Genomic DNA, 57671 nt, shown 5'->3' on the forward strand with positions numbered 1-57671 from the left:
CCACGCGTCCGGCGCGCCACCGAGCCCCTGCGACGAGGAGAGGCCCCGGTCCGCACGTGCGGTCCGGGGCCTCTCGTCGGTGGCGGAGGGCGAGGGATTCGAACCCCCGGTTGCTTGCGCAACAACGGTTTTCAAGACCGTCACATTAGGCCGCTCTGTCAGCCCTCCTGGGATGCTCCGACGCACATTCTGGCACGTCCGGGCACCTGCCGGCGCTGCCCGGCACCGACCGGGCGCTGGTGCGAGCGCCGGCGGGCACGGTCGCGATGACCTCGAGAGTCTCGACCCGGCACGACGACGGCGGGTCACCCTGGGAAGGGAACCCGCCGCCGTACTGCGATCGTCGGGCCGTCGGGCCCGCGCGAGGAACGCGTCAGGCCGCGCCCGAGCGCAGCTGGCGCATCGCGAGCTGGACGAGCGAGATCAGCGTCTGCTTGGTCGCCGCACGCGAACGAGCGTCGGTGTAGAGCATGGGCACGTGCGCGGGGATCTGCAGCGCCTCGCGGACGTCCTCGAGCTTGTGCTTGGCGACGCCGTCGAAGCAGTTGACACCCACGACGAACGGGATGCCACGCGACTCGAAGTAGTCGATCGCCGGGAAGCACTGCTCCAGGCGGTCCGTGTCCACGAGCACCACGGCGCCGATCGCGCCGCGCACCAGGTCGTCCCACATGAAGAGGAAGCGGTCCTGGCCCGGCGTGCCGAACAGGTAGAGCCACAGCGAGCCCGGGAGCTCGATGCGACCGAAGTCCATCGCGACCGTGGTCGTCATCTTGCGGTCGCTCACGCCACCCGCGTCGTCGACCCCCACCGAGTGCTCCGTCATCGCGGCCTCGGTGTTGAGCGGCTCGATGTCCGAGATGGAGCCGATGAACGTCGTCTTGCCCACGGCGAAGCCGCCCGCGACGACGATCTTGACGACCGTCGGCGCGGTCCGCGTCGCCTGAGGGGCGGCCGCAGGAGCTGCCGCGGGAGCGGCGGGAGCGGCGACGGGCTGAGCAGCCACCGGCTGCTGGGCCGCCGGGGCGGGCGCCTGCTGCACTGGCGGGGTCTGGTGGACCGTCGGCGCCTGCTGCGCGGCGACCGGGGCAGGGCTCTGCGGCGAGGGCGCCGGAGCCGCTGCCGCCTGCGGGCTCAGCACGCTCTGGCGGACCGGGGCCGCCGACTGCGCAGCGGGAGCCTGCACGCTGGGCGCACCGCCCCCGGGCGCGACCGGAGCCCATGACGGGCTCGCGACGGCAGGGCCGGCGCCGGGCTGCGGCTGACCGGCCGAGGCAGCGTCAGAGGGTGGAAATGCCATTGAGAACACTCTCCAAGATGCTCAGGGACAGTCCCGAGTTGCTGCCGCCGTGGCCGGTGTGGACGTTCAGCGGTGTCGACGTGTGAACCGTCAGGTAGTTGTCCTCGGCGAGGTCGGCGACGAGGATGCGGGTGACGCCGAGGGGCATCCGCAGAAGCGCTGAGAGCTCGGCGATCGACACATAGTTGTGAGCAGCGTGCTGGAGGATCGCGCGCTTCTCAGGAGGAAGGCCGTAGCTGTTCACAGCACCCGGCATCACCTCGACGAGGGCCTCGAGCGGAAGGTCCGAGGTCGCCGAACGGACACGTCCGCCGGTCACCGCGTACGGACGGACCGTCGCGGCCTCGTACGAGTCCGAGCTGTGCGCTCCCAAGCTGCCAAAAGGTGCGTTCGTCATCGACCTAACCTCATCCCACCGGGGCTCGTGTTGCTCCGTCAACAGGCAGGCTACCGCGCATCTCCGAGATCAACTGAGGCGTCAGGGTGGCCTCGGTCCGGGAGACGAGAAGCGCCATCTCGTAGCCGATCAGTCCGATGTCGCACGTGGACTCGGCGACGACGCTGAGGACCGATCCGTTCGACACGTTCATGAGGAAGAGGAAGCCGTTGTCCATCTCGACGATCGACTGACGGACGTTGCCCCCGTTGAGCTGACGTGCGGCCCCTCGGGTCAGGCTGGACATGCCGGACACGATCGCGGCGAGCTGGTCACCGCTCGTGCGGTCCAGCTGGTCGGACATCGCCATGAGCAGGCCGTCCGCAGACACCACCAGGGTGTGTCGACTTCCCGGGACGGTCCGCACGAAGTTGTCGAGCAACCACCCGAAATTGGTTGCTTCGGTGCTGAGCGCGTTCACACTTCCTCCTTGTCAGTTGCCACAGACGGCGAGCTGTTCGTTACCGCGACTGCGGCGCTGAGTCAGGGACATCATTCCCGTGCGAGGACGGGTCCGTCGACCCCGTCTCGTCGTCGGCCTCGACCCGTCCGCGGGCCGTCGCCGACTGGAAGGCCGCGAGCCGGGCTCGCAGCTGCTCAGGATCGCGATCGATCTTCGCGGTGAACCGGTCGACGTACTCCTCGCGGTTCACCGTCCGCGCGCGCCGCGTCAGCCCGGACGCCGTGACGTCGGACTGGGCCTGAGGGCTGTACGTGCCGGCAGACTCCGCGAACGCCTTGCCCTGGACCTCGGGCCCGTTGCGCAGCAGCGTCGACATCTCCTCGTAGAGCACGGCCGAGGCGATCCAGTCGGACCGTGCCTCGACGGAGTCCGACACGTAGGTCGGGTCGAGGGGCTCGATCTGCTCCTGGGCCGGCCTGCGGACCAACGGCGCCGGAGCCGGAGCAGCCTGCGGCGGTGCCGCGGCGGGCGGCGGCGCGAACGCGGTCGGTGCGGCCGGAGCCGCGAAGGCGACGGGCTGCGAAGCGGCCTGCGGCTGCTGGTAGGCGGCGGGCGCGGCCTGCGGCTGCTGGTAGGCAACCGGTGCAGCCTGCGGCTGCTGGTAGGCGGCGGGTGCGGCCTGCTGCACGGCGGAGGCCTGCGGCTGCTGGTACGCGGCGGCGGACGCCGACTCGTCCGCGCCCGCGGGCTGCGAGGCGAGCGCAGCGGCCGAGGGACGGATGACGGGCAGGGTACCGGTGCGGGGACGGCGGTTGAAGATCCCTCGCTTGCGCGCCTGGCTCTCGCGCAGCGACCGGCGCGTCGGCAGGTCGGCCATGAGGTCCTCGAACTTCGGCAGCGCCTCGAACGAGAGCTCCTCGGGGATCTCTTCCTGGTGCGCGGGCGCGACGGGCGCAGCCTGCCCTGCCGGAGCCTCGTGGGCCACGACCGGCGGAGCGGACTGCACGACCGGGGGCTCGAAGCTCGCCGCGGGGGGCGCGGCCGGAGCCTCGAACGCCGCGACCGGCGGAGCGGCCTGTGCGACCGGCGGAGCGAACTGCTGGACCGGCGCCTCGGCCACCGCCGGCGCGGTGCGCTGCGGAAGGTCGAGCACCGGGGCCGACGGCTCCTCGCCCCGGACCGGCAGAACGACCGGCGCCTCGACGACGGGAACCTCTGCGACCGGCGCCTCGACGACGGGCACCTCGGCAACCGGTGCCTCGCCCTCGGACGCGCCCAGCGGCTCGATCGCGAACTGCGGGGCCCAGGTGCCGTCGTCGGGCACGAAGTCCGGGACGGAGATGTCGGTCGCCGAGACGTCCGGGGCCGCGTCGAGCTCGACGGCCTGCTGCTCGGCGGTGCTCGGGTCGGTCGTGCCCAGGGCACGGAAGCTCGTGAACATCGCGGACCGCGTGCTCACGTCCAGGACGGGGATCTCGGCCGACACCGGCTGGACGGGCGGCATGACGCCGGTCGTCTCTGCGGGGCTCGTGGCACGAGCGCGGCTCGGCAGCGAGTTGCCCGTGGCTGCGACGCCCTCCGGCGGGGACCACGCGTCGGGTGCCGCGGGCAGGTCCAGGGGGAGGGACGGCGTGGCCAGCGGCGGCAGGACGATCGAGCCGGTCTGCGGACCGGGGACGAACGAGGCGCTGGGGGCAGACCCTGCAGGGTCCATGCCACGCGAACGACGACGGGGCATGCCCGTGGACGTGGCGCCGTCGGTCAGTGCGGCGAGGTCGACGGCCACGGCGACCGGGGCCTCGTGGTCGATCTGCGGGGTCGAGGTCGTGGCCGGCCCCGAGTACACGGGGGCGGCCGGCTGCGGCGCGGGCGCCGAGATCTGGTCCGCCGCGACCTGCGTGCGGTTGTCCAGCGGGTCCGTCGGCATCGGCAGCGGGACGTTGGAGTCGGGCACGAAGAGGACGTTCGGGAAGCTCACCGTGACGAGGGTCCCCGCGCCCTCGGGGGCACGCTCGAACGTGACGCGCGCGCCGAGGCGGTCGGAGATGCGTCCGACCACGTACAGGCCGAGGCGCTGCGACCCGACGACGTCCGACGCGGCGTGCGCGTTGACCTTGCGGTTCGCCTCGCCGATCTCCTCGGGGGTCATGCCGAGCCCGTGGTCGCGGATGATGATCTTGACGAAGCGCTCGTCGCGTCCCGTGCTGACCTCGACCGGGGTGTGCGGCTCCGAGAACATGGTCGCGTTCTCGAGGAGCTCGGCGATGAGGTGCGCGGCGTTGAGGGCGTTGTGCCCCAGCATGAGCGGGTCGACGACCAGGTTCAGGCGGACACGGTCGTAGAGCTCGATCTCGGACGATGCCGTACGGATGACGTCGGAGGCCGGCATGGGCTGGCGGACGCGACGACCCGAGTCGATGCCCGCGAGGACCAGGAGCGACTCCGCGTTACGACGCATCCGGGTCGCGAGGTGGTCGAGGCGGAACAGGTTCGACAGCGTGTTCGCGTCTTCCTCGGACCGCTCGAGGTCGTCGAGGAACGCGAGCTGACGGTTGAGGAGCACCTGGTCCCGGCGTGCGACGTTGACGAACATCTCGGCGATCGAGCCACGGAGAGCGGCCTGCTCCCGGGCGACCTGGATGGTCGTGGTGTTCACGTCGTTGAACGCGTTGGCGAGCTGTCCGACCTCGTCGGTCGACTCGATCTCGATCGGCTGGATGCTGATCCCAGGGCCCTGCCCGGGGATCGACACCTGCTCGACGAGGCGGGGCAGCTGGTCACGCACGTCCTGGGCGGCGTCGGTCAGGCGACGCAGCGGGTTCACGATCTGGCGGGCGATGGCACCGGCCACCACGATGGTCGCGCCGAACGCCAGGAGGGTCACGAGGATCGTGATGACGGCTCGCGTCACGGCCGAGGTCGCGTTGTCGGAGGCGATCTCGCCCGTCTCCGCGAGGACCTTGTCACGGACCGGGGTGATGTTCTTGAGGTCGTTGGACGAGGCTGACGCCCAGTCCTGCTGGGCGGTGGTTCCCGCTGCGCCGTTCGCGGCGAGGCCCGAACGCAGACCGACGTAGGTGCCGATCGGCGACGGGATGACCTGGTCGATCCGGAGCTCTCGGACGGCCTTGCGCGCCTGCACGGCCCTGGTGTCGCCCTCGCTGATGAGACGCGCGACGCGGAGCGACTCGTTGTCGAGGTTCCGCGGGGCACCGGGGTTCTCGCGGTTGGCCTGGATGCCGTCGAAGAGGAACTGGACCACCGGGAGCTCGAGCGAGACCTGGCTCATGAGCACGTTGGTGTCGACGTACGCGTCGAGGAACTGGGCGAGGGTGCGGTCGTCGGACGTGTCGGCGAGGACACGCGGGACGTCGAGCGCGTCGTCGATCAGGGTGTTGTACTTCGAGGTGAACCCGAGCTCCTGGATCGAGTTCGTGTCGATCTGCTTGCGGATGTCCGCGAGCTCGGCGCGGTCCTTGACCGTCGCGTCGACGGCGTCACGCACACGCTCGTCGAGCATCGACATGTTGAGGCCGGCGTACACGGCGTCGCGTCGATCGAGGGCCTTGTCCGCCGCGAGGCGGGCCTCCTCGACCAGGGCGTCACCGTTCTCGACCCCGCGGACCCGCTGGATCTCGGCGGCTCGCTCGGCCGCGACGGCCTTTCCTGCGACGTCCTGGGTCGCGAACGCCTTGACGAGCGCCTGCGTCTGCTCGGCGACCCGCGCCTCGTTGATCGCCTGGACCGAGAAGATCGTCGCGGCCAGGAACAGGACGAGGACAGGCAGCGCGAGTGCCGCAAGGATCTTCCCGCGAACGCTCAACCTGCGGAGCATACGAACCTCTCTCCAAACCCTGTAACCAGCGGAAGTTCGTGGGTCCCGGTCGCCTCCGACCGTCCCCCACGCGCCAGACGTGCGTACTAACTATCGGTGCACTTGCCCCGCAGACCTAATCCGGTCATCCAGGGCAAGGCGGTACGTCGAGCCGCGGCTCTCCGCTGACGGACACGAGTCCTCACCGACGAGGACGTAGTGTCTTTTGTGTGCGAGCCGTCACGATAGCGGCCCCGGGCGGGCCAGAGAAACTCACCATGTCCACACTCCCCGACCCCGAACCGGGCCCCGGGGAGGTCGTGATCGACGTCGTCTCGAGTGGCGTGAACCCTGCTGACCTGCTACAACGTGCCGGCCACTACCCCCCGCCACCTGGCGCACCGGTATGGCCGGGTCTCGAGGTGTCTGGGGTGATTTCTGCCGTTGGTCCGCGTCTCACAGGGTGGGACGTGGGTGACGAGGTGGTCGCCCTCCTCGACGGCGGGGGCTACGCGGAGAAGGTCTGCGTCCGCGCCTCTCAGGTCCTGCCCCTGCCCGACGGCGTCACCCTCGTCGACGGGGCCGCCCTGCCCGAGGCGGTGTGCACGGCGTGGAGCAACCTGGTCGACGTCGGGCGCCTCGCCCGGGGCGAGGTGCTGCTCGTGCACGGCGGCTCCGGAGGAGTCGGCTCGGTCGCGACGCAGATCGGGGCCGCGCTCGGTGCCCGGGTGATCACGACCGCGGGGGGCCCCGACCGCACGGCGCGCTGCCTCACGCTCGGCGCGGAGACCGCCGTCGACCACCGGATCCAGGACTTCGTCGCCGCGGTGCGCGACGCGTCGGGCGGCGCGGGCGCAGACGTGGTGCTCGACGTCGTCGGGGCCGCCTATCTCCCCGACAACCTCCGGGTGCTCGCGACGGGCGGACGGCTCGTCGTGATCGGGATGCAGAAGGGGCGCCGTGGTGAGCTCGACCTGGGGATGCTGCTCGCCAAGCGCGCCCAGGTGAGCGGCACGACCCTCCGCGCGCGGCCCGCCGAGGAGAAGGCCAGGCTCGTCCGTGACGTGCTCGAGCACGTCTGGCCCCTCGTCGCCGACGGGCGCGTCCGGCCCGTCGTCCACGCGAGGCTCCCGTTGGAGCGCGCCGCGGACGCGCACCGGCTCCTGGAGTCGGGCGAGGTGTTCGGCAAGGTCCTGCTGCTCCCCTGACGTGGGGTGCGCCCCGACCGTCGCGCGGAGCGCCGGTTCGGGTCAGACTGGGTCGATGAGCGACGAGCCGCGCACCGACCAGAACCCCGACCCGACCGAGACCGGGCAGCAGACCCCTCCGGAGAGCACGCAGGAGGGCCGCGAGGAAGCCCCGGCGGACGAGGACGAGGCCCAGCGCGTCACGATCGTCGGTCCCGACGGGACGGGGGTCTCGGTCGTCGCGAGCGACGACTCGACCGACGAGGACCGCAACCCGAGCGCGGTCATCGAGGAGCCCGCCAAGGTCATGCGGATCGGCGGCATGATCAAGCGCCTGCTCGAGGAGGTCCGCGACGCGCCTCTCGACGAGGCCGCGCGCAGCCGCCTCGCGGAGATCCACGAGAGGTCGCTCAAGGAGCTCGAGGAGGGGCTCTCGCCCGACCTGGTCGCCGAGCTCCACCGCATCTCGTTGCCGTTCACCGACGACGCAGTGCCGTCCGACGCCGAGCTGCGTGTGGCGCAGGCTCAGCTCGTGGGCTGGCTCGAAGGGCTGTTCCACGGCATCCAGACGGCCCTCGTGGCCCAGCAGATGGCGGCGCAGGCCCAGCTCTCGCAGATCCGCCGCGCGCTGCCGCCGGGCACGCTCCCCGTCCCGGGCATGCCCGGTCACCCCGGGCAGCACGCGCGGCCGGGCGCCCCACGCGAGGGCGACGACGGCCGGCCCTCACCGGGCCAGTACCTCTGAGACCTGCTGCACCTCGGCTCCCGCCCGCGCAGCTCGCCCCCGTGCGCCCTACGCGGGCGGCGGGTCCGTGCGCTGAGCGGTCATCGCGATGGCCCCCGAGACCAGGAGCAGGCCGACGAGCTCGAGCCACGACGGGAACTGCTGGAGCACGACGGCGCCGATCACCACCGCGGTCGCGGGCAGCATCGCGAGGAGCACGGAGAACGTCGCGGCGCTGACCCTGCGCAGGATGAGCTGCTCGAGCACGTACGGGACGACCGACGAGCACACCGCGATCCCCACGACCGCGAGGAGCAGCTGCCAGTCCTCGAGCACGGCCCCGGACGACGGCGCCAGGAACGGCGCGAAGACCAGGGCCCCCGCGGCCATCGCGACCGAGAGCGACGTGACCCCTGACCCGGACAGGGCCACGCGGCGGCCCAGCAGGATGTACGCGGCCCAGCACGCCGCCGCGAGACCGATCGCGACGAGCCCGATCACGACGTCCTCGTGCGGCAGGTCGGACGTGAGCGTGACGCCCGCGAGGAGCACGACGCCCACCGCCGCGACCGCGATGCCACCGCGCTCGCGCCAGCCCCGCCCGGTGATCGCCGCGACCGCCACGGGACCGATGAACTCGATCGCGACCGCCGACCCGAGAGGAAGATGGTCGATCGCGACGTAGAACGTCACGTTCATGGCAGCCAGGGCCACGCCGAACACCGCGGCCCACGCGAGGGTGCGCCAGGTCCAGCGCTGGCGCCACGGGCGGCGCCACGCGAGGAGCAGCAGAGCCGCGACGACGATGCGCAGCCAGGCGACCTCGGGCGCGCCGACGACCGCGAACAGCCCCACCGCGATCGCGGCGCCGAGGTACTGGGTCAGCCCGGAGACGACGAAGAGGGCGGGCGGAGGGACCCGCCCTGCGGCGGAAGCCAGCGCACGGCTGGGGCCAGAGAGCACCCGACGACCCTACGTCGGGCCCTGCCGACCACGAGACCAGGCAGCACCTGACGACGTGTGACGCGCGACGCCGTCGGGCAGGGCCTTCCCGCAACCACAGGTCACGAGTCCCCGGTGAGCCCACCACGACGCAAGGGGTCGCGCCCGCAGAGACGTCGGGCGGGGTCGTTCGCGCGGCCGTGGCCGGGCCTGCCGGACGGCAGGCCGCGCGAGCAACCCCGCCCGACGGCGGAGCAACGAGACTCACCCCTTGACGGAACCCGCCAGGAGACCTCGGACGAAGTACCGCTGGAGCGCCAGGAAGACGATGACCGGGACGACCATCGAGATGAACGCTCCGGCCGGCAGCAGGTGCCAGTTGGCGCCTCGTGACCCGGAGAGCTCGGCGATGCGGACCGTGAGGGGCGCGACGTCGAGCGCCGAGCCGAAGGTCAGCGCGACCAGCAGGTCGTTCCAGACCCACAGGAACTGGAAGATCCCGAACGCCGCGATGGCCGGGACCAGGAGCGGCATCAGGACCGTGAAGAAGATCCGCACGTGCCCTGCGCCGTCGACGCGAGCGGCCTCGACGAGCTCGCGCGGGATATCCTTCATGAAGTTGTGGAACAGGAAGATCGCGAGCGGCAGCGCGAAGATCGTGTGCGAGAGCCAGACGGGCCAGAACGAGCCGTCGATGCCCCAGCTCACGTACTGCGAGAGCAGCGGCACGAGCGTGACCTGGATGGGGATGATCTGGAGCGCGAAGACCGCGACGAACAGCAGGTTGCGGCCTCGGAAGTCGATCCACGCGAACGCGTACGCCGCGAGGAGCGCCAGGGTGATGGGGATGATGACGGCCGGCAGGGTGATGACGACCGAGTTCACGAAGTAGCTCGCGAAGTTGGTCGAGCTGCCGAAGAGCGCGTCCTGGTAGTTCTCGAGCGTGAACTCGGGGTTGCTGAACGCGGTCCACCAGCCGGTGCGACGGATGTCCGCGGCGGGGCGGAACGACGTGACGAGCAGCCCGAACGTCGGGATGGTCCACAGGACCGCGAGGATGATCGCGATGGCCGACGCGCTCTTGGAGCTCGCGCGACGGCGGACGGCGCCCGCCCGGCGGTCGAGGCTGTCGAGCTTGCCGACGCCCTTGCCCTGCTCGGGGGTCTCGTCGACGATCGTGGTGTCGGGGATCGGGATGCTCATCGGATCTCCTCCGACGCCCGCAGCTGGCGCACGTTGTAGATGATGATCGGGATGACGAGGATGAACAGGATCACGGCGAGCGCGGCGCCGAGGCCCTTCTCGCCCTGTCGCAGGGCCTGCGTGTAGAACTCGTTCGCGACGACCGAGGTGTCGAACCGCCCGCCCGTCATGGTCCGGACGATGTCGAAGACCTTGAGGGTGCCTATCGCGATCGTCGTGAGGACCACGATGAGCGCGGGGCGGATGCTCGGGACGGTGATGTAGCGGAACATGCGCATGCCCGAGACCCCGTCGAGGCGGGCGGCCTCGACGATGTCGTCGGGGATGGCGCGGATGGCCGCGGCGAGGATCGTCATGGCGAACCCGGCCTGGATCCAGATCATGACCATGATGAGGAAGAACGTGTTCCAGGGGGCGTCGAGCAGGAACTTCTGGGGTTCGAGCCCCACCCAGACGAGGATCTGGTTCAGGAGGCCGATCTGCTGGATGTTCCCGATGTCCGCCTTGTACTCGTACATGAACTTCCAGATGATGCCCGCGCCGACCATCGAGATGGCCATGGGGAGGAAGATCAGGGTCTTGGCGAACTTCTCGAAGCGCGACCGGTCGATCACGACCGCGTAGATCAGGCCCAGCAGCGTCGAGACGAGCGGGACCACGATGACCCAGATCGCGGTGTTGCGCAGGACCACCTGGAACTCGTCGCGGGTCAGCGCGGTGATGTAGTTGTCGAGCCCGACGAACTCCGTGCTGGTGCGGTTGAAGAACGAGTCACGGACCGTCTTGATGCCCGGGTAGAGCAGCCCGAACCCGATGAGCAGGAGCGCCGGGCCGGCGAAGACCGCGGCGATCACCCAGTTGGGGACCCGCTTGGGTAGGTCCGCGAGGAAGAGGATCACGCCCATCACGACGACGAACAGGAGGATCGCGAACAGCATGACCGCGAACTTCCCTGCCGGACCGTCAGGCGTCAGTAGCCAGTCCATGGAGCACTCCTTCGTGCGATGGGGGCCCGCCATGGTGGCGGGCCCCCATCTGTGGATCGTAGGTCAGGCGTCAGCGGACGGTCAGGACGTCGGCCACGAAGCCTCGATCGCGTCGAGCACCGCGGTGTCCGACTTGTCGCTCGCGATCCACTCGGTCATCTCGGTCCAGAACGACCCGGCTCCCACGGCGGCGGGCATCATGTCCGAGCCGTCGAAGCGGAACACGTAGCTGTCGTCGGTCAGCAGACCGTACGAGAGCTGGTCGATCGGGGACTGCAGGAGGCTCTTGTCGAGCTCCTTGTTGGCGCTGATCCAGCCCTGCGGGGTCGCGGTCGCCTTGGCGTTCGACCACTCGGGGCTCGTGAGGAACGCCTGGAAGGCCTGGACCTCGGGACGGTCCGCGAACGAGACGACGAACTCGCCGCCGCCCAGGACCGGCTTGGCCTCGGTGTCGTTGCCCGGGAAGTAGAACGCGAAGACGTCGCCGTCCTCGGCCACCGTGGTGCCCTCGGGCCAGTTGGCCTGGTAGAACGACGCCTGGCGGTGCATGTAGCAGAGGCCGTCGAGGATGGGCAGGCCGCCCTCGGTGAACTCGGTCGTCGCGATCGACGAGACGTCGCCGATGCCGCCGTTGACGTAGTCGTCGTTCTTGAGCACCGTGCCGACCGTGGCGAGGGCCTCGGCGATCTGCGGGTCGTTGAACGGGATCTCGTGGTTGACCCACTGGTCGTAGACCTCGGGTCCGGCCGTACGGAGGACGACGTCCTCCATCCAGTCGGTCGCGGGCCAGCCCGTGGCCTCGCCCGAGCCGATGCCGGCGCACCAGGGCTTGATCTCGCCGTCCGGGTTGTCCTCGACGATCTGGTCGGAGAGCGCGATGAGCTCGTCCCAGGTGGTGGGGATCTCGTAGCCGGCGTCCTCGAACATGGCCGGGGAGTACCAGACGAAGGACTTCACGTTGGCGCCGAGCGGGGTCGCGTAGAGCGTCCCGTCGACCGTGCCGTAGTCGCGCCACGACTCGGTGTAGAACTCGTCGACGTTGGCCGACGCGGCGTCCCCGACGGGGAGGATCGCGTCCGGGTAGTCCTGGACGAGGCTCTTGAGGAAGCCCGGCTGGGGGATGTAGGCGATGTCCGGCGCGCTGCCGGACTGGATGCGGATGGGCAGCTGCGCCTCGAACTCCTTGGAGCCCTCGTACTTGATGGTGGCGCCCGTGCAGTCCTCGAACGGCTTGTAGGACTCCTGCTGCTGCTCGGCCTCGGTGTCGACGATCGTCGTGTAGACCGAGACCGTCTTGCCCGAGAGGTCGCCGTACTCCTCGTAGGCGGAACAGTCCGCGGTCGCGGCCTCGGTGTCTCCGGCGTCGCCTCCGTCGCCGCTGCCGCTGCACGCGGTGAGCACGATGGCGAGGCTCGCGCCGCCAGCGACGGCCGCGAGCGCGCGGCGCTTGATGGACAGGGTGCTTCTTGCCATGACTTTTCCTCCACAACGTTGTGGTGCTGACATCGCGGTCGGCCCGCAGGTGTCGCAGTCACGTCGGCCACGACGCGACTGCCCCACTGCTCATGCAAGCGTTTACATCTCGGTTGCGCAAGCACAAGCAGGGGTCACTTCAGTAACGATTCCGTTACTCATGACGCCTCGCAACCGCCCAATGTGGTCACGCTCCCACATCTGTGACCTGCGAAAGCCCGGAACGCCGCGGAACCGGCGTCAACGAGGACGTGCGGTCGAGGTCCGCCGGACGAGGCGCGTCGGGTACGTCAGGCTCTCGGGGACGGGCGCGCCGTTGATCATCTCCATGAGCAGCATCGAGGCGTCCGCGCCCTGCTGGTAGGCGTCCTGCCCGATCGTCGTGAGCCCGACCAGCTCGCCCAGGTCGTGCCCGTCGACCCCGATGACCGACAGGTCCCCGGGCACGTCCAGCCCCAGGTCACGGGCCGCGAGGATCGCTCCCATCGCCATCTCGTCCGAGGCCGCGAAGATCGCCGTGACGTCGGGCCTGCGGCGCAGCAGCTCCCTGGTCGACGACCGTCCGCCCTCGACGTCGAACCCCCCGTTGGCCACGAGCCCGGCCGAGACCTCCAGGCCCGCGGCGACCAGCGCGCGCTCGTAGCCCGTCGAGCGCTCGACGGGCGGCGACCACGACGAGACCAGGTCCGGCATGCCCGTGACGTGCCCGATCACGCGGTGCCCGAGGTCGATCAGGTGCCACGTCGCGAGGGATCCCGTGCGGACGTCGTCGAGCCGGACCGTGACCTGGTCCGCGGGGCCCGAGCCCACGAACGCGAGCGGGGTGCCCAGCTCGACGAGCGAGCGGACCTCGTCGTCGTCGAGCGGGAGCCCCACCACCAGGGTCCCGTCGACGCGCCGCCGCAGCACCGTGGGGTCGACCTTGCGCCGCGGCCGGTCCTCCCCCACCTCGAACGTGTAGAGCAGCACGTCGTAGCCCACCGAGCGCAGCGCCCGCTCGGCGCCCTCGATCACGTTGGCGAAGAACCAGCGGCTGACCCACGGGGTGATCACGCCGATCGTGCGGGTTCTGCCCGTCGCGAGCGAGGCCGCAGACGGCGACGGGACGTACCCCAGCTCCTCGGCCACGGCCCGGACCCGTGCACGCGTCGCCGCCGAGACGTTCGGGAGTCCGCGCAGGGCTCGCGAGACCGTCGCCGTCGAGACCCCGGCCGCCTGCGCTACCTCGTCGATTCCTGCCACGAGGAGCGATTCTCCCCCTCACGGGAGTCAGAAGCGATTCGCGCCCGGCATGCGCGCACCGGGCGCGCGTCGTCCGCCGGCACCGGGCCGAGGCGCACCCCACCCCACGACCACCCCGCGACAGCAGGCCGTCGCCACCCGGGAGTTGCACCCCGCCTGCCCTCCCGTGACACCCTGGGAGCAGGTCGGAGAGCCCCGCGGAACCCCGCGGTGGACCCGGCACACCCGAGCACGCACCGAGAGGAACACCATGATCGAGCTGAGGACCCCCCGCGAGATCGAGCAGATGCGCCCGGCCGGCCGCTTCGTCGCGGACGTCCTCACGCAGGTCAGCGCCGCCGCGAAGGCCGGCGTCAACCTGCTCGAGCTCGACGCCCTGGCCCACCGGATGATCAAGGAGCGGGGCGCCGAGTCCTGCTACATCGACTACCACCCCTCGTTCGGGGCGAGCCCGTTCGGCAAGGTCATCTGCACCTCGGTCAACGACGCCGTCCTGCACGGCCTGCCGTTCGACTACCGCCTCCAGGACGGCGACCTGCTGAGCCTCGACTTCGCGGCCTCGGTCGACGGCTGGGTCTCCGACAGCGCGGTGTCGTTCGTCGTCGGGAACCCGCGCGCGGGCGACCGCGGCGTCGCCGACCAGAAGCTCATCGAGGCGACCCAGGACGCGCTCGCCGCGGGCATCGCGGCCGCGCAGCCGGGTAACAAGATCGGTGACATCTCGGCGGCGATCGCGGCCGTCGGGCACGGGGCCGGCTACCGCATCAACACCGACTTCGGCGGGCACGGTGTGGGCCGCACCATGCACGGCGACCCCCACGTGCCCAACGACGGCCGCAAGGGCCGCGGCTTCCCGCTCAAGCCGGGCCTCGTGATCGCGATCGAGCCGTGGTTCCTCGAGACGACCGACGAGATCTTCACCGACCCCGACGGCTGGACGCTGCGCAGCGCCGACGGCTCGCGCGGCGCGCACTCGGAGCACACGGTCGCGATCACCGAGGACGGGCCGCTCGTCCTGACGGCGCGCGACTGACTCCCGGTCGCTCGCTCGCGAGGTAGAGGGCGGTCCCCCTCTACCTCGCGGCCGAGGGAGATCGCCTCACGCCACGGGCGCCGACGCCTCGAGCAGCTTCATGAACTCACGCATCCACGCCGGGTGGTCGGGCCAGGCTCGCCCCGTGACGAGGTTGCCGTCGACGACACCTGCCCCGTCCTCGAAGATCCCTCCGCCCGCCTCGACGTCGAGCCGCAGCTCCGGGTAGGCCGACGACGTCCTCCCCTCGAGCACGCCCGCCGCCGCGAGCAGCATGGGCCCGTGACAGATCGCCGCGACCGGTGCCCCCGCAGCGAAGAAGTGCTGCACGATCCGCTGCGCGTCGGGGTCGTTCCTGATGTACTCCGGCGCACGGCCGCCCGGCACCACGAGCGCCACGTAGTCCGAGGGGTCGACGTCGGCGAACGCGACGTCGGCCGCGAGCGTGTGGCCGAGCTTCTCGGTGTACGTGTCGAACCCGTCGACGAAGTCGTGCACGACGAGCTGGACCTTGCGCTTCGAGGGCGCCGCGACGTCGACCTCGTAGCCCGCCTCCAGCAGCCGCTGGTAGGGGTAGAAGACCTCGAGGGTCTCGCCGCCGTCACCGGTCAGGAGGATCACCTTGGGAGCCATGCCGCACCTCCGTGCATGTCGTCGCGCTGCGCCGCGCGAGAGCGTCCGGGCGGCGTCGGTGCCGCCGGTCCACTCAGCGTGCGCCGCGGCGTCGACGCGGGCAAGGGCGGTTCGCACCGGGTGAGAAACGCATGCCCGACGGCGTCGCGCACCACCCGTCGAGGCGTCGCTAAGCTCGCCCCATGACCGCAACGTCGCGGCGAGCCGGTCCTGCGAGGCCCACGCCGCGAGGTAGAACGTCCTGCGCGAGGTAGTACGCAGCGCGTTCTACCTCGCGCAACGCGTTCTACCTCGCCGCGCGACCGGTGACGGGCCTCTTGTAGAACGTCGCCGAGTCCTCGTACCCGAGCGCGTCGTAGAACGCGCCCGAGCGCCTGCTTGCGAGCGAGACGTACGCGGCTCCGGAGTCCTCAGCCCAGGATTCCGCCGCTGTCATGAGCTGACGCCCTACGCCCTGCCCTCGCGCCGCTGCGTCGACCATGACTTCCTCGACCCAGACCACGAGGCCGTTCGCGAGGAACGTCAGATGCCGGTGCGCCACCAGGTATCCGACGGCCTCGCTCTCCCGGTCGGCGACCAGCAACAGCGCCTCTGGGGTCGTCAGGAGTGCCCGGAAGGTCTCCTCGAAGGTCTCGCGTACCGGGCGGAAAGATGTCGCGAAGTCGCGGGCGAGGGGCCAGAGAGCCTCGAGGTCGGCGACCGCTGCCCGTCGGATCGCGGGCTTCGCAGACGGGGCGAGGACGGCTGAGATCGGCCGGGGAGCATCGGCCGAGGTGATGTTCACGCGCCGAGCGTAGCGGGCACGTCGGCCACCCCACGCCGCGAGGTAGAGGGTTCGGGCCGAGACAGAGGCCTCTGGCCCTCTACCTCGACGCCAGGCCTCTACCTCGCGAACAGCCCGCGAGCCTTCAGACCAGACTCTGCAGCACGGCGACCGCGCCGGCCTCGTCGATGCTGCCCGTGACCTCGTCGGCCGCGTCCTTGACCTCGGGCTCGGCGTGACCCATGGCCACCCCGCGACCGGCCCAGCGCAGCATGTCGATGTCGTTGCTGCCGTCGCCCACGGCCACGGTCGCTCCCGGCGCCACGCCCAGCAGGCCGCGCACGCGCTCGAGCGCGCTCGCCTTGGTCACGCCCAGCGGCGCGATGTCCATCCACGCCGTCCAGCCGACCGCGTACGTCACGTCGCTCAGCCCGAGCGAGCGTGCGAGCTCGCTGAAGGCCTCGCTCGTGGACCCGGGGCTGCGCACGACGACACGCGTGACCTCGCCCGACCACAGCTCCTCGAAGTCGACCACGTCGTGCACGCCGTCGAGCTCGCCGTGCGGGAAGAGGTCGTTCATGCGGAAGCCGACGCCCACGTCCTCGACCGCGAACAGCGCGTCGGGGAGCTGGTCGCGCAGCAGCCGCAGCGCGTTCTCCGGGTTGAACGTGATCATCTCGTCGACCACGTAGCCCGTGGGCGAGGCGTCGTCGAAACGAGCCGTCACGGCACCGTTCGAGCACACCATGTACCCCTCGGCCAGTCCGAGGCGCTCGGCGATGGGCAGCACCGCGATGAGCGAGCGGCCCGACGACAGCATCACGTGGTGCCCCGCCGCGCGCACCGCCGCGACGGCCTCGATGACGCCGTCGCTCAGGACGTCGTCGTGGCTCAGGATCGTCCCGTCGATGTCGAGCGCGACGAGCAGCGGGCCCTCCCCCGGGCGGGCCGGGTGCGCGGGAGACGCGGCAGCGGCCTCCCCGGCAGCAGGATCCGTGCCCGACGGCGCCACCTCGCCCGGGGACGGCGACGCACCTGAGGGCGCGGCGTCGTCGGGCCGGGTGGTGGTCCTGACGTCCGGCGAAGGACCCGTCACTTCGTGGCCTTCGACGAGCCCTTCGGCGATCCCGCCGACGGCGCGACCGGCTCGAGGACCTCGAGCCCGCCCAGGTAGGGCCGCAGGCCCTCCGGGACACGGACCGAGCCGTCGGGCTGCTGGTGGTTCTCGAGGATCGCGACGATCCAGCGCGTCGTGCCCAGCGTGCCGTTGAGCGTGGCGACCGTGCGGGTCTCCGCCTTGCCGTCGATCTCGACGCGCTCGCGCACGCCCAGTCGGCGGGCCTGGAACGTGGTGCAGTTCGAGGTCGAGGTGAGCTCGAGGTAGCGCTCCTGCGTGGGCAGCCAGGCCTCGCAGTCGAACTTGCGGGCCGCGCTCGACCCCAGGTCGCCCGCGGCCGTGTCGATCACGCGGTACGGCAGCTCGCACTTGCGCAGCATGGCCTCCTCCCAGCCCAGGAGGCGCTGGTGCTCGGCCTCGGCGTCGGCCGGGTCGATGTAGCTGAACATCTCGACCTTGTGGAACTGGTGCACGCGGATGATGCCGCGCGTGTCCTTGCCGTACGAGCCGGCCTCGCGGCGGTAGCACGCGCTCCAGCCCGCGTAGCGCTTGGGGCCCTCCGACAGGTCGAGGATCTCGCCCGAGTGGTAGCCCGCGAGCGCGACCTCGCTCGTGCCGACCAGGTACAGGTCGTCGGCCTCGAGGCGGTAGATCTCGTCCGCGTGGGCGCCCAGGAAGCCCGTGCCCTGCATGATCTCGGGGCGCACGAGCGTGGGCGTGATGACGGGCGTGAAGCCCTCCTGGATCGCCTGGTCCATCGCGGCGTTGAGCAGCGCGAGCTCGAGGCGCGCCCCGATGCCCGTGAGGTAGTAGAACCGCGCCCCCGACACCTTGGCGCCGCGCTCGGTGTCGATCGCGCGCAGGCCCTCGCCCAGCTCGAGGTGGTCGCGGGGCGTGAAGCCCTCGGCCGCGAAGTCGCGGATGGTGCCCTCCTCGCGGAGCACGACGTAGTCGTCCTCGCCGCCCGGAGGGGCGCCCTCGATCACGTTCGAGATCTTGTAGAGGACGTCCTTGAGCTGCGCCTCGGCGTCGTCGGCGTCCTTCTGCCGGGCCTTGACGCCCTCGGCGAGCTGCTTGGTGTGAGCGAGCAGGGCGGACTTCTCCTCGCCCTGCGCCTGGGCGACCTTCTTGCCCAGGGACTTCTGCTCGGCACGCATCTGCTCGAAGTCCGTCAGCGCGCTGCGACGGCGGGAGTCGGCGTCGAGCGCCTGGTCCACGAGGGCGGGGTCGTCGCCGCGAGCCACCTGGCTGGCGCGGACGACGTCGGGGTTGTCGCGCAGAAGTCGAAGATCGATCACCACTAGAGGGTATCCAACGTGCGGGAGGGCGCGGCACGGGGCCCGCCGAGGGGGACCCGAGCGGACGCCGCGGGTGACGCGCACCGGTCACCCCCGGCGAGCGAGCCCGTCACCCCCGGCGACCCAGCGGGATCACCAGCGGCGTGCCCGTGACCGGGTCGTCGATGATCGTGCACCGCAGCCCGAACATCTCCTCGACCAGCTCGGCCGTCACGATCTCCCCCGGCGCCCCCTGCGCGACCACGGCCCCGTCCTTCATCGCGACCAGGTGCGTCGCGTAGCGGCACGCGTGGTTGAGGTCGTGCAGCACCGCGACGAGCGTGCGCCCCTCGCGGTTGAGGTCGCCGAACAGCTCGAGCAGCTCGATCTGGTGCGCGATGTCGAGGAACGTCGTGGGCTCGTCGAGCAGCAGCAGCTCGGTCTCCTGCGCGAGCACCATGGACACCCACACGCGCTGGCGCTGCCCGCCCGACAGCTCGTCGACGGGCCGCGCCGACAGCGGCGTGACCTGCGTGGCCGCGAGCGCCCGCACCACGGCGTCCTCGTCGTCGCGCGACCACTGCCGCAGGAGCTTCTGGTGCGGGTAGCGGCCGCGCGCGACGAGGTCCGCGACAGTGATGCCGTCGGGCGCGATCGACGTCTGGGGCAGGAGCCCGAGCCGGCGCGCGACCTCCTTGGCCTTGTAGGACGTGATGGTCTTGCCGTCGAGCACGACCTGCCCGGCGCTCGGGGTGAGCAGCCGCGACAGCGCGCGCAGCAGGGTCGACTTGCCGCACGCGTTGGGTCCCACGATCACGGTGAACGACCGGTCGGGGATCGCGACGTCGAGCCCCTGGGACACGATGCGCTCGTGGTACCCGATGCTGAGGCCTTCGGCGCGCAGCCGGGGCTCGCCGGGGGCCACGAGCGTGGCCTGGGGAGGAGCGGCCTGCCCGACGGCGGGGCTCGCCGCGGGTGCGTCGGCCTCGGCCGGGGTCGTGGTCACCGGGTGCGTCGTGGCGGTCATCGCCGTCTCCTCGGGAGGGGTGGGGCTGGTCGGGGGTGCGTCGGGGGTGCGTCGGCGGCAGGCACGGACAGCGTGGCCGGGGCCGTGCGGGTCGCGGGCCGGCGGGTCGCGGGTCGGGTCCAGGTGCTCACTGCCGCCTCGCCTCCCGGGCGAGCAGCCACACGAGGTAGCAGCCGCCGATGCTCACGGTCACGACGCCCACGGGCAGCTGGGTGGGCGCGAACGCCCGCTGTGCGACCAGGTCGCTCGCGGCGAGCAGCGCGGCCCCCATGGCGGCCGAGGACGCGAGCCCGACGGTCGCGCCGCGCGTGAGGCGGCGGGCGAGCTGGGGGGCCGCGAGCGAGATGAACGCGATGGGTCCGGCCGCGGCCGTGACGAGCGCGGTCAGGGCGACGCCCACGACGACGAGCGAGAGCCGCGTGCGCTCGGAGCGGACCCCGAGGGCCTGCGCGGCGTCGTCGCCCATCTCGAGGACGTTCATGCGTCGCCCCAGGAGGAACAGCGGCGGCACGAGGACCGCGAGGATGAGCACGACCGGCAGGACCTGGGTCCACGACAGCCCGTTGAGGCTGCCCGCTCCCCAGGTCGCGGCGGCCATGGCACGCGAGAGCTCGGCCTTGAGGATGAGCCACGTGTTGACCGACGCGAGCATCGCGCTGATCGCGATGCCCACGATGATGAGCCGGAAGCCCTGGACGCCGTTCTTGTACGCGAGCAGGTAGACGATGCCCGCGGTCGCGAGCCCGCCGATCATGGCCCCGGCCGCGACCGCGCCGTACGAGCCCCCCAGGACCAGGATCACGACGAGCGCGCCGGTGTAGGCGCCCGTGTTGAACCCGATGATGTCGGGGCTGCCGAGGGGGTTGCGGGTCAGCGACTGGAAGATCGCGCCGCTCATCCCCAGCGCCCCGCCCAGCAGGATCGCGAGCAGGACGCGCGGCAGGCGCCACTCGACCACGACCATGCGGACCACGTCGGAGGCCTCGCCCGTCAGGGCGCGCAGGACGTCGGGCACGGGCACCGCGTAGTCGCCCACGCCGAGTGCGACGACGCCCACGGCCGCGGCGAGCAGCACGAGCACGAGGGTCACGACGGCGGCTCGCACGTCGAGGCGTGCGGAGAACCCTCCGCGTCGCGAGCGCAGGACGCGTGTGGGCCGGCCGAAGTCGAGGCGCGCACCGGCCGACGGGGCGCCCGCGGGTGCCGGGGAGGTGCCCGAGACGTCGGGCCCCCCGGGGAGCGGGGTCTGCACGGGAGCCGTCACAGCCCGCTCACCTGCCTGCGTCGCACGAGCCAGATGAGGACGGGGGCGCCGATGAACGCCGTGACGATGCCGACCTGCAGCTCGGCGGGCCGCAGGACCAGGCGCGCTGCGACGTCGGACACCAGGAGCAGGACGGGCGACAGGACGAGCGTGTAGGACAGGATCCACCGCTGGTCCGGGCCCACGATCCAGCGCGCGACGTGCGGGACCATGAGCCCCACGAACCCGATGGGGCCCGCGGCGGCCGTCGCGGCCCCGCACAGGAGCGTCACGGCGATCACGACGATCGTGCGGGTCCGGTTGATGTGGGCGCCGAGGGACCGGGCCAGGTCGTCGCCCAGCGCGACCGCGTTGAGCGGGCGCGCCGCGACGACCGCGAGCACGACCCCCACGAGGATGAACGGCGTGACCGTCCCGACCATCTCCCACGAGCGGTTGCTGAGCGTGCCCGCTCCCCAGTAGCGCATCTTGTCGAAGACCTGCGGGTTGAGCAGCGTGATCCCCGACGAGATCCCGCCCAGCACCGCGCCGATCGAGATCCCGGCGAGCGTGAGCCGGACGGGCGTCGCGCCCCCGCGCCCGAGCGAGCCGATGAGGTACACGACGACCGTCGTGACGATCGCCCCGAGGAACGCGAACCAGATGTACTGCTGGATGTTGACGACGCCGAACGTCGCGACCCCGAGCACCACGGCGAAGCCCGCGCCCGCGTTGACGCCCAGGATGCCGGGGTCGGCGAGCGGGTTGCGCGTCAGGGCCTGGATCAGCGCACCCGAGAGTCCGAGCGCGACGCCGACCAGCAGGCCGAGGGCCGTGCGGGGAAGGCGCAGGTCGCGCAGGATGACCACGTCGTTCGGGTCAGCGCCGGGCGCACCGACCAGCGCGGACCACACCGAGGTCAGCGGGATCGTCTTGGAGCCCACCGCGAGGCTCACGAAGAGCATCAGGACCAGGACCCCGACGGCGACGAGCAGCCACGCGGTCCGCGACGCGTTGGTCGCGGCGAGGCCGGGCGCCCTGTCGGCGGCCGGGGTGGGGGCTGCCGACGAGGCCGGCGGGGCGCCGGCCCCCGCAGGGGCCCGTTCGGTCGTCGTCATCTCACAGCCCCAACGACTCGAGCTTGTCGAAGTACGCGTCGGTGATCTCTTCCTCGTCACGCTCCTCGTCGGCCCACAGGGAGTCGATCCACGCCTTGACGCTCGGGTCGAGGTTCTCCCAGCGCTCCTCCCACTCCTCGGCCCCCGCGGTCCAGTACCCGATGGTCTTGTAGGCCGTGACGGGCAGCCCGCGCTCGTGGCGCAGGTACTTGCGGACGGCGCGCAGCACCTTGGTCTCGCCCGCGAACCAGACGTACCCGACGCCGTCGGGCAGGTCGATGCTCCGCAGGATCTCCTCGAGCCGGCACGGGCCGTGGCCGTTGCCGCCGTAGACCCACGCGATGTCGACGTCGGGGTTCACGGGGAAGGACTGGCGGTGACCCGCGTCGGGGACCTCGACGACGACGCGCGTGCGCACGCCCGCCGGGGCCTGCTCGATCAGCCGGCCGACCGCGGGCAGGCCCGTCGCGTCCGCGAGGAGGATCTGCCACGCGAGGTCCGCGGGCGGGTCGTACAGCCCGCGGGGGGAGTTCAGCCCGACGACGTCGCCCGGCGTCGCCTGCTGGGCCCAGGTCGCGGCGACTCCCCCGTCGTGCACGACGAAGTCGATCACGACCAGGCCCGGCGCGGGCACCGCGCGGACCGTGTAGGTCCGCATGGGTGACGCCTGGACGCCCTCGGGGTAGTCCCACGAGTCCTCGGTCGCGAACGGCAGGACGGGTTCGGCCTCGCCCGGCGTGGGCAGGAAGACGCGCAGGTACTCGTCGCCCACGCCCGTCGACTCGAAGTCCGCGAGCCCCTCGCCGCCCAGCGTGACCCGGATCATGCCCGGGGTCAGGCGCTCGACCGCCACGACCTCGGCCCGGTGGATGCGCATCACGGCAGCAGCGCCTTCTCGACGACCTCGAGGAACGCGTACTGGCCGCTGGGCGACCCGTAGACCATCTCGAGGTCGTGGACCGCGACGTTCTGGTTCGTGACGAACGGCAGCGCGGCCCACAGGCCGTTGCCCGCGAGCTCGGCGAACGGGTCGTCGAGCTCGCCCGTCTTCTCGTCCGGCGCGGTCGAGGTGAAGGCCCAGTCGATGCCCGCGAGCTGCTCGAGCTGCTCGGTGCCGAGCGTCGTGCCCTCCTCGGGCTCGACGAGCGGCGAGATCTTCAGGCCCAGGTCCTTGAAGACCAGGCAGGGCGTGCCGTAGCAGGACACGATGATCTCCCCGTCGCCGTAGCCCACGGGGGCGACGACCGGGTCGATGCCGGCCTCGGCGAGGCGGGCCTTCACGTCGTCGACCTTGGCCTGGTACCTCGCGGTCCAGGCGTCGTGCTCCTCGACCCTGTCGAACGCCTCCGCGACCTCGGCGAAGCTCTCGCGCCAGTCGCGGCCGTCGAACCCGTTGAAGCTGTAGGTCGGGGCGATGTCGGGGAGCTTGGTCACGAGCTCGTCGTCGTAGCCCAGACCGTTGAGGATCACGTCCGGCTGGGCCGCGAGGATCTCCTCGTAGTTGTACTCGGGGAAGTTCTCGAACGACTTGATGCCCGCGAGCGCGTCCTGGTCGAAGAACGACGGGAAGGTCGTGTACCCCTGCGAGCGGATGGGCTGCGACCCCGCGAGCGGGATGCCCAGGGTGATGAGCATGTCGAGGTCGGTCGTGTACACCCCGAGCGCGGCCTGCGGGTCGGCCGGGATCGTGGTCTCGCCGAACGCGCTCTGGACCGTGCGGGTCCCGGCATCGTTCGTGTCGGCGCCGCTCGTGCCGCCGCTGTCCCCGGCGTCGGTCCCCGACGCGCACGCGCCCAGGAGCAGGGCGAGCGTGGCGGCCGAGGCGGTCGCGAGCAGGGTGGACCGGCGGGTGGTGCGTGTGGTCATGGGACTTCCTGGTTCGGGTGGCCGCGGGGTCGCGGCGAGGACGGAGCTGTCGTGGGAGCCCGCGGTCGCGGGCGTGGAGGGCCGTGGGCGCCGGGCGCCCTCGGCGCCGAGGTCAGAGCAGGCGCGCGGCCTCGCGCAGGTCCTCGGCGAAGACCTGGGCCGTCAGGGCGAGCCCGAAGTTGCGGTCGTAGCGGAGCTCGGCCACGCGGCCCGCCTGGACGGCGGGCACGGCGAGCCACGCGGGGTTGGACGCCGCCGGGTCGTCGGGGTTCTGGAGGACGACCAGGTCGGCGTCGTGGAAGAGGTCGAGGTTCTCGAACGAGAACCGCTGGACAGAGCCGTTGCTCTGCCCGGCGGCCGGGAGCACGAGGTCCATGCCGACGTCGCGGGCGATGCCCGAGCAGAAGCTGTCGGGCTCCTGGATCCAGAAGCCCTCCTCGTCGGCACCCGCGATGACGACCTTGCGGCCGGTCACGAGCGGGGCGATCTCGGCCGAGACGTCGGCGACCGTGGCGTCGTAGGCGTCGATCGCCTCGATCGCCTGCTGCTCGCGCCCGAACGCGGCGAGCTGGCGGCGCAGCGACGCCTTCCAGTCGGGGTCGTCGTCACCGACGACGAGGACGGGCGCGATGCCCTCGGCCAGCAGCTCGTTCTCCTGGTAGTAGTTCCACCACCCCGCGCCGACCACGAGCATGTCGGGCGAGTGGGACAGGATCGACTCGGCGTTGGGCTCGATGTTGGACCCACCCAGGCGCTCGACCCCCGCGGGCAGGTGCGCCATGAGGTGGCTCTCGTCGGACCACTCGGTGGCCACGATCGGCAGCCCGGCGAGGAGCGCGAACTCGAGGCCCGCCCGGGCCTCCAGGACCACGACCCGCTCGGGGTGCAGGGGCAGGTCCGTGCGGTAGCCGTCGTGCTCGAACGGCATGGTCTCGCCGCCCGCGGCAGGTGTGCCCGCCGCCTGGCCCGACCCGTCGCCGCACGCCGCGAGGAGCCCCGCGACCGTGAGCGCCCCGGCGCCGACGAGGAAGTCACGGCGCGTGATCGCGGCGACGACCCGTTGCCACTGGTCGTCGCCGACCGGGGTGGACGTCGCGTCCACAGGGGTGTCGGGGCGGGCGGTCAGGACGAGGGTCACGAGGTCTCCCGGGCAGACGACGGCGACGCGACGGTCCCCGTCAGAGGCAGTTAGGTATCCCTACCCTAACCACGTCGGGAGCGCGGCAGATGGCCGATCGTCGCTGCCAGAGGCCAGGGGATGTTCCGCATCGGCCTTGACCGACGCGACGTACCAGCCCGGGGTGTGGCCGAGGACCCTGCGGAAGGACTGCACGAACGCGCTCGGCGTCCGGTAGCCCACCCGGCGGCTCACGGTCCCGACGGGCATGCCGCCCGCGAGCAGCCCGATCGCGACCCGGACCCGCGCGTGGATGCGCCACTGCGCGAACGTCATGCCCGTCTCGCGATGGAACAGGCGCGAGAAGTTGCGCACGCTCACCGACACCTCGCGCGCCCACGCCTCGAGGGAACGCGTGTCAGCCGGGTCGTCGAGCAGACGTCGGGCGACCGACTCGAGGCGCGCGTCCGAGGGCATGGGCAGCACCATGGGCGTGACGTCCACGGGAGACAGGAGGTCGACCACGACACGCTCGCTGCGCCGTCGGGCCGCGGGGTCCATGTCGTTCCTGAACAGGTGGACCATGAGCTCGCGCGCCGCCGGAGGGACCGCGACCGCGGTCGTGCGGTGCGCGCGGTCGAGGACGGCGACGAATGCGCCCTCCGCGGGGGCAGCGGGGACGGGCGCCCCTGGCCGCGCTGGCCGCGCCGGCCGCGCGGGCCGCTCGGCGTGCCGCTCGGCCGCCCCCTCGGTCGACGGCACCGACAGGTCCGCGTCGACGTAGGTGCAGTAGAACCCCGTGCCGCCCGCGGTCTGGACCGCGTGCGCGACGCCCGCCGGGATCCACAGCCCGATCGTCGGCGGGACCGCGAAGAAGCCGTGCTCGGTCTCGACCGTGAGCACGCCCTGCGTGCCCCACAGGAGCTCGTGGAACGCGTGCACGTGCACGGGCCACAGACCCGGCGTGCTGGGCGGGAAGTGGGACGTCGAGACCGACCGGACCTCGCGGGCCGCGGCCACGATCGCGGCATCCTCGGCCTGCTGGGCAGCCGCGGGGCAGGCATCGTCGGGCATGGCGATCGGGACGAACGGGACGGAGGGAGGCGCCTGGCCGATGAGCGACATGATCCGGCAGGCTATCCCACATCGGCACAGCAAGGTAAGCATTACCTTAGCAAGCATGCCTCCCCGTCTCCGCCGTCCTGCACGCCCGGACCGGCGACCACGCCCCGCCCGCGGGAACGGCGTCGCCGTGCCGACGACCGTCGGCGGGATCTTCCGCCTCGTGCTCGCCGGCAACCGGCGCTGGCTCCTGCTGACCGTGGGCGCGGGCGGCTTCATGCTCCACCAGGTCACCGAGGCGCTCGTGCCCGTGCTGATCGGCGTGGTCGTGGACCGCGCGATCGTGCCGCGCGACGGCGCCGCGCTCGGCCTGTGGCTCGCCGTGCTCGCCGCCGTCTTCGTCGTCCTGACCATGGCGTGGCGGATCGGCATGCGCTCGACCGTGCGCGCCTTCTCGTTCGCGGCGCACGACCTGCGCCAGCTCACGGTCGCGCGCGTGCTGGACCCGCTCGGCATGGCCCGGCGGCGCGCCGCGGGCGAGACCCTGACCATCGCGTCCTCCGACACCAACCGCGTCGCGGGGATCTCGTGGCTCGTCACGGGTCAGCTCGGCGCGCTCGCCGCGATCGGCACGACCGCCGTGAGCCTCCTGCTCGTCTCGGTGCCGCTCGGGATCGCGGTCCTCGTCGCGACCCCCGTGATGCTGCTCGTGATGCACCGGCTCTCGGTGCCGCTCGAGGCCCGCAGCGAGACCGAGCAGGAGGCCGCGGCGCGCGCCGGCGGCCTCGCGACCGACCTCGTCACGGGCCTGCGCGTCCTCAAGGGCCTGGGCGCCGAGGAGGCCGCGGCCGACCGCTACCGGCGCGCGAGCCGCGACTCGCTCGGTGCCGCACTGCGCGCCGTGCGTTCCCGGGCCGCGTACCAGGCCGTGAGCACCGTGCTCTCGGTCGTCTTCCTCGCGGTGGTCGCGCTCTTCGCCGGCCGCATGGCGCTCGCCGGGCAGATCACCGTGGGCGAGCTCGTGGCCGTCGTCGGCCTCGCGCAGTTCGTCCAGGAACCCATGTCCCGGACGGGCTTCCTGGGCGTCGAGCTCGCGCAGAAGCGCGCCTCCGCGCGCCGTCTGCTGCTCCTGCTCGGCGAGCCGACCGTCCACAGCCCTGTGGACGGGGCCGTCGCACGCGCCGCGGCGCGCACCGAGGGGGCCGCGACCGTGACGATCGCGGGCGCCTTCGGCGGCTCCGTCGTGCCTCGCGTCACGGCCCGGGCGGGCCAGGTCGTGGGCATCGTGGTGCCCGACGGCGGCGACGCCGGCCGGCTCGTCGACGTCCTCGGGTGCCGCGCACCCGCCCCACCCGGAGCCGTCGTCGTGAACGGGACCGACCTCGCCACGCTCGACCCGTCGACCGGGCGTGCGCTCGTGTTCGCGGCCCGGCACGAGGCCTCGCTGTTCAGCACGACCGTGCGCGAGAACCTCGCGCCCGACGGACCCCTCGACGAGCGCGCGCTCGACGCCTCGGGGACCGGAGAGGTGCTCGGGCACCTCGCCGAGGGCCTCGACACCCCGCTGGTCGGCCGCGGCCAGCACCTGTCCGGCGGGCAGCGCCAACGGCTCGTCCTGGGCCGAGCGCTGCACCGGCCCGAGCCCGTGCTCGTGCTGCACGACCCCACGACCGCGGTCGACAGCGTGACCGAGGCCCGGATCGCCGCCGCGCTGCGAGGCTTCCCCGAGCGCGCCCTCGTGCTGGTGACCTCGAGCCCGACGCTCCTGGCGGTGTGCGACGAGGTCGTCACGGCGGTCGCCGCCGTCCCGGCCGGGTCCGACCGTGAGCTGGTGGCCTCGTGAGCGGCGACGTCGTGACCGCCGACCCGGCGGGGCCGGCCACGCCGGCTGCCCCCGCCCTCCCGGGCGCCCCTGGCGCTCCGGCTGCCCCCGCCGTCCCCGCGCGGGCCATCCTGCCCGTCGCCACGACGGCTGCGACCAACGCCGCGCTGTGGCGCATGCTCACGAGACGCCGCTGGCTCTTCGCCGCGACCGTCGCGGTGCTGCTGGCGGGCTCGGTCGCGGGACTCGCGACCCCGGCGCTGCTCGGGGTCATGGTCAACGTCGTCGTCGAGGGCGGCCAGACCTCCGAGCTCGTGCGCTTCGGCCTGCTGCTCCTCGGGGCGGGCGTGCTGAGCGCGATCCTCGGCTACCTGGGACAGACCCTGCTCGCCCGGATCTGCGAGGGCGCGCTCGCGGACCTGCGCGAGGACGTCCTCGCGAGCGCGCTCGACCTGCCGCTCGAACAGGTCGAGCAGGCGGGCGTCGGCGACGTCGTCGCGCGCGTCTCGGGGGACGTCGACGCCGTGAGCGAGGCGATCTCGGGCGTCCTGCCCGCCGTCACGTCGGCCGTGTTCACGATCGCCCTGACGCTCGTGGGGCTCGGGGCCCTCGACTGGCGCTTCGCGCTCGCCGCGGTCGCGGCGGCTCCCCTGCAGGTCGTGTCGCTGCGCTGGTTCCTGCGCCGCTCGGGTCCCGTCTACCGCGAGGTGCGGGTCGCCGAGGCCCAGCGCACCGAGCAGGTCATCGAGACCGTCGCGGGGGCCACGACCGTCACGACGCTGGGGCACGGCGAGCGGCACGAGGCCCTCGTGGCGCAGTCCTCGATCCGGGCCATCGACCTGTCGCTGACGGGGATCGCGCTGCTGACCCGGTTCTACAACCGGCTCAACATCGCCGAGCTCATCGGGCTCGGGGCCGTCCTCGCGGTCGGGTTCTGGCTCGTCTCGGGCGACGCCGTGACGGTGGGCGCCGCGACGGCCGCGGCACTGTACTTCCACCGGCTGTTCGGGCCGATCGGGATGGTCCTGGGCGAGTTCGACGAGATCCAGAAGGCCGGGGCCGGTCTCGCGCGTCTCGTGGGCGTGACGACGGCGACCGCACGGCCCGCCGAAGGGGACGAGGTTTCCGCCGAAGGTGACCGGGCTCCCGCCGAGGGCGACCGTCCCGCGAGCGCCGCCGAGGTCCGGGAGCCGCGCTCCGCCGTCGTGCTCCGGGACGTGAGCTTCGCCTACTCCCCCGGGCGCGAGGTCCTCACGGGCGTGGACCTCGAGGTCGCCGAGGGCGAGCACGTCGCGCTCGTCGGGGCGTCCGGGGCCGGCAAGACGTCGGTCGCGAAGCTCGCGATGGGCATCCACCGCCCGACGCGCGGCGCCGTGCAGGTCCTGGGCGCGGCACCGGGGCGACGCCGTCGGGCCTCCGCCGACGGGCCGCCCGCGCCTCGGCCCGACGCGGCCATGGTGAGCCAGGAGGTCCACGTCTTCAGCGGGACCCTCGCCGAGGACCTGCGGCTCGCCGCGCCCCGCGCGAGCGACGCCGAGCTCCACGCGGCCCTCGACGCGGTCGAGGCGGGCTGGGTCGCCGACCTGCCCGAGGGCCTCGCGACCGCCGTGGGTGCGGGCGGCCTCGACCTGTCGCCGGACCGTGCCCAGCAGCTCGCGCTCGCACGGATCCTGCTCCTGGACCCCGCGGTCGTGGTGCTCGACGAGGCCACGGCCGAGGTCGGGACCGACGGCGCCGCGACGCTCGACCGGGCGGCCCGGGCCGCGCTGTCGGGGCGGACCGCGGTCGTGATCGCGCACCGGCTGAGCCAGGCCGCGGCGGCCGACCGGGTCGTGGTCATGGACGCCGGACGGGTCGTGGAGTCGGGGACGCACGACGAGCTGCGGGCGACCGGCGGCCCGTACGCGCGGCTGTGGGCAGCGTGGGAGCGGGGATCGGTCGGCCGCTGAGCACGACCGGGACCCGCCGTCGGGTTGGTCACCTTCGGCGGGCACGACCGTCTCCCTCGGCACCCCGAGCGCTACCGTGTCCGACATGGGTTGGGAAATGTGGTTGGGAGTCGCGGCGGTCGCCATCTCCGCCGTCGCGCTCACGGTCGCGATGACCGTCTGGTCCCAGCAACGACGCCGACGACGCCTCGACCCGCCCGTGGTCGCCGCCGAGCCGCTCGACGACGCGGGCCAGCTCATCGCGTTCGTCGCCAACCCGTCCAAGCCCGCTGCCGCGAACCTCGAGCGCACGGTCCGCCTGGTGTGCGCCGAGGCCGACCTCCCCGAGCCCCTGTGGTTCGAGACGACGATCGAGGACCCGGGCGTCGGGCAGACCCGCGAGGCCCTCGCGCGCGGCGCCGACATCGTGGTCGCGGTCGGCGGCGACGGGACCGTCCGGGCCGTCGCCGAGGCCATGGTCGGTACGGGCACGCCCATGGGTCTCATCCCCATCGGCACGGGCAACCTGCTCGCCCGCAACCTCGACCTGCCCATCACGGACCCCGAGGAGGCGCTGCGCATCGTCGTCGCGGGCGCGGACCGCGTCATCGACGTCGGCTGGGCGCGCGTCCTGGAGTACGCGGAGCCCGACGACGGCGCGCGCAGCCCCGCGCGGACCGGCGCCACGGGCGCGGACGCCTCAGGCGACGGGGACGGCGGCCCGGCCGCCGGCTCCGAGGCCGACGCCTCCGACCCCTCGGCCGCCTCGGACGAGCAGCCCGAGGGCACGCTCGCGGGCCGGGACACCGAGACCGCGCACATCTTCCTCGTCATCGCGGGGCTCGGTTTCGACGCCGCGATGGTCGCCGACGCAGACGCGACCCTCAAGGCCAAGGTGGGCTGGGTCGCGTACTTCGTCGCGGGGATCCGGCACCTGCACGGCCGCCGCCTGCGCGCCCAGATCCAGCTCGACGACGCACCGCCCGTCCAGGCCAAGCTGCGGACCCTCATGGTCGGCAACTGCGGCAAGCTGCCCGGCGGCATCACGCTGCTGCCCGACGCGGTGCTCGACGACGGCATCCTCGACATCGCCGCGATCGACACCCGGGGCGGGGTCGTGGGCTGGGCCCAGCTCTTCGGCGACGTCGTCATGCAGGGCTTCGGCGTGACCAACGACCTGCCCGCGAAGATCGGCCGGATCGACCACGCACGCGCCAAGCGCGTCCGCGTCCGGGTCGAGGGCGGCGAGCAGGCGCAGGTCGACGGCGACCTCCTGGGGCGGGCCGTCGAGCTCGAGGCCTGGGTCGAGCCGGGCGGGCTGGTCGTGCGCACGGCCTGACCTGCGGGCATCATTCGACCTGACGCACCGACCTTCACCACCGAGGAGCACCCCCTAGATGACCGCACCGCAGGACGTCGCTCCGCACCGTGGCCTGGCGCCGTCGACCCGAACCCTGATCAGCCTTGCCGCCGGGGTGGTCGTGCTCGCCGGGGTGTACTTCGCGCGCGGTCTGTTCGGCCCGCTCGCCCTCGCGGCGGTCGTCGTGATCATCGTGCAGCCCGTCCGCGGGCCGCTCGAGCGGCGCGGCTGGCCGCGGTGGGCCGCGACGACCGGGATGATCGTGGTCGCCTACCTGATCCTCGGCGCGCTCGCGGCGCTGCTCGCGTTCGCCGGTGTGCAGTTCGCGAACCTCGTGGGCCAGTACCTCGACGACCTCGCCAAGACCGTCAACCAGATCACGTCGTGGCTCGAGTCGTTCGGCGTCGAGGGGCAGGTCGCGGACGCGGTGTCGTCGTGGCTCGACCCGAGCACGATCGCGGGCCTCGCAGCCACGGTCGGCGGGACGGCCATGACCGTGCTCACGGCCTTCTTCTTCGTGCTCGCGTACGTGATCTTCATGGCTGCCGACTCCGGTCGCTACCAGGACGCCCACGCCCGCTTCGGGGCGACGCGCCCCGCGACGCTCGCCCGGATCACGTCCTACAACTCGGGCGTCCGCCGCTACTTCGTCGTCAACGCCACGTTCGGTGCGGTCGTGGCCGTGGTCGACGGCCTGGCCCTGTGGTGGATGGGGGTCCCGGCGCCCGCCGTCTGGGCGATCCTCGCGTTCGTCACCAACTTCATCCCGAACATCGGGTTCGTGCTCGGCGTGGTCCCCCCGACCGTCATGGCGCTCGTCGTGGGCGGCTGGCCGCTCGCGCTCGGGGTGGTCGCGGTCTACTGCGTGGTCAACGTGGTCCTGCAGGTGCTCGTGCAGCCCAAGTTCGTGGCCGACGCGGTCAACCTGAGCCTCACGCTGAGCTTCTTCTCGGTCGTGTTCTGGACGCTCGTGATCGGCCCGCTGGGCGCGATCCTCGCGATCCCGCTCACGCTGCTCACGAGGGCGCTCGTCATCGAGGGCGACCCGGACGCGGGGTGGCTGCGCTACCTGTCGGGCGACACGTCGGGGGCGCCGCTGGCGGAGCCGGCACCGGCGAAGGCCGACGCTCCGGACGAGGCACTGGTGACCCCCACGAGGACGGTGTCGCTCGAGGCGAGCACCGGTGCGGCCTCGGACGGGCCCGACGGCGACGAGCCGGACCGCCCGACCACCTGAGCCACTTCCGCCCGCCCTGCGCCGACCTCGTGGAGGATCTGTGGCCGCGCAGCCTCGCCGACGGGCCGCCGACGTGACCCCCCGTAGGCTGGACCGGTGACGAATCCGGCCCCCGCACAGACCCCTCGTCGCACCAGTCGTCGGGGGTTCGCCGCGCTGCTCCTCGCGATCGGCGCGCTCGTCGCCCCGGCGCTGCCCGCCGCGGCCGCTACCGCGACCTCGTCGCCGGCCTCCACCGAGGCCCCTACCGATTCCTCGCCCGAGGGCCCGACCGTCCTGGTCGGCGTCGCCGGGCTGCGCTGGACGGACGTCAACCCGACGACGGTCCCGCACCTGTGGAGCATGATCGGGTCGAGCTCGGTCGGGTCGATCAACGTCCGCACGGGCGCCGGCCCGGTCACGTGCCCGCTCGACGCGTGGCTCACGCTGTCCGCGGGCCAGCGAGAGTCGAGCGCTCCCCCGGCCGTCGAGCCGGTCCCCTCGGAGGACCCGGCTGACCCCGCGGAGATCTCGCCCACGATCGACTGCGAGCCCCTGCCCACGCTCGACGCGGGGACGGGCGTGGGCTCGTCGTCGGTGCCGGGGTGGGCCACGCTCACGACCGGGCCCGAGGACCTGGTCGAGGAGCCGACCGACACCACGGTCGACCCCGAGACGGGCGCGGTGGTGCCCCGCGGGCCGGGCGCGCTCGGCACCGAGCTCGCGGCGGCGGGCGTGTGCAGCACCGCGGTCGGGCCGGGGGGAGCGATCACGCTCGCGGACTCGACGGGCGCGGTCTCCCGCTACGTCCCGACGCTCGACGCCCTCTCGCAGGACGAGCTCGCGGCGTGCGACACGGTCGTGATCGACCAGGGCGAGCTGCCCGAGTCCTCGCCCGAGCGGACCGAGGCGCTGCGCGAGCTCGACCGGGTCCTCGAGCGCCTGACCTCGGACCTGCCGCGCGACTCGCGCGTCCTCGTGGCGGGAATCGCCGACACCCCGGGCGCCAAGCCCGGTCTGCAGGTCGTCGTGGACTGGACGGCCTCAGGCTCGGAGCACGGCTGGCTCCAGTCCGAGTCGACGCGCTTCAAGGGACTCGTCCAGCTCACGGACCTCACCGCGACGCTCGCGGCCGACGCCGGGATCAGCACCGCCGCGTTCGAGGGCGGCGCCCCGCTCGAGTCGGGTGACGACCGTCGCATGAGCATCTCGCGCACGGTCGAGAACCGTCGCTACCTCGGTGTCCTGTCGGACACCGCCCCGAACCTCATGCCGGCGTTCGTGGGGCTGCTCATCGGTTCGCTCGTGATCGCGGTCGGGGCCACGCTGTGGTCGCGTCGGGCGGCCGAGCGGCGCGCGGCCGGATCTCCCTCCGGCCCGACGACGCCGCTCCCCCCGAGCCCCCGAGGTCGCCGGGTCCTGTCGGCCGTCCTGCTCCTGGTCGCCTCCGCGCCGGCCGCGTCGTCGCTCAGCACGCTCGCCCGGTGGTGGGTCTCCCCCGCGCCGACGTTCGCGCTCATCCTCTCGGTGAGCGTGGCGACCGTGGTGGTCGCCCTCGTCGCGTGGTTCGTGAGCCGGGTCCTGCCGCGCAGCCCGTGGCGCCTCGCGGCGGCGGTCTCGGGAGTTACGTGGCTCGTCCTGACGGTCGACGGACTGACGGGGACGACGCTCCAGCAGGGGTCGCTCCTGGGCCCGGCCCCCGTGCTCGGGGCGCGCTTCTACGGCTTCAACAACATGACGTTCGCGGTCTACGGCGCCGCCGCGCTCCTGCTCGCCGGGAGCATCGCGTCCCAGCTCGCGGCGCACGGGAGGCGACGGGCGGGCATCGCGGTGGTCGTCGGCGTCGGGATCGTCACGACGGTCGTCGACGGCTGGCCCGCGTTCGGTGCCGACTTCGGCGGGATCCTCGCCCTGATCCCCGCGTTCGCGATCCTCGCCCTGCTGGTCGCCCAGGTGCGCATCACCGTGCGGCGGATCCTCGCGGTCGCGGCCGCGACGATCGGCGTGGTCGTGGTCGTGTCGGTCGTCGACTGGGCGATCCCGGGGACCAGCTCCCACCTGGGCGGGTTCGTCCAGCGGTTCCTCGACGGGGACGCGCTGAGCATGATCGCGACCAAGGCCTCAGGCGCCTGGGCGACGGTCGCGAGCGTGCCCGGAGTCCTCGCGACCGTGGCCGTCGTGGCCACGGCCTTCGCGGCCCTTCGCCCCGACGTCTGCCGCCTGCCCGAGGTCGCTGCCGCGTACCGCGCCTGGCCCCAGCTCCGGTCCCTCGTGGTCTCGCTCGTGGTCGCCGCCGGGATCGGGTCGGTCCTCAACGACTCGGGCGTCATCATCGCGGTCATGTTCGTCGTCGTGGCGATCGCGACCGTCGTGGCCTCGTTCCTCTCGGAGTCGTCGATCGCAGCCGTCGCCACGGCGGTCCCCACCGCGGTCCCCGTCGCAGCATCCGCGGCGGCCTCCCCGAGGACGCGCGCGCCGCGCATCGCGGGGCTCTCGACCGACTCGGGCACGGTCCGCCGCATGCCCACCACGATCCTCGCGGTGGGCGGCGGCCTGCTCCTCTCGCTCCTGCTCGCCGCGGCCGTCGTGCCGACGAGCGGCGCCGCCGTCGCGGGCGACGAGGTCCGTCGCGGCACGGGCGCACCCGTCGCACCCGAGGGCGAGAGCCTCGTCGTGATCGGCACGTCCGGACTGCGCTGGCCCGACGTCTCGTCCGGGACGGCCCCCGAGCTCCGCACGCTCCTCACCGAGGGGGCGGGCGCCGCGGGCGACTCGCTCCCCACGGGGGCCGCGAGCCGGTGCCCTGCGTCGGGGTGGCTCGCGCTCTCGTCAGGGCAGTACGTGCGCCACGACCCGCTCCTGCTCGACGACGGCACGACGTCGTGCGCCCCTGTCACCACGGTCGCGGCCGACGGGACGACGACCTCGACGGACGAGCCCGTCGACACGGTCGCGTCGTCGCGCGTGGCGACCCCCGCGACCTCGGTCCAGGTCGAGGGATGGCAGGACATGGTGGACGCGCAGTCCCGGACCGTCGAGCTCGGCACCCTGGGCCAGGCGATCTCGGACGCGGGCGTCTGCGCGACGGCCGTCGGGCCGCGCGCGGCGCTCGCCCTCGCGGACCGCGACGGGACGGTCGCGCGCTACCAGGACCTGCCCGCCGCCCTGGCCCCGGTCAACGACACGTTCGGCTGCGCGCTGACCGTGATCGACGCGGGAGACGCGACCCCGGCAGCGCTGGAGACGATCCCGGGCGAGACGCCGGCCGAGCGCTCGGCCCGGTATCGCGCCGAGCGGCCCGGGCTCGTCGCCGGCGTCGACGCGACGGTCGGCCGGGTCCTGGACGCCGTGCCGGACTCGGCGACGGTCCTCGTGGTCGACGTCGTCAACAACCCAGGCGCCCGCCCTGCGCTGGGCGTGACCATGGTCCGGTCCTCGGCCTCGATCGAGTCCGACCAGCCCCGGTTCCTCACGAGCTCGGCGACCCGCTCCGACGGGATCGTCCGTCTGCTCGACGTGCCCCCGACGATCCTGGGCGCCCTGGGCGTCGAGGTCCCGGCAGGGATCGACACGTCGATCATGACCTACGGCTCGCCCCGACCCGTCGACGCTGCGTCGGCGGCCGACGCCCTGGCAGACCTGACATCACGTGACCAGGTCCGGCGGCAGATCTACCCGTACTTCGTCGACTACGCGGGGTACGCGGGCCTGGTCCTCGCGGCCGGCTGCCTGCTGCTGGCGCCCGTCGCCCGCCGCAAGGACTCGCGGGGCTGGCGGATCGGGCGGCGGGTCGCCGAGGGAGCGGCGCTGGTCCTCGCGTCCTTGCCCGCCGCGGCGTTCGTGTCGTCGATGACGTCGTGGTGGCGGTTCGAGAACCCGATGCTCGCGGCCGTCGCCGTGTCGATCGGCTCGACCGTCGTGGTCGCCGGGCTCGGGGCGCTCGCTCCTCGACGCCCCGTCTGGGCGGGCCCCGCCCTGGTCGCGGGCATCACGTTCGCGGTGCTGACGCTCGACGCACTGCTGGGCACCCCGTTCAACCGAGCGAGCCCGCTCGGCTCGGCGCCGACGTTCGGGGCGCGCTTCTACGGGTTCGGCAACCCGACGTTCTCGGTGTACGCGGTCGCGGGGGTCCTCGCCGCGGCCGGGGTCGCACAGTGGCTCGTGCTCCGTGGGCGACGGCGCACGGCGACGCTCGTGGTCGGGGTCGTCGGCGTGGTCGCGATGGCCGTCGACGTCTGGCCCACGCTCGGGGCCGACCTCGGCGGCGGGCTGGTCCTCGTCCCGACCTTCGCGATCCTGCTGCTCGCGACGTCGGGCGCGCGCCTGACGTTCCGGCGGTTCTTCACGATCGGCCTGGCCGGCGTGGGGGTCGTCGCGGCGATCGGCGTGCTCGACTGGCTTCGACCGCCTGCCGCGCGCTCGCACCTTGGGCGCTTCGTGGGTCAGGTGGTCGACGGCGACGCGTGGGAGATGCTCTGGCGCAAGGCCGGGTACGCGGCCCGCTCGGTGCTGGGCGGGGTCCCGGTGTGGATCACGCTCGTGGTGCTGGTCTGGTTCGCGCTCGTGCTGTTCGCGCCGCGCCGCTTCACGCCGGCCTGGTTCGCACGGTCCGAGGCCGGGTGGCCCCTCTTCCGGCCCGCGATCCTCGCGATCTGGGTCATGTGCGTGAGCGGCTCGCTCGTCAACGACTTCGGGGTCCGGATCGCGATGATCGCCCTGGTCGCGGCCGTGCCGCTCGTGGTGCTCACCGCGCTGCGCGCGACGCCGGGAAGCCCGGGCGAGGTCCCCGACGCGGCCGGCGGGACGGTCTCCGGGACGGGAGCGGCGCCGTCGGGCACCGTGTCCTCCGGGACGGGCGCGCGGCCGTCCGGCGTGCTGCCCTCCCTGCCCGACGGCGGGGGCTCGCCCGACGACGCGGCGGAACCGGCGGCGTCGGGCAGGTAGACGACGAGGCGCCCGGGCGGAGTCCGCCCGGGCGCCTCGTGCGGCGTGCTACTTCCCGGAGTGCTTGTGCCCGCCGAGCGCGTCGAGCGCGCTGCGGACGCGACGCGCCCCGACCGCGAGCTGCACGTCGCGGTACTGGTTGGCGCGGTGGATCTGCCCCTTGAGGTCGGACCCGGACGGGCGGTGGCGCAGGTCGCACGGGACCTCGACCGCGACGTAGCCCTTGCGGAGCAGGTCGATCGTCAGACCCGTCTCGACTCCCCAGCCACGGGCCAGCGGCGTCGCGGCCTCGAAGGCCTCGCGCGTCAGGCAGCGCATGCCGGACAACGGCTGCGTGGGCGTCCAGCCCGTCATGGACTGGATGGCACGACGCGCGGCACCCACGACGATCCCGCGACCGCCCGCGCCGGGCTGCGGCGGGAGCAGGGCGATGGACATGTCCGCCAGGCCGTCGAGCACCGGGGGCACGAGCGGGGCCGTGTTGACCGCGGTCTCGCCCAGGTCGCCGTCGATGAAGAGCAGGAGGCGCGGGGGGCGGTCCGCGACGTCACGCATCGCGACGACGGCTGCGCCCGTCTCCATGGCTGCCGCCTTGCCGCGGTTGTGGGAGTGGCGCACGACCACGGCTCCGGCCTCGCGGGCGACGTGCTGCGTGGTGTCCTCGCTGCCGTCGTCCACGACGAGCACCAGGTCGACGTGGGGGATGGCCTTGGCCGCCCGGACCGTGGCCGCGATGCGACGCGCCTCGTCCTTGGCAGGGATGATCACCGCCACGCGCTGCTTCTGCCGTGAACCGCCGTGCAGCGGGGCCGGGCGCGGGGTCTTCGCCACCGGGAGCGCGTGCGTCCCGTTGGCGGGGACGCCCGACACGTCCCCGGTGGTTCCGGTGTTCAGTCCTGACTCGGTCGACCGATGGTCCGCGTTCACGCAATCCAGCCTAGTAGTGCAAAGAGTTTCCCGCAGTTTGCCACACTCCAGGTGGCAAAGTCACGGGGATGTCCCAGAGAACGGTGTTCTCGGGTTCTTGCCGAGGTATCTCTCGGTCAGCCTGGCGTCTGTGCTTCCGGGTCGCCGGACGTGACCTGCCCGAGGCCGACGGGCGGGGGCGACGATGCCGCCGCCCGTCGGTCTCGGGGTGGTGCCGTGGTGCTGGTGCTGCGGTGCCGGCGCGCTGCCCGTGGTGAGGGGCGCGTCAGCGGAGCGTGACCTGGCGGGACACGATGCCCGCACGCGCACGACGCTCGTTGGCGTCGAGCGGCTCGGTGACCGCGAGCGCCGCGTCGAGCTTGGCCTTGAGCTCCTTGGCGGGCTCCTCGAGGTCTGCGGCCTCGGTGCCGCGCGGCAGCTCCCAGACGGGGACCAGCAGGCCCGACGACCGGAACGCGCCGACGAACTTGCCGCCGCCCAGCCCCGACTCGCGCTTGGCGTGCAGGCGCGAGATCGCGTCGATCAGCGCCTCCTCGCCCACGGGCCAGGCCCAGCGCAGGAACTCGCGGCTCATGGAGCACCAGTAGGCCGACTCGACCGACTCGAGCTTGACCGTGGGCACGATCGACTCCGACGCCTGGTCGAGCGACGCCTTGAGGTCCGGCGTGACGTCCGTGGTGGGGTCGAGCCAGAACGAGAAGTCGTCGTGGACCGTGACCTCGAACGGCACCGACAGGTCCAGGACGTCCTGCAGGCGCGGACCCGGGCCCGGCAGCTCGCCGAGCTCGATCGACGTGCCCGGCTCGGCCTCGATGGCCTCGAGCAGGACCGACGCGAGGTCGCGGCTCGTGTCGCCCGAGCCCGCGAGGGTCTGGAGCGCCAGGAGGATGGTGCCGTCCTGACGGTGCAGAGCGGCCCAGCCGGCCGGGAGGATCGTCACGACGAGCACGTCGCGAGCGCCGTACTCCTTCGTGGTGCGAGCAGGTGCCGAGGCCGAGGGGACGACCTCCCGCAGGGCGACCCAGTCGGTCTCGCCGGGGAGACCCTCGAAGGGGCGCAGCACGAAGTCGGGCGTCGAGTTCTTGGCCATGGGGAAAGTGTAGTGGGAGCGGGCTGCGGGGCCGGCGGGCTCCTACCGCTCGACCGGGAACCCTCGCTGCGACCACGCGACCATGCCGCCGTCGAGGTTCGTCGCGTCGAAGTCGCCCTGGTTGAGCCACGCCGCGGCGCGCGCCGAGCGTCCGCCCGAGTGGCAGATCACGAGGATCGGGACCTCGGGGTCCAGCTCGCCCCAACGGACGGGCAGCTCGCCCAGGGGGATGTGGACGGCGTCGGGCGCGTGTCCCGCGTCCCACTCGTCCTGCTCGCGCACGTCGAGGAGCACGACGCCCTCGGGCACGGGGCGCTCGGCGTCGAGCTCGGACACGTCGGTCGTGGGTACCTGGGGCGGGAACATGGTGACCAGCCTACGTTTCTGACGAGACGTCGTCGGATCGTGGTCGTGCGCCGCGCCGGTCCCCCGTCCCGGGACAGACCTCCCGCGACGCCCTGACCAGTGGCAGGATCGTCGCATGGACCCCCGCGCCGGAACCCTCGCCCAGCCCCAGGACCTCATCGACGTGGACGCCGTGGTCGGCGCCTACTACGACCTCTCGCCCGACGTCGACGACCCGGCGCAGAAGGTGGTGTTCGGGACGTCGGGCCACCGCGGGTCGAGCCTGGACCACGCGTTCAACGAGGCCCACATCATCGCGATCACCGCGGCGATCGTCGAGTACCGGCGCGCCCAGGGCACCGACGGCCCTCTCTTCATCGGCCGTGACACGCACGCGCTGTCGCTGCCCGCGTGGCAGACCGCGATCGAGGTCCTCACGGCCGCGGGCGTCCAGACGTACATCGACGCGCGCGACTCCTACACCCCGACCCCGGCCGTGTCCCAGTCGATCCTGCTGCACAACGGCGCGGCCACCGAGGCCGGGGTCCGCACCACGGGCCCCGAGCTCGCGGACGGGATCGTCGTGACGCCGTCGCACAACCCCCCGCGCGACGGCGGCTTCAAGTACAACCCGCCGCACGGCGGGCCCGCGGACTCCGAGGCCACGGGCTGGATCGCGGACCGCGCGAACGAGATCCTGCGCTCGGGCGTCGGGCAGGTCAAGAGGGTCCCGCTCGAGCGCGCGCTGACGGCCGAGACCACGCACCGCCACGACTTCCTCACGGCGTACGTCGACGACCTGGCCTCGGTCCTGGACCTCGAGGCCATCCGCGGCGCGGGCGTCGCGATCGGCGCCGACCCCCTGGGCGGGGCGTCGGTCGAGTACTGGGGCGAGATCGGCGAGCGCTACGGGCTGGACCTGACGGTCGTGAACCCGCAGGTCGACCCGCGCTGGGCCTTCATGACGCTCGACTGGGACGGCAAGATCCGTATGGACTGCTCGTCGCCGTACGCCATGGCCTCGCTCGTGCAGAAGATGACGGACCCGGACGCGACCTCGACGTTCGACATCGCGACGGGCAACGACGCGGACTCGGACCGCCACGGGATCGTGACCCCGGACGCGGGCCTCATGAACCCCAACCACTACCTGGCGGTCGCGATCGACTACCTGTACGGCGGGGCCCGTCCGGGCTGGCGTCCGGACGCCGCGATCGGCAAGACGCTCGTGTCCTCGTCGCTCATCGACCGGGTGGGGGCGGGGATCGGTCGCCGCGTCGAGGAGGTGCCGGTCGGCTTCAAGTGGTTCGTGCCGGGCCTGCTCGACGGCTCGGTCGGGTTCGGCGGCGAGGAGTCCGCGGGCGCCTCGTTCCTGCGCACGAACGGCGGGGTGTGGACCACGGACAAGGACGGCCTGCTGCTCGCGCTGCTCGCCTCGGAGATCCTCGCGACCACGGGCAAGACCCCGTCCCAGCACCACGCCCGGCTCGTCGAGCAGTACGGCGAGTCCTGGTACGCCCGGGTCGACGCCCCGGCCTCGCTCGAGGAGAAGTCGGCGCTCGCGAGGCTCAGCCCGGAGCAGGTCACGTCGACGACGCTCGCGGGCGAGGAGATCACCGCGAAGCTGACCACGGCGCCGGGCAACGGCGCGGCGATCGGCGGCCTCAAGGTCACCACGGAGAACGCGTGGTTCGCGGCGCGCCCCTCGGGCACGGAGAACGTGTACAAGATCTACGCCGAGTCGTTCGTCTCGGCCGAGCACCTCGCGCAGGTGCAGGACGAGGCCAAGCAGGTCGTCTCGGACGCCCTGGGCGACTGACGTTCGGGGTGAGGTGCCCGACGGCGGCGCCCGCCGTCGTCGGGCACCTCACCGCTTCTCCCTCTCACCCCGGGGCGCTGCGCGTCCCCTGGCTTCCGGGATGTCCGTCGGGTATCTCACATGGGCACTTCTCACCATCAGAAACGCGATCTGCCGTGCACCTCTACTCCTAGTATCGAAGCGTTCCCTCGTCGATCCTCTGGAGTTCCCATGCGCACGTCACGAGCTGCTCTCGCCCTGCCCCTGGCCCTCGTCGCCGTCCTCGGCCTGTCCGCCTGCTCTGGCGACGCCGCCCCCGAGGAGACCACCTCGGCCTCGACGAGCGTCGAGACGCCGGACACCGAGGAGACCCCCGCGGAGGAGGCCGAGGCAGAGCCCGCCGCCACGGGCGACAAGCCCGCGTGGGCCGCGTCCAACGAGGTCGTCGGCACCAGGCTCGGCACGGCCGAGGGCGACGGCTTCACCGTGGACATCTACCAGGTGAGCACCGCGGTCGCGACGAAGACCGGCCAGTTCGCGGACGAGTCGGGCAAGCCGATCCTCAACCCGGGCGACCCGATCGTGTTCGTCAACTACGTCCTGACCAACACGGGCGACGCCGACCTGCCGCTGACCTACTCGATCGTGGGCGTCGACGCGCGCTACGCCGACTGGCCCTACATGCAGGGCATGGACAGCATCGTCGACAAGGCGCTCTTCGAGGCGGCCGGGGTCGTCGACTCCCCGATCGCCCCGGGCTCGGGCGAGGCGCCGTTCGTCCTCGCGCCGGGGCAGTCCGTCGCCTACGGCGAGAACTTCAAGCACCAGCCCGGCTCGCCCATCGAGTTCGAGGTCACGCTGACCCCGGCGGACGCCGCGGGCGACCTGGACCACGACCTGCGCCAGGAGGTCGCGCTCTCCGCGACCATCGCCTGATCCGGGCGGACCCCGAGCGGGGCAGGCTCTCCTCACCGACGAGGGCCTGCCCCGCTCGGTCGTTCACGGGACGGCAGGCGTCAGCGCGCGATCAGGTCCTGGTACTCCTCGTGGAGCTGCACGAACGCCCGGATGAACGGGCACAGCGGCACCACCTTGTCCCCCGACGCGCGCACCTGGTCGAGCGCTCCGCGGGCGAGCGAGGACCCGATCCCGTTGCCCGCGTAGACGTCGTCGACCTCGGTGTGCGTGAACACGACCTGGCCGGGTTGTCGGACGTACGCCGCGAACCCCGCCACGTCGCCCTCGGGCGTGCGTGCCTCGAACCGCTCCTGCGCCGGGTTGTCGACGATCGTGATCGCCTGCGTCTGCTCGCTCACCCGTTCATCATGCGGGCCGCCTGCGGTTCGCGCGCGTCCGGTCGAGCGGTGACACTACGAAGGGGCCCTCGACGGGGCCCGACGATGCGCTGAGGATCACGCCCCGCAGACGCTCTGCGACGCGGCAACCGATGGGAGACTGAGACGGTGGTCCAAGACTCCCCCCGTGCAGCGGCAGACGACTCCCGCAACCCCTACCGCGTCGTCCTCAGCAAGCCGGGGGCGCTGAACTTCTCGGCCGCTGCCGTCGTGGCCCGGCTCCCCATGTCCATGGTCGGCATCGGGATCGTCCTGATGATCCAGGGCATCTACGGCTCGTACGCCCTGGCCGGGCGCGTCTCCGCGGCCTACGTGATCGCGCAGGCCATCGCCTCGCCGCAGATCGCCCGCTACGTCGACCGCGTGGGCCAGGCCAAGGTCATGCGCCCCATGCTCGTCGTGAGCACGCTGGGCCTGCTCGGCCTCGTGCTCTCGGCGGTCAACCAGGCCCCCGAGGTGTGGCTCTACGCGACCGCGATCATCGCGGGCGCGAGCATCGGCTCGTACGGCTCGATGGTCCGCGCGCGCTGGACCCATGCCGTGAACGACCCGCGCCAGCTCCACACGGCCTACTCGCTCGAGTCGGCGCTCGACGAGCTCGTCTTCGTCGTCGGGCCCGTCCTCGCAACCCTGCTCGCGACCGAGGTCACCGACTCGGCCGGGATCATCGTCCCCATGGTCGCGGCCGTGGTGGGCGGCGTCTGGTTCCTCTCGCAGCGCCGCACCGAACCCCCGGTCATGCCCGCGGTCCCCGGGGTCAGGCACCGCTCCGCGATGCGTTCGCCCGGCATGATCGTGCTCGCGGTCGTGTTCGTCGCGATGGGCCTCATCTTCGGCGCGACCGACGTCTCGACCATCGCGTTCGCCGAGGAGCAGGGCTCCAAGTCGGCGTCGGGTCTCATCCTGGGCGTCTTCGCGATGGGCTCGCTCATCTCGGGCCTCGCCTACGGCGCCCGCCACTGGGTCTCGCCGCTGTGGAAGCGGTTCACGATCGGCATGGTCGCGCTCGCGCTGGGCGTGTCCCTGTTCTTCGTCGTCACGTCGCTGCCGATGCTCGCGGTCGTCATGTTCGTCACGGGCTTCACGATCGCCCCGACGCTCATCAACGGCAACGCGCTGGTCCAGAACCTCGTGACCCCGCACCAGCTCACCGAGGGGCTCGCCTGGGTCGGGACGTCCCTGGGCGTGGGCGTCTCGTTCGGCGCGTCGATCGCGGGGTCGCGGATCGACGCAGCGGGCGCGCACGCGGGCTTCCAGGTCGTGATGATCGCGGCGGGCGTCGCGGTCCTCGCGGTCCTCGCCTCGACGCGGGTCCTGCGCCGCGGCGCGCCGCGCGACGACGCTGCAGAGACTGCGGACGTCCCGGACGACGAGACCCCGGAGCAGGGTCCCGCGACGGCCTGAGCGCCGTCGCCCGACGGCGGAGCGCACCCCAGGGGTGCGCGTACCGGCCGCAGGCAGGCACCCCGGGGTGGGCACCCCGCCCGACGCCACGACCGCGCTGGGCGAGCGGACCGCTCGAGGTGAGCTGCGCCGTCGGGCCGCCGCCCTGCGCGACCGCGCGACCGTCCGCACCGCGCTGTGACGCACGGACGTGACGAGCGGAACGGCCCCAGCGGCTGCATCCGGGCGCCATCGAGCGCACGATGGAAAGGTCCCCTTTCCCCTCGTGCGGAGGTTCTCCCATGGCACTCGGTCTCGGTCGTCCCCAGGACAAGCGGAACAGGACGGTCGCCGACCTGCTCGTCGCCCAGCTCATCGAGGCCGGGGTCGAACGCATCTACGGGATCGTGGGCGACAGCCTCAACCCCGTGGTCGACGCGGTCCGGCGCAGCCAGAAGGGGAAGGGCAAGGGCATCGAGTGGGTGCACGTGCGCCACGAGGAGTCCGCGGCGTTCGCCGCCGCGGCCGAGGCCGAGGTCACCGGGAAGCTCGCGGTGTGCGCGGGCTCGTGCGGCCCGGGCAACCTGCACCTCATCAACGGGCTCTACGACGCCAACCGCTCCAAGGTGCCCGTCCTCGCGATCGCGAGCCACATCCCCAGCGCGCAGATCGGCACGAGCTTCTTCCAGGAGACGCACCCCGACCGCCTATTCACCGAGTGCTCGGTGTACTCCGAGATGATCTCGTCCTCCCAGCAGGCGCCGCGCGTCATCAACTCCGCGATCCACCACGCGTACGGCGCCCCGGGAGTCGCGGTCCTGACGATCCCCGGCGACGTCGCGGACCTCGACGCCGCAGCCGAGATCATCGACGTCGCGGTCCACCCGGCCAGGCCGCGGATCGTCCCGGACCCCGACGCGCTGCAGACGCTGGCCGACGCGATCAACAAGGCCAAGAAGGTCACGATCTTCGCGGGTGCCGGGACGCGCGGCGCGCACGACGACGTGATCGCGCTCGCCGACAAGATCGCGGCGCCGATCGGCCACTCGCTGCGCGGCAAGGAGTGGATCCAGTACGACAACCCGTTCGACGTCGGGATGAGCGGGCTGCTCGGCTACGGCGCCGCGCACGACGCCATGCAGGAGGCCGACCTCCTGGTCCTGCTCGGCACCGACTTCCCGTACGACCAGTTCCTGCCCGAGTCCGTGCGCACCGCGCAGGTCGACACCGACCCCACGCACCTGGGCCGGCGGACGCGGCTCGACGTCGCCGTGGTCGGCGACGTGGGCGAGACCGTGCGGCTCCTCATGCCGCTCGTCAACACGGCCAAGAACCGCTCGTTCCTCGACGGCATGGTCGCCAAGCACGAGAAGTCGATGACGGGCGTGGTCGGTGCCTACACCAAGGACGTCGAGAAGCACTCGCCCATCCACCCCGAGTACGTCGCGGACCTCCTGGACCAGGAGGCCGCCGACGACGCGGTCTTCACCGTGGACACGGGCATGTGCAACGTCTGGGCCGCCCGGTACATCAGCCCCAACGGCAAGCGCCGCGTGATCGGATCGTTCCTGCACGGGTCCATGGCCAACGCGGTGCCGCACGCGATCGGCGTCGCGGCCGCCCAGCCGGACCGGCAGGTCGTCGCGATGGCCGGCGACGGCGGGCTCTCGATGCTCCTGGGCGAGCTCATCACGATCAAGGCCTACGAGCTGCCCGTCAAGATCGTGCTGTTCGACAACGCGAGCCTCGGGATGGTGCGCCTCGAGATGCTCGTCGACGGGCTGCCCATGTTCGGCACCGAGTCGCCGCACATCGACTACGCCGCGGTGGCGAACGCGATCGGGATCCCGTCGGTGCGCGTCGAGCGCGCCAAGGACGTGCGCGGCGCGCTGCGCGGGGCCCTCTCGCGCCCGGGTCCGGCCCTGGTCGACGTCGTGACGGACCCGCGCGCATTGTCCCTGCCCCCGACCATCACGGCCGGGCAGGTGCGCGGCTTCGCGGTCGCGATGAGCAAGGAGGTCCTGGGCGGCGGCATGGGAGAGGTCGTGTCGATGGCCCGGGCGAACCTGCGCAACGTGCCGCGGCTGTAGGGCTGCACGTCGACGGCGTCGCTGCCCGCGGGCCCGGCATTGGATTGGTTGTCAGAACTGAGCCGGTCGGTACCCCGGTGCGCTTCTGACAACCGAGCGCAGGCGAGCAGTGCCAGGTGGGCCCGACGCGCAGGCGGGGCCGGGCTCAGCCGGCGGCGATCTGCGCGAGCGCGGCGAGGTGGGCCTCGACCGCGCGTCGGCCGTCCGGGGTGAGCGTGACCCAGGTGAGGCGGCGCGCGTCGCTCCGGTCCGGTGAGCTCTCCTTGCGCACCGTGACGAACCCGGCGTCGCTGAGCACCCGGAGGTTCTTGGACAGGTTCGCGTCGCTCAGGCCGAGCGTGTCGCGCAGCACCGCGAACTCGAGCTCCGCTCCCCGCCGGAGCACCCCGCAGATGCGCAGGCGGACGGGCGAGTGGACGACCTCGTTGAACGCGGGGGTGGTGCTCATCGCTCCGTCCCGGCCAGCTCGCGCCGGAAGGCCCTGTCGTACAGCGGGCCGAGCACGACCGCCGCGACGAACCCGACGGACGCCGGCACCAGCACCCACGTGTACTCGATCTCGGTGAACCTGACGAGCAGCATGGCGCCGAAGCAGAGCAGGATCGTCGCCAGCATGACCTGATAGATGCGTTTCGACCGAGGTCCCGCCGGCTGGCTGAACCACAGACCGTAGCGGCGGCGGTAGACGAGGACGAGGACCGGCAGCGCGAACAGGGCGACCGGCAGCGTGATGAGCGAGGCCGGGGACGGCAGCGCCTGGGTGCAGATGATCACCGCCACGATCATGCCGAGCGTCAGGTGGTACCACCAGGGCGTGACCGCGCGCTCCGCGAGCGTCGCCCCGTCGGCGTCGAGCCCCTCGAGTGCTGCACGCGCCTGCGCCGGGGAGAGCCCGGGCGTGCCGCTCGGGGACTCGTCCTCGCGGAAGTCATTTTCCATGCTGGCAAGTCTATGAATGACTTGCCAGCATGGCAAGAGATCAGTTGTCAGAACGGAGCCGGTCGATGCCCCGGTGCACTTCTGACAACCGATCGCGGGCCGAGCGCCGAGCGCCGACGAGCCTTCCGCCCCGCCCGTCGAATCGATACGATCTCCGCGTGCTCACCAAGATGACGGTCACCGACGACCAGCTCGCCCGACTGCTCGCCCCGCTCGGTGAGGTGGCTGCGGCCGGCCCCCTCGACGGCGGGATGTTCGCCTCGACCTACCGCGTCGACCTCACCGACGGGCGGCGCTGCGTCGTGAAGGTCACGAGCGCCGACACGTCCCGGCTCCTGCGCTACGAGCACGGGATCCTCGGCACCGAGGAGGAGGTCTACCGCCGCGCGGCCGACCGTCCCGACCTCCTCATGCCGCGCGTGGTCCACAGCGACTTCAGCCGCGAGGTGGTCGACGGCGACGCGCTCGTCGTGTCGTTCCTCGACGGCGACGTGTGGAACACCCTTCCCCCGCTCGACGACGCCGCGACGGGCCAGGTCCGGCACGACCTCGGCGCCTTCATGGCCCGCCTGCACACCGTGACGGGAGAGTCGTTCGGGTATCCCGCGCAGGCGTCGGGCCTGAGCGCCCCGACGTGGCCCGAGGCGTTCGGCCGCATGGTCGAGGCCCTGCTCGCCGACGCCGAGACGTGGGGCGTCGCGCTGCCCGCCGACGCGCTGCGGGGCGCTCTCGCGGACCACCACGACGCGCTCGCCGAGGTCACGGTCCCCGCGCTCGTCCACACGGACCTGTGGCCCGGCAACCTCTTCCTCTCCCCCGACGCGTCGTCGGTGCTGCGCCTGAGCGGCGTGATCGACACCGAGCGCAGCCTGTGGGGCGACCCGCTGTACGAGCTCGCGGGAGCCGACCAGCTCGGGCTGGGCCCGGTCCCGCCCGCGCTGCTCGCGGGCTACCGCGACGCGGGCGGCCGGCTCCCGGTCGCCGAGCCGTGGTTCGCGTCGCCCGTGCCGGGTGAAATCCGGCCCGACGGCGGCGCACCGGACGGGCGCGACGTCGTCGGGCGGGCGAGGCCCGGGGCGAGCACGCTCGGGGCCGGCGACGTCCGCCTGCTCCTGTACCGCGCGTACCTCAGCGCGCTGCTCGTGACCGAGGTCGCGCCGCGCGACTACCAGGGCGAATGGGTGCAGGGCTACCGGGACACCGCGGCGGGGAACCTCGGCGTACTGCTCGACCAGCTCTCCCGCTGACGCCACGGCTCAGTTGTCAGAACTGAGCCGGTCCATACCCCGGTGCGGTTCTGACAACTCGTCCTCGGCACTCAGGCCGACCACCGAGGGCCGAAGACCCCATGGTGCGGAGTCCCCATCTCGTCGAAGGGCACCCTTGAGTCACGCTAGAGTTCGGGCAAGTTCACGATCACGTCAAGTGTTCGGGCGACCAGTGCTCGACGGCGGGGCGTGACCGACCCCAGGGGGGTTTCACGGTGATCACGTTCGTCGTCGTCGGCATCGTCGGGCTGGCTCTCGTCCTGTTCTCGATGATCCTCGGTGAGTTCATCGAGCTCGGCGACGGAGCCGTGTCCGGGACCTCGCTGGGCGTCGGGGCCATCGTGTTCGGCGCGACCGGCGCGATCGTCGTGTCGAACGACCTGCCGATCGTCCTCGCGTACGTCGGCTCCGCGGTGCTCGCGGTCCTCGTGGTCCTCCTCGTGCACGTGCTCACCAAGAAGCTGCGCGAGTCCGACGACGCCGTGCCCGTGTCCCTCGTGGGCGTCCAGGGCACCGCGACCAGCGACATCTCCGCCGCGACCGGCGAGGTCTCGCTCGACGCCGCGCACGAGCTCGAACGACGCCTCGCCTGGGCCGACGAGCCCATCCCGACCGGAGCCCGCGTCGTGGTCCTCGAGCAGTCCGGCACGCGCGTCCGCGTCCGGCGCCACTACCCCAACGACTGACCCGCCGGCCCAACGGCTCACCCTTCCGCCCGACGACCGACCCTCCCGCCAGGGACCCCGTCACCCCGGGAACCCGGCAGCACCACCCGCACCACCGCACGACCCGCTCGCACGACCCGCCACCGAAAGGAGTCGCGCCGCAGGCGCGTACAGACATGCTCGAAGATTCCAACGTCGTCGGCATCATCGCCACGATCGCCCTGATCATCGCGTTCTTCGCGATCATCACGTTCATCGCCAAGCGCATCCGCCGCGTTCCCCCGAACGAGGCCCTGATCATCGTCGGGCGCGGCGCAGGCCGCAAGGAGGCCGCCGGCACCGGCCAGCGCGTCGTCACGGGCGGCCGCACGTTCGTGTGGCCCATCCTCCAGCAGGGCTTCTCCATCTCGCTCGAGCAGCGCCAGATCGGCATCACGGTCGAGGGCGTCGACAAGAACCGCATCAAGATCGCCATCAAGGCGTCGATCAACTTCAAGGTCCGTGGCGACGAGGAGGGCGTGCGTCGCGCGGCCCAGCGCTTCCTGTCCCAGCAGGGCACGCTGACCGAGATCATCAAGGAGTCCCTCGAGGGCTCGCTGCGCTCGATCGTGGGCGACATGACGATCGAGCAGATCATCTCCGACCGCAAGGGCCTCTCGGACCGCGTCGTCGAGTCCACCAAGACGGACCTCTCGGAGCAGGGCCTGCAGGTCGACCTCCTCAACATCTCGGACATCTCGACCCCGGGCTCCGACTACCTCGCCAACCTCGGTCGTGCCGAGGCCGCCCGCGCCCGCCAGGTCGCCGAGGTCTCCGAGGCCGAGGCCCAGCGCGCGTCCGAGTTCGCGGCGATCGACGCCGCCGAGCAGATCGCCGAGCGCCAGAAGGCGCTCGACCTCAAGCGCGCCATCATCAAGGCCGAGACCGACAAGGCCAATGCCGAGGCCGAGGCCGCGGGTCAGCTCGCGCGCGCCGAGCAGGAGCGGCTGGTCGCGGTCGAGGAGCGCGAGGCGCTGTCCGAGCAGGCCCGCGTGACGCAGGAGCGCCTCGACATCGAGATCCGCAAGCCCGCCGAGGCCGCGGCCTACGCCGAGGTCCAGCGAGCCAACGCCCAGCGTGACTCGTCGAACGCCGCCACCGAGGCCGACGCGTACAAGCGCACCACGATCGCCGAGGCCAACAAGACCGCCGCGATCCAGGACGCCGAGGCCTCCGCGGCCGCCGTCCGTCGCGCCGGCGAGGCCGAGCGTGACCGCCAGGTCGCCCTGGCTGTCGGTATCAAGGCCGAGGGTGAGGCACGCGCGTTCGCGGTCGAGGCCGAGGGCCGCGCCGAGGCCGTCGCGACCGACGCCAAGGCCGAGGCGCTCAAGAAGTACGGCGAGGCGGCACTGGTCCAGGAGCTCATCGAGCGCCTGCCGGAGATCGTCCGCGCCGCGGCCGAGCCCATCGGCAAGATCCAGGGCATGACCGTCATCTCGACCGACGGCGCGAGCGCGATCACCAAGAACGTCGCGTCGGTCCTGGGCGAGGGCCAGCAGGTCATCAAGCAGCTCACGGGCGTCGACATCAACCAGCTCATCGCCGGGCTGGCCGGTGGGCACCTGAGCGGCCAGGCCGTGTCGAACGGATCGTCGTCCGCGGCGTCGGCGGCGTCGTCCAACTGACCTCTCCGACGCCGGGGTGGAGCCGAGCGCGTGAGGTGGACCCTGCCGGGGTCCACCTCACGCAGGAGGGTCCACCCCGGCGCCGTCCTCCGTCCCACCCCACCCATCGGAGCCCCGCATGCTGACCGCCCAGCAGGTCCTGGACACGACGTTCACCGCGACCAAGTTCCGCGAGGGCTACGACGTCGAGCAGGTCGACATCTACCTCGACGACGTCAGCGCGACGCTCAAGGCGTACGAGGCGGGCGGCCGTCCCGGCCCGGGACTGCTCACCTCGGTCGAGGCCCGAGGCGCCCGGTTCTCGGCCACGAAATGGCGTGAGGGCTATGACGTCACCGAGGTCGACGACCTCATCGATTCGATCGTCGGCACGCTCCAGTCCTACGAGGCCCGGCCCACCCCGGCCCTGCACCCGACCGACGCGGTGAGCGACGCCGTCGGGCAGCAGGGCACGACCGCCCCACCGTCACCTGCTGCCGGTGCGGCTGCGGGCGACGGCGCCCGGCCCCTCGGCGTCCACGACCTGACGACCCAGCTCCAGTACGCCCGCGTCCGCGCGAACGGCAGCGACCGGCTCGTCGTGCTGCTGCCCGACGGCTCGGCGGCTCACGTGACGGCCATCGAGGCCGGGCCGCACGGGATCACGCTCCGCACCGCGCCCCAGGCGTAGCCGGGGACCGCTACGGCCGCCGCACCCGCAGCACCGTGTCGCGGATCGTCACGGGCTCCCCGTCGGCGCCGAGCATCTCGCGCTCGGGCGCGGTGTTCGTCTCGACGTCCCACCCGTCGAGGTCGAGCTCGGCCAGGAGTTCGTCCCCCGTGTAGAAGAAGTGCTCGTCGAAGTCCTTGCGCACGGTCTCGTGGTCCGCAGGGTGGTGCCCGACGACGAGCAGCCGCCCGCCCGGCGCGACCGCCTGCACGAGGCGCGGGAAGACCTGCCGGCGCAGGTCGGCCGGCAGGTGCATGAAGTGGGCCGTCACGAGGTCGAACCGCTCGTCCGCCGGCTCCCACCCGAGCAAGTCGCCCTGGCGCCACTCGATCCGCGCCGCGACACCGGAGATGACCGCGTGCGCCGCAGCCTTGCCCAGCGCGACCGGGGAGATGTCGAGCCCGACCACGTCCCACCCCTGCCGCGCGAGCCACACCGAGTCGGCCCCCTCACCCGCGCCCACGTCGAGCGCGCGACCCGGCGTCAGGTCCGCGACCTCGCGTACGAGCTGAGGGTTCGGGTTGCCGCTCCACACCGCGGTCGTCGAGCCGTAGCGCTCGTCCCAGAAGGCCTGGTCGAAATGGTGCTGCTGGTGGCCGTGGCCGTGCTCGTGGTCGTGGTCGTGGTCGTGGTCGTGGGCAGGGTCGTTCTCGTGGTCGTGCTGCTGGGTCACGTTCGCTCCTCGGGTCGGTGCCGGCCCGGGACGGCCGTCACTCCCGACCTTGCGGCCGCACCCCACCCCGAGGCAAGTCCGGTTGCCGTTCCGGCAAGATCCGCGGACATTCAGCCCATCCAGCCGAGCCAGACCACGGCGTCGCGCGCGAGCAGGAAGCCCACGATCCCCACGACCCACGCCGTGGTCGACGCCGCGTTCTTCGTCATCCACTCGTTGAGCCGGTCGAGGAGCGGGCCCACCTGCCGGGCCGCGAGGACCCGACCAGCCAGCAGGACGAGCGCGGGCAGCACCATGACGATGCAGTACCCCGCGAGGACCAGCCCGGTCGTCGGCCACCCCAGGCCCGCCTGGGTGAGCAGCCCGATCGCCGCGAGGTACGGGAGCATCGACGCGAGCTCGATCGCCGCGGCGCCCAGCGCGAGGCCCATGAGGGCCGTCACGGATCCCGTCTCCGGCGCGGTGTCGACGCCCGCGCGGGGCGGGGTCTCGCGCACGGGGTGCGCTCCGCCGTCGGGCAGGGGGAGCAGGCCCGACGGCGCCACGCCCTCCCCGCCCGACGTCCCCATCGCGCGGGCCCGCCACCGCAGGACGCGCCCCTGACCGGTCGACGCCCCCTTGGACCGGCGGTCGATCCGGAAGCTGTACGCGACCAGGCCCACCCCGAGCAGCAGCTCGACGATCCTGACCGGGCGGGTCTCGACGACCTGTCCGAGGACGTCGGCGAACGCGCCCGCGCCGAGCGCGATGACCAGGCCGACCGCGAGATAGAACCCGACGATCGTGGCCAGGTAGACGAGCATCCGCGCGACCCGCACCCGGCCCGGGGTCATGAGCAGCCACACCGGGATCAGCAAGGTGCCGAAGCTCGTCGAGTCGACGAGGGCCAGGACCGCGAGCGCCCCGAGGAGAGGAAGGAGTTCCATGTCGCAAGGCTCGCTGCCGGAGATGGGCCTGTCGTCGGGCGGACGGGCGATCCTTGCCGGGCGCTGCGCCGCGCCGTACATCGTTCGGGCGATCCATGGCTCGGCCCCCTGTGCTGAGATGGGAACGTGCCCGATCCCCTGCCCGCTCCTGCGTCGGACGGCGTGACCGCGACCGCGTCCGCCGGCGCCGGCGACGGCGACGGCGCTGGTGGTGGTGGCGACGGCTCGGGCGCTCCGGACGCCCGGGGCGCCGGCTCGTCACCCCGTGCGTCGCACGTGCGGCGCGCGGTCAGCACCGTCGCCACGGGCCTGCGCACCGACAGCAGGCGCGGCGACGCGTACAACGCCGTCGGGATGTTCGTGATCGGGGTCCTGCTCCTGCTCGTCGACGTCGTGCAGGTGTGGTCGATCCCGCCACTCGTGACGGTCGACGGGCGCTGGTGGCACGTGCTGCCCCTGCTCGCCGGGTGCGTCGCGCTGGTCTTCAAGCGCGCGCATCCGGCGGTCGCGCTCAGCTTCGGGACCGTGGCGTTCGCGGTCGACCTGTCGTTCGGGGGCAGCCTCGGCATGGTCCTGGTCCTGTGGGACCTGCTCTACGCGAGCGGGCTGCACGGCAGCAGGCGGCTGCGGACGGTGGTGGGGGTCGCCGTCGGGGTGCTGGTCGTCGCGGTCGCGGTGCTCACGGGTGAGCACTACCGGGACGTGCAAGGGTTCGTGGTCGGCGGCATCCAGGTCGCGGCGATCCTCGCGACACCGCTCTGGTGGGCCGCGAACGTGCGGCAGAAGTCCGACCTCGCGGACCTCGCCGCCGAGCGGGCCGACCTCGAGGCGGAGCGCGCCGACCTCGAGGCCCAGCGTGCGGCCGACCTCGAGCAGATCGCGACGCTGGGGCAGCACGAGGCCGTGCGCGCGGAGAGGGCCGCGATGGCGCGCGACCTGCACGACGTCATCGCGTCCCACCTGTCCGCCATCGCGATCCACTCGGGGGCCGCACTCGCGTCGCCACCCGATGCCGCGCGGGACCGCGCCGCGCTCGAGCTCGTGCGGTCGAGCAGCATCACGTCGCTCGAGGAGATGCGGGCCATGATCCTGCTGCTGCGCTCGGACCTGCCGCGGGAGGGTGCGCCGCGCGCTGGTGCGTCGCGCGCTGGTGCGTCGGGCGTGGATCAGTCGTCAGAACGTGGCCGGGGTATGGACCGGCTCAGTTCTGACAACAGAGCCACGGTGCTCGGGGGTGAGGCCGTCGCCGCCCCCGCACGGCTCGCCCGGCTCGACGACGTCCTCGTCTCCGCACGCGCGCAGGGGCTCACGGTCGACGTCGAGGACCCGGAAGGCGCCCGCTCGGCGACCCTCCCCGCGGCCGTCGACCAGGCTGCGCACCGGATCGTGCAGGAAGCCCTGACCAACGCCGCCAAGCACGCGCCCGGCGGGCGGGTGCTGGTCACGCTCGGGCTGGGACCGGACCGCCTCACGGTCGAGGTCACGAGCTCCCTCACCGACGAACCCCGCCCGCTCCCGCCAAGCCTGAGCACCCGCACCGGGCTCCTCACGATGCGCGAGCGCGCCGAGGCCCTGGGCGGCACATTCAGGGCGGGCCCTGTCGACGCACGTACTACCGGTCCCCGTGCCGCGGGCGGAGCCTGGCACGTGCGGGCCGTGCTGCCCCTGGGCCGACCGGCCGGTCCCCCGACCGCCCCCTCCCCGACCGCCACGACCGCCACGGATCAGTTGTCAGAAGCAGGCCGGGGTATCGACCGGCCCAGTTCTGACAACTCCTCGGCCGACGGGATCCCACCGACCCCGCACGGTCGCAGCGCTCCACGCCACACCGACCCACCCGGAGACCCCGCATGATCCGCGTCCTGCTCGCCGACGACCACGCCGCGATCCGCGCCGGTCTCCGGTTCCTGCTCGACTCGGCACCGGACATCGAGGTCGTCGGCGAGGCCGGCGACGGCGCGGCCGCGATCACCAACGCCCGCGCGCTGCGCCCCGAGGTCGTGCTCATGGACCTGCGCATGCCCGGCGTCGACGGCATCGAGGCAACGCGCACGATCGTCGCGGACAAGCTCGCCGAGGTCCTCGTCCTCACGACGTTCGACCTCGACGAGTACGTCGACGAGGCGCTACGTGCCGGGGCCGCAGGGTTCCTGCTCAAGACCGCGGAGCCAGCCGCGCTCATCGACGCGGTCCGCCGGGTCGCGGCGGGCGACGGGGTCCTGGCCCCCGAGGTCACGCGCCGCCTGCTGGCGGCGTTCGCGTCCGCCCCGAGGCCCGACGGCGCCGCTCACCTCGCGGGGCGAGCGGCGCCGTCGGGCACGGAACGGGCGGGCGGGACGCCGGCCGACGAACAACGCAGCGACACCACCGCGCGGCTCCGCGAGCTGACCCCGCGCGAGGTCGACGTGCTCGCGGCCCTCGGGCGGGGGCTGTCGAACCAGGGCATCGCCGACGAGCTGTTCATCAGCGAGGCCACGGCCAAGACGCACGTGTCGCGCGTGCTCGCGAAGGTCCAGGTCACGACGCGCATGCAGGCCGCGATCGTCGCGCGGGACGCGGGGCTCGCGTAGCGCACCGCGCCTCTACGCCGAGAAGTGAGCAGATGCCCCTGATCCGCGCGGATCAGGGGCATCTGCTCACTTCTCGGCAGGGGCGGGGCTGTGCCTCAGGCCGACTCGACGATGTGGCCCCGCTTGATCACGAAGTCGTCGCGCATGTCCTCGAGCTCCTTGCCGCGCGTCTCCGGGATCTTGTAGAAGACGAAGAACAGCGACAGCAACGCGAAGAACGCGTAGAACGCGTACGCGAAGCTCAGACCGATGTCCGCCAGGACGGGGAACGACGTCGAGATCGCGAAGTTCGCGACCCACTGCGCGGCTGCGGCGACGGCCAGCGCGCTCGCACGGATGCGGTTGGGGAACATCTCGCCCAGCAGCACCCAGACGACCGGCCCCCACGACGCCCCGAAGAACACCACGAACGCGTTGGCCGCGATGAGCGCGACCGTGGCCCAGGCGCCGTCGAGCGAGGCCGTGGACGTGCCGTCGGAGGCCGTGGTCATCGTGGCCTGCGTGAACGCGACGGCCATCATGCCCAGCGAGACGAACATGCCCGTCGACCCCGCGAGGAGCAGGATGCGGCGGCCGATCCGGTCGATCAGCAAGATCGCGACGATCGTCACCACGATGTTGGTGACCGAGGTGATGACCGAGGTCAGGAGCGCGTCGTCCTCCGAGAACCCGACCGACCGCCACAGCGTCGTCGAGTAGTAGAAGATCACGTTGATGCCCACGAACTGCTGGAAGACCGAGAGCAGGATGCCGACCCAGACGATGGGCTTGAGGCCCAGCCGCTTGCCCCGCAGGTCCTTGAGCGAGGCCTTGGTGTCGGACTTGAGGGAGTTCTCGATGTCCGCGATCTTGTGGTCGACGTCCTGGACCCCCGTGAACTCCCGCAGGACCTCGGCGGCCTTCTTGGTCTCCCCCTTGGCGACCAGGTAGCGGGGCGACTCGGGGATGCGCAGCGCGAACAGACCGTATGCGACCGCCGGGACGGCCGCGGCCATGAACATCCAGCGCCACGCCTCCTGACCCAGCCACAGGACGTTCGACGCGCCACCCGCGGCCCCGGCCAGCGCTGCGTCCGTGAGGAGGGAGGCGAAGATACCGGTCACGATCGCGAGCTGCTGCAGAGACCCGAGCCGGCCACGGATGCGGGCCGGGGAGACCTCCGCGATGTACGCGGGAGCGATGACCGACGCGGCCCCGATCCCCAGGCCGCCGATCACGCGCCACAGGATCAGGTCCACGACCGAGAACGCGAGGCCGGACCCGAACGCCGACACGAAGAACAGCGCTGACGCGATGAGCATGACCTTGATGCGGCCGATCTTGTTCGCGACCGGACCCGCGAACCACGCACCCACCGCACAGCCGATCAGCGCGGACGAGACCGCGAAGCCCGTGATCGCCGCGTTGAGCTCGAACGTCTCGGACAGGGAGTCGACGGCCCCGTTGATCACCGCCGTGTCGAACCCGAACAGGAAGCCACCGAGCGCTGCTGCGAGGCTGATCCCGACGACCTTCTTGTTGAGCCGCTTGGCCTGCGCCTGAGCGCGGGGATCCCCCGCCGCTCCTGCGTCGTTGCTGGTCATGACGACCCCCTCCGTGTCAGGTTTCCCTTCGACGATAGTGACGAGAGGGCGCGGTCGCGCGGTGAAGCGACCGTGGTGAGCGTCACGCGATCGCGTCGAGGACCATCCAGCTGACGTGCCTCGTCCGGGGGTCGACGGCGTCGCCCGGGTTCCACACGGCGTCGCACCCCGCCGGGGTCCCCGAGACCGGAGCCCAGTCGAGGCCCGTCGAGGCGACGAGGTGCAGGACGGCGGCCTCGGCGCCGTCGCTCGCGACCCGCGGCCAGGCGAGCCCGGTCACGACGACCCAGGTGCCCGGGACCTTCCAGTACTCGACGGGCTCGTCGACGTCGACGGGCTCGAGGCCGAGCGCGGCCACGACCGCGCGCGCCCTGGCTGCCGCCTCGTCGGCACCGCCTGCCTCGACGTGCGTCCGGAGGGAGACGTGACGACGGCGCAGGCGTTCGCCCG

The 57671-nt window shown here is 72.5% G+C and carries 48 protein-coding genes and 1 tRNA gene (1 of these 49 running past the window's edge); 18 read left to right on the forward strand and 31 right to left on the reverse strand.

Features of this window, described 5'->3' with window-relative positions; all coding sequences use genetic code 11:
- Window positions 1–80: 80 nt before the first annotated feature.
- The 5 genes from ASE27_RS16220 to ASE27_RS16240 all read right to left on the reverse strand — a co-directional run bounded on the left by ASE27_RS16220 (window position 81) and on the right by ASE27_RS16240 (window position 5962).
- Window positions 81–168: transfer RNA gene (locus tag ASE27_RS16220), tRNA-Ser, on the reverse strand.
- A gap of 205 nt (window positions 169–373) precedes the next feature.
- On the reverse strand, window positions 374–913 hold the full coding sequence (locus ASE27_RS20335) for an ATP/GTP-binding protein (protein ID WP_157257694.1): 540 nt from the start codon (window positions 911–913) through the stop codon (window positions 374–376).
- 367 nt (window positions 914–1280) lie between these two features.
- Window positions 1281–1697, reverse strand: a complete 417-nt coding sequence (locus ASE27_RS16230) for a DUF742 domain-containing protein (protein ID WP_056652781.1) — start codon at window positions 1695–1697, stop codon at window positions 1281–1283.
- A gap of 10 nt (window positions 1698–1707) precedes the next feature.
- Window positions 1708–2157, reverse strand: a complete 450-nt coding sequence (locus ASE27_RS16235) for a roadblock/LC7 domain-containing protein (RefSeq protein WP_056652785.1) — start codon at window positions 2155–2157, stop codon at window positions 1708–1710.
- 40 nt (window positions 2158–2197) lie between these two features.
- Window positions 2198–5962 (reverse strand): ATP-binding protein, encoded by a 3765-nt coding sequence (locus ASE27_RS16240; protein WP_162259238.1) that lies wholly within the window; start codon window positions 5960–5962, stop codon window positions 2198–2200.
- Window positions 5963–6183: 221 nt separating this feature from the next.
- On the opposite strand from ASE27_RS16240, the gene ASE27_RS16245 reads away from it, so the two are divergent.
- The gene (locus tag ASE27_RS16245) at window positions 6184–7161 is read left to right on the forward strand and encodes an NAD(P)H-quinone oxidoreductase (RefSeq protein ID WP_056652791.1); all 978 of its coding nucleotides are present in this window, start codon (window positions 6184–6186) and stop codon (window positions 7159–7161) included.
- Between the two features lie 55 nt (window positions 7162–7216).
- Window positions 7217–7885 (forward strand): bacterial proteasome activator family protein, encoded by a 669-nt coding sequence (locus ASE27_RS16250; RefSeq protein ID WP_056653505.1) that lies wholly within the window; start codon window positions 7217–7219, stop codon window positions 7883–7885.
- Between the two features lie 48 nt (window positions 7886–7933).
- Here ASE27_RS16250 and ASE27_RS16255 read toward each other — a convergent pair whose 3' ends face one another.
- The 5 genes from ASE27_RS16255 to ASE27_RS16275 form a co-directional block, all read right to left on the reverse strand.
- The gene (locus ASE27_RS16255; protein WP_235535463.1) at window positions 7934–8827 is read right to left on the reverse strand and encodes a DMT family transporter; all 894 of its coding nucleotides are present in this window, start codon (window positions 8825–8827) and stop codon (window positions 7934–7936) included.
- A 243-nt stretch (window positions 8828–9070) separates the two neighbouring features.
- A complete protein-coding gene (locus ASE27_RS16260; protein WP_056652795.1) occupies window positions 9071–10009 on the reverse strand; it encodes a carbohydrate ABC transporter permease in 939 nt (312 codons plus the stop codon).
- A complete protein-coding gene (locus tag ASE27_RS16265; protein WP_056652799.1) occupies window positions 10006–10995 on the reverse strand; it encodes a carbohydrate ABC transporter permease in 990 nt (329 codons plus the stop codon). The genes ASE27_RS16260 and ASE27_RS16265 overlap by 4 nt, the downstream gene beginning before the upstream one ends.
- A gap of 81 nt (window positions 10996–11076) precedes the next feature.
- Window positions 11077–12468 carry an ABC transporter substrate-binding protein gene (locus tag ASE27_RS16270; RefSeq protein ID WP_056652802.1) on the reverse strand — a complete coding sequence of 464 codons (1392 nt, stop codon included), beginning with the start codon at window positions 12466–12468 and terminating at the stop codon, window positions 11077–11079.
- Between the two features lie 240 nt (window positions 12469–12708).
- On the reverse strand, window positions 12709–13710 hold the full coding sequence (locus ASE27_RS16275; RefSeq protein ID WP_056652806.1) for a LacI family DNA-binding transcriptional regulator: 1002 nt from the start codon (window positions 13708–13710) through the stop codon (window positions 12709–12711).
- Window positions 13711–13960: 250 nt separating this feature from the next.
- Here ASE27_RS16275 and map point away from each other — a divergent pair, with 250 nt between their 5' ends.
- Window positions 13961–14743 (forward strand): type I methionyl aminopeptidase, encoded by a 783-nt coding sequence (gene map, locus ASE27_RS16280; protein ID WP_056652809.1) that lies wholly within the window; start codon window positions 13961–13963, stop codon window positions 14741–14743.
- 66 nt (window positions 14744–14809) lie between these two features.
- Here map and ASE27_RS16285 read toward each other — a convergent pair whose 3' ends face one another.
- The 11 genes from ASE27_RS16285 to ASE27_RS20980 form a co-directional block, all read right to left on the reverse strand.
- Window positions 14810–15376 (reverse strand): DJ-1/PfpI family protein, encoded by a 567-nt coding sequence (locus tag ASE27_RS16285; protein ID WP_056652812.1) that lies wholly within the window; start codon window positions 15374–15376, stop codon window positions 14810–14812.
- A gap of 286 nt (window positions 15377–15662) precedes the next feature.
- Window positions 15663–16160 (reverse strand): GNAT family N-acetyltransferase, encoded by a 498-nt coding sequence (locus ASE27_RS16290; protein ID WP_231907867.1) that lies wholly within the window; start codon window positions 16158–16160, stop codon window positions 15663–15665.
- Between the two features lie 124 nt (window positions 16161–16284).
- Window positions 16285–17235, reverse strand: a complete 951-nt coding sequence (locus ASE27_RS16295; protein ID WP_369819022.1) for an HAD family hydrolase — start codon at window positions 17233–17235, stop codon at window positions 16285–16287.
- Entirely contained in the window at window positions 17232–18554 is a 1323-nt protein-coding gene (gene serS, locus ASE27_RS16300; RefSeq protein WP_056653517.1) for a serine--tRNA ligase, read from the reverse strand. Before serS ends, ASE27_RS16295 begins: the two co-directional genes overlap by 4 nt.
- Before the next feature lie 109 nt (window positions 18555–18663).
- On the reverse strand, window positions 18664–19560 hold the full coding sequence (locus tag ASE27_RS16305) for an ABC transporter ATP-binding protein (RefSeq protein WP_082609035.1): 897 nt from the start codon (window positions 19558–19560) through the stop codon (window positions 18664–18666).
- A gap of 127 nt (window positions 19561–19687) precedes the next feature.
- Complete coding sequence (locus ASE27_RS16310) at window positions 19688–20704, reverse strand: iron chelate uptake ABC transporter family permease subunit (RefSeq protein ID WP_056653525.1); 1017 nt, start codon at window positions 20702–20704, stop codon at window positions 19688–19690.
- 116 nt (window positions 20705–20820) lie between these two features.
- Window positions 20821–21921, reverse strand: coding sequence for an iron chelate uptake ABC transporter family permease subunit (locus ASE27_RS16315; RefSeq protein WP_056652815.1), 1101 nt, complete (start codon window positions 21919–21921; stop codon window positions 20821–20823).
- A gap of 1 nt (window position 21922) precedes the next feature.
- Window positions 21923–22798, reverse strand: a complete 876-nt coding sequence (locus tag ASE27_RS16320) for a siderophore-interacting protein (protein WP_056652818.1) — start codon at window positions 22796–22798, stop codon at window positions 21923–21925.
- Entirely contained in the window at window positions 22798–23787 is a 990-nt protein-coding gene (locus ASE27_RS16325) for an ABC transporter substrate-binding protein (RefSeq protein ID WP_056652821.1), read from the reverse strand. Before ASE27_RS16325 ends, ASE27_RS16320 begins: the two co-directional genes overlap by 1 nt.
- A 112-nt stretch (window positions 23788–23899) precedes the next feature.
- Window positions 23900–24925: an ABC transporter substrate-binding protein gene (locus tag ASE27_RS16330; RefSeq protein WP_056652825.1), complete on the reverse strand. Its 1026-nt coding sequence runs from the start codon at window positions 24923–24925 to the stop codon at window positions 23900–23902.
- Between the two features lie 60 nt (window positions 24926–24985).
- Entirely contained in the window at window positions 24986–26029 is a 1044-nt protein-coding gene (locus ASE27_RS20980; RefSeq protein ID WP_235535464.1) for an AraC family transcriptional regulator, read from the reverse strand.
- A 55-nt stretch (window positions 26030–26084) separates the two neighbouring features.
- On the opposite strand from ASE27_RS20980, the gene ASE27_RS16340 reads away from it, so the two are divergent.
- The 5 genes from ASE27_RS16340 (at window position 26085) to ASE27_RS16360 (ending at window position 37236) form a co-directional block, all read left to right on the forward strand.
- Window positions 26085–27809 carry an ABC transporter ATP-binding protein gene (locus ASE27_RS16340; protein ID WP_082609037.1) on the forward strand — a complete coding sequence of 575 codons (1725 nt, stop codon included), beginning with the start codon at window positions 26085–26087 and terminating at the stop codon, window positions 27807–27809.
- The gene (locus ASE27_RS16345; RefSeq protein WP_235535466.1) at window positions 27806–29737 is read left to right on the forward strand and encodes an ABC transporter ATP-binding protein; all 1932 of its coding nucleotides are present in this window, start codon (window positions 27806–27808) and stop codon (window positions 29735–29737) included. The genes ASE27_RS16340 and ASE27_RS16345 overlap by 4 nt, the downstream gene beginning before the upstream one ends.
- A gap of 85 nt (window positions 29738–29822) precedes the next feature.
- Complete coding sequence (locus ASE27_RS16350) at window positions 29823–31055, forward strand: diacylglycerol kinase family protein (RefSeq protein WP_056653533.1); 1233 nt, start codon at window positions 29823–29825, stop codon at window positions 31053–31055.
- Between the two features lie 58 nt (window positions 31056–31113).
- Window positions 31114–32313, forward strand: a complete 1200-nt coding sequence (locus ASE27_RS16355) for an AI-2E family transporter (protein WP_082609039.1) — start codon at window positions 31114–31116, stop codon at window positions 32311–32313.
- A 96-nt stretch (window positions 32314–32409) separates the two neighbouring features.
- Complete coding sequence (locus tag ASE27_RS16360; protein ID WP_056652830.1) at window positions 32410–37236, forward strand: hypothetical protein; 4827 nt, start codon at window positions 32410–32412, stop codon at window positions 37234–37236.
- A gap of 48 nt (window positions 37237–37284) precedes the next feature.
- On the opposite strand, the gene ASE27_RS16365 is transcribed toward ASE27_RS16360, so the two are convergent.
- From ASE27_RS16365 to ASE27_RS16375, 3 genes are all read right to left on the reverse strand, one after another.
- A complete protein-coding gene (locus tag ASE27_RS16365; protein WP_369800633.1) occupies window positions 37285–38163 on the reverse strand; it encodes a glycosyltransferase in 879 nt (292 codons plus the stop codon).
- Window positions 38164–38428: 265 nt separating this feature from the next.
- Window positions 38429–39253: a DUF5926 family protein gene (locus tag ASE27_RS16370; RefSeq protein ID WP_056652833.1), complete on the reverse strand. Its 825-nt coding sequence runs from the start codon at window positions 39251–39253 to the stop codon at window positions 38429–38431.
- Between the two features lie 42 nt (window positions 39254–39295).
- Entirely contained in the window at window positions 39296–39619 is a 324-nt protein-coding gene (locus tag ASE27_RS16375) for a rhodanese-like domain-containing protein (RefSeq protein ID WP_056652836.1), read from the reverse strand.
- Between the two features lie 115 nt (window positions 39620–39734).
- Between ASE27_RS16375 and pgm the strand changes: the two genes are divergently transcribed.
- Window positions 39735–41417: a phosphoglucomutase (alpha-D-glucose-1,6-bisphosphate-dependent) gene (pgm, locus tag ASE27_RS16380; protein ID WP_056652839.1), complete on the forward strand. Its 1683-nt coding sequence runs from the start codon at window positions 39735–39737 to the stop codon at window positions 41415–41417.
- 210 nt (window positions 41418–41627) lie between these two features.
- A complete protein-coding gene (locus ASE27_RS16385) occupies window positions 41628–42332 on the forward strand; it encodes a hypothetical protein (RefSeq protein WP_056652842.1) in 705 nt (234 codons plus the stop codon).
- Window positions 42333–42412: 80 nt separating this feature from the next.
- On the opposite strand, the gene ASE27_RS16390 is transcribed toward ASE27_RS16385, so the two are convergent.
- A complete protein-coding gene (locus ASE27_RS16390; RefSeq protein ID WP_235535467.1) occupies window positions 42413–42712 on the reverse strand; it encodes a GNAT family N-acetyltransferase in 300 nt (99 codons plus the stop codon).
- A gap of 147 nt (window positions 42713–42859) precedes the next feature.
- Here ASE27_RS16390 and ASE27_RS16395 point away from each other — a divergent pair, with 147 nt between their 5' ends.
- Together ASE27_RS16395 and ASE27_RS16400 are read left to right on the forward strand one after the other, a co-directional pair.
- Window positions 42860–44155, forward strand: a complete 1296-nt coding sequence (locus tag ASE27_RS16395) for an MFS transporter (RefSeq protein ID WP_056652845.1) — start codon at window positions 42860–42862, stop codon at window positions 44153–44155.
- Between the two features lie 281 nt (window positions 44156–44436).
- Window positions 44437–46224 (forward strand): pyruvate dehydrogenase, encoded by a 1788-nt coding sequence (locus ASE27_RS16400; protein WP_056652848.1) that lies wholly within the window; start codon window positions 44437–44439, stop codon window positions 46222–46224.
- 145 nt (window positions 46225–46369) lie between these two features.
- Here the strand turns inward: ASE27_RS16400 and ASE27_RS16405 are convergent, their stop codons facing one another.
- Window positions 46370–46672: a transcriptional regulator gene (locus ASE27_RS16405; protein ID WP_056652850.1), complete on the reverse strand. Its 303-nt coding sequence runs from the start codon at window positions 46670–46672 to the stop codon at window positions 46370–46372.
- Window positions 46669–47163: a hypothetical protein gene (locus ASE27_RS16410; RefSeq protein ID WP_056652853.1), complete on the reverse strand. Its 495-nt coding sequence runs from the start codon at window positions 47161–47163 to the stop codon at window positions 46669–46671. Before ASE27_RS16410 ends, ASE27_RS16405 begins: the two co-directional genes overlap by 4 nt.
- Before the next feature lie 158 nt (window positions 47164–47321).
- Between ASE27_RS16410 and ASE27_RS16415 the strand changes: the two genes are divergently transcribed.
- The 4 genes from ASE27_RS16415 (at window position 47322) to ASE27_RS20485 (ending at window position 51430) form a co-directional block, all read left to right on the forward strand.
- Window positions 47322–48410 (forward strand): phosphotransferase family protein, encoded by a 1089-nt coding sequence (locus tag ASE27_RS16415; RefSeq protein WP_056652857.1) that lies wholly within the window; start codon window positions 47322–47324, stop codon window positions 48408–48410.
- 236 nt (window positions 48411–48646) lie between these two features.
- A complete protein-coding gene (locus tag ASE27_RS16420) occupies window positions 48647–49117 on the forward strand; it encodes an NfeD family protein (protein WP_056652860.1) in 471 nt (156 codons plus the stop codon).
- Window positions 49118–49272: 155 nt separating this feature from the next.
- Window positions 49273–50760, forward strand: a complete 1488-nt coding sequence (locus ASE27_RS16425; protein WP_056652863.1) for a flotillin family protein — start codon at window positions 49273–49275, stop codon at window positions 50758–50760.
- Between the two features lie 118 nt (window positions 50761–50878).
- A complete protein-coding gene (locus ASE27_RS20485; RefSeq protein WP_056652866.1) occupies window positions 50879–51430 on the forward strand; it encodes a DivIVA domain-containing protein in 552 nt (183 codons plus the stop codon).
- Between the two features lie 10 nt (window positions 51431–51440).
- Here ASE27_RS20485 and ASE27_RS16435 read toward each other — a convergent pair whose 3' ends face one another.
- Window positions 51441–52142, reverse strand: a complete 702-nt coding sequence (locus ASE27_RS16435) for a bifunctional 2-polyprenyl-6-hydroxyphenol methylase/3-demethylubiquinol 3-O-methyltransferase UbiG (RefSeq protein WP_082609041.1) — start codon at window positions 52140–52142, stop codon at window positions 51441–51443.
- A 110-nt stretch (window positions 52143–52252) separates the two neighbouring features.
- On the reverse strand, window positions 52253–53068 hold the full coding sequence (locus tag ASE27_RS16440) for a GAP family protein (protein ID WP_056652869.1): 816 nt from the start codon (window positions 53066–53068) through the stop codon (window positions 52253–52255).
- A 126-nt stretch (window positions 53069–53194) separates the two neighbouring features.
- Here ASE27_RS16440 and ASE27_RS16445 point away from each other — a divergent pair, with 126 nt between their 5' ends.
- Both ASE27_RS16445 and ASE27_RS16450 read left to right on the forward strand, forming a co-directional pair.
- The gene (locus tag ASE27_RS16445; RefSeq protein WP_157257672.1) at window positions 53195–54922 is read left to right on the forward strand and encodes a histidine kinase; all 1728 of its coding nucleotides are present in this window, start codon (window positions 53195–53197) and stop codon (window positions 54920–54922) included.
- On the forward strand, window positions 54919–55638 hold the full coding sequence (locus ASE27_RS16450) for a response regulator transcription factor (protein ID WP_056652875.1): 720 nt from the start codon (window positions 54919–54921) through the stop codon (window positions 55636–55638). The genes ASE27_RS16445 and ASE27_RS16450 overlap by 4 nt, the downstream gene beginning before the upstream one ends.
- A gap of 95 nt (window positions 55639–55733) precedes the next feature.
- On the opposite strand, the gene ASE27_RS16455 is transcribed toward ASE27_RS16450, so the two are convergent.
- Both ASE27_RS16455 and ASE27_RS16460 read right to left on the reverse strand, forming a co-directional pair.
- Window positions 55734–57221: a sugar porter family MFS transporter gene (locus ASE27_RS16455; protein ID WP_082609042.1), complete on the reverse strand. Its 1488-nt coding sequence runs from the start codon at window positions 57219–57221 to the stop codon at window positions 55734–55736.
- Window positions 57222–57303: 82 nt separating this feature from the next.
- Window positions 57304–57671, reverse strand: partial view of a hypothetical protein gene (locus ASE27_RS16460; RefSeq protein ID WP_157257673.1) — the 3' portion only. The gene runs 268 nt beyond the window's last position; 368 of the gene's 636 nt are visible here — the last part of the coding sequence; the start codon falls outside the window, past its right edge — the gene reads right to left on this strand; it ends in the stop codon at window positions 57304–57306.

It is taken from the genome of Oerskovia sp. Root918, from assembly GCF_001428945.1.
In the GTDB taxonomy this organism is placed as follows: Bacteria; Actinomycetota; Actinomycetes; order Actinomycetales; family Cellulomonadaceae; genus Oerskovia; species Oerskovia enterophila.

Bases quoted from the DNA above. Each gene is read 5' to 3' on its own strand.
- ASE27_RS16230 (WP_056652781.1), bottom strand. From the start codon at position 1,697: ATGACGAACGCACCTTTTGGCAGCTTGGGAGCGCACAGCTCGGACTCG.
- ASE27_RS16250 (WP_056653505.1), top strand. From the start codon at position 7,217: ATGAGCGACGAGCCGCGCACCGACCAGAACCCCGACCCGACCGAGACC.
- ASE27_RS16260 (WP_056652795.1), bottom strand. From the start codon at position 10,009: ATGAGCATCCCGATCCCCGACACCACGATCGTCGACGAGACCCCCGAG.
- ASE27_RS16265 (WP_056652799.1), bottom strand. From the start codon at position 10,995: ATGGACTGGCTACTGACGCCTGACGGTCCGGCAGGGAAGTTCGCGGTC.
- ASE27_RS16270 (WP_056652802.1), bottom strand. From the start codon at position 12,468: ATGGCAAGAAGCACCCTGTCCATCAAGCGCCGCGCGCTCGCGGCCGTC.
- map (WP_056652809.1), top strand. From the start codon at position 13,961: ATGATCGAGCTGAGGACCCCCCGCGAGATCGAGCAGATGCGCCCGGCC.
- ASE27_RS16285 (WP_056652812.1), bottom strand. From the start codon at position 15,376: ATGGCTCCCAAGGTGATCCTCCTGACCGGTGACGGCGGCGAGACCCTC.
- ASE27_RS16305 (WP_082609035.1), bottom strand. From the start codon at position 19,560: ATGACCGCCACGACGCACCCGGTGACCACGACCCCGGCCGAGGCCGAC.
- ASE27_RS16315 (WP_056652815.1), bottom strand. From the start codon at position 21,921: ATGACGACGACCGAACGGGCCCCTGCGGGGGCCGGCGCCCCGCCGGCC.
- ASE27_RS16320 (WP_056652818.1), bottom strand. From the start codon at position 22,798: ATGCGCATCCACCGGGCCGAGGTCGTGGCGGTCGAGCGCCTGACCCCG.
- ASE27_RS16325 (WP_056652821.1), bottom strand. From the start codon at position 23,787: ATGACCACACGCACCACCCGCCGGTCCACCCTGCTCGCGACCGCCTCG.
- ASE27_RS20980 (WP_235535464.1), bottom strand. From the start codon at position 26,029: ATGTCGCTCATCGGCCAGGCGCCTCCCTCCGTCCCGTTCGTCCCGATC.
- ASE27_RS16340 (WP_082609037.1), top strand. From the start codon at position 26,085: ATGCCTCCCCGTCTCCGCCGTCCTGCACGCCCGGACCGGCGACCACGC.
- ASE27_RS16350 (WP_056653533.1), top strand. From the start codon at position 29,823: ATGGGTTGGGAAATGTGGTTGGGAGTCGCGGCGGTCGCCATCTCCGCC.
- ASE27_RS16355 (WP_082609039.1), top strand. From the start codon at position 31,114: ATGACCGCACCGCAGGACGTCGCTCCGCACCGTGGCCTGGCGCCGTCG.
- ASE27_RS16370 (WP_056652833.1), bottom strand. From the start codon at position 39,253: ATGGCCAAGAACTCGACGCCCGACTTCGTGCTGCGCCCCTTCGAGGGT.
- ASE27_RS16375 (WP_056652836.1), bottom strand. From the start codon at position 39,619: ATGTTCCCGCCCCAGGTACCCACGACCGACGTGTCCGAGCTCGACGCC.
- pgm (WP_056652839.1), top strand. From the start codon at position 39,735: ATGGACCCCCGCGCCGGAACCCTCGCCCAGCCCCAGGACCTCATCGAC.
- ASE27_RS16385 (WP_056652842.1), top strand. From the start codon at position 41,628: ATGCGCACGTCACGAGCTGCTCTCGCCCTGCCCCTGGCCCTCGTCGCC.
- ASE27_RS16400 (WP_056652848.1), top strand. From the start codon at position 44,437: ATGGCACTCGGTCTCGGTCGTCCCCAGGACAAGCGGAACAGGACGGTC.
- ASE27_RS16405 (WP_056652850.1), bottom strand. From the start codon at position 46,672: ATGAGCACCACCCCCGCGTTCAACGAGGTCGTCCACTCGCCCGTCCGC.
- ASE27_RS16410 (WP_056652853.1), bottom strand. From the start codon at position 47,163: ATGGAAAATGACTTCCGCGAGGACGAGTCCCCGAGCGGCACGCCCGGG.
- ASE27_RS16425 (WP_056652863.1), top strand. From the start codon at position 49,273: ATGCTCGAAGATTCCAACGTCGTCGGCATCATCGCCACGATCGCCCTG.
- ASE27_RS20485 (WP_056652866.1), top strand. From the start codon at position 50,879: ATGCTGACCGCCCAGCAGGTCCTGGACACGACGTTCACCGCGACCAAG.
- ASE27_RS16440 (WP_056652869.1), bottom strand. From the start codon at position 53,068: ATGGAACTCCTTCCTCTCCTCGGGGCGCTCGCGGTCCTGGCCCTCGTC.
- ASE27_RS16450 (WP_056652875.1), top strand. From the start codon at position 54,919: ATGATCCGCGTCCTGCTCGCCGACGACCACGCCGCGATCCGCGCCGGT.
- ASE27_RS16455 (WP_082609042.1), bottom strand. From the start codon at position 57,221: ATGACCAGCAACGACGCAGGAGCGGCGGGGGATCCCCGCGCTCAGGCG.